Origin of the sequence: Microbacterium sp., from assembly GCF_041641055.1 — a bacterium.
Taxonomy (GTDB): Bacteria; Actinomycetota; Actinomycetes; order Actinomycetales; family Microbacteriaceae; genus Microbacterium.
On sequence record NZ_JBEPZB010000004.1, the window covers coordinates 112,535 to 170,205 of the forward strand.

50 protein-coding genes and 1 tRNA gene (2 of these 51 running past the window's edge) are annotated in these 57,671 nt (G+C 67.9%); 10 read left to right on the forward strand and 41 right to left on the reverse strand.

The features are described 5' to 3' along the window. The 3 genes in view from glf to wecB are tightly spaced (at most 51 nt apart) and all read right to left on the reverse strand, a layout consistent with a single transcriptional unit that may run on beyond the window. Positions 1 to 19, reverse strand: the start of a protein-coding gene (gene glf, locus ACESK8_RS04055) for a UDP-galactopyranose mutase (protein ID WP_372967381.1). The gene continues 1,118 nt to the left of window position 1, outside the view; only the first 19 of its 1,137 coding nucleotides appear in the window; the start codon lies at positions 17 to 19; the stop codon falls past the left edge of the window. Next, entirely contained in the window at positions 19 to 1,314 is a 1,296-nt protein-coding gene (locus tag ACESK8_RS04060; RefSeq protein WP_372967382.1) for a nucleotide sugar dehydrogenase, read from the reverse strand. The genes glf and ACESK8_RS04060 overlap by 1 nt, the downstream gene beginning before the upstream one ends. Before the next feature lie 51 nt (positions 1,315 to 1,365). Continuing rightward, positions 1,366 to 2,433, reverse strand: coding sequence for a non-hydrolyzing UDP-N-acetylglucosamine 2-epimerase (gene wecB / locus ACESK8_RS04065; RefSeq protein WP_372967383.1), 1,068 nt, complete (start codon positions 2,431 to 2,433; stop codon positions 1,366 to 1,368). Positions 2,434 to 2,488: 55 nt separating this feature from the next. Between wecB and ACESK8_RS04070 the strand changes: the two genes are divergently transcribed. From ACESK8_RS04070 to ACESK8_RS04080, 3 genes are read left to right on the forward strand one after another with little or no spacing between them, the layout of a single operon-like run. Then, positions 2,489 to 3,661 (forward strand): acyltransferase family protein, encoded by a 1,173-nt coding sequence (locus ACESK8_RS04070; RefSeq protein WP_372967384.1) that lies wholly within the window; start codon positions 2,489 to 2,491, stop codon positions 3,659 to 3,661. Then, entirely contained in the window at positions 3,658 to 4,989 is a 1,332-nt protein-coding gene (locus tag ACESK8_RS04075; protein ID WP_372967385.1) for a glycosyl transferase, read from the forward strand. The genes ACESK8_RS04070 and ACESK8_RS04075 overlap by 4 nt, the downstream gene beginning before the upstream one ends. After that, a complete protein-coding gene (locus ACESK8_RS04080) occupies positions 4,986 to 5,435 on the forward strand; it encodes a hypothetical protein (RefSeq protein ID WP_372967386.1) in 450 nt (149 codons plus the stop codon). Before ACESK8_RS04075 ends, ACESK8_RS04080 begins: the two co-directional genes overlap by 4 nt. A 23-nt stretch (positions 5,436 to 5,458) precedes the next feature. Here the strand turns inward: ACESK8_RS04080 and ACESK8_RS04085 are convergent, their stop codons facing one another. From ACESK8_RS04085 to ACESK8_RS04190, 22 genes are all read right to left on the reverse strand, one after another. Beyond that, positions 5,459 to 6,616 carry a hypothetical protein gene (locus ACESK8_RS04085; protein ID WP_372967387.1) on the reverse strand — a complete coding sequence of 386 codons (1,158 nt, stop codon included), beginning with the start codon at positions 6,614 to 6,616 and terminating at the stop codon, positions 5,459 to 5,461. Further along, the gene (locus ACESK8_RS04090; RefSeq protein ID WP_372967388.1) at positions 6,609 to 7,847 is read right to left on the reverse strand and encodes a glycosyltransferase; all 1,239 of its coding nucleotides are present in this window, start codon (positions 7,845 to 7,847) and stop codon (positions 6,609 to 6,611) included. The genes ACESK8_RS04085 and ACESK8_RS04090 overlap by 8 nt, the downstream gene beginning before the upstream one ends. A 10-nt stretch (positions 7,848 to 7,857) precedes the next feature. Then, the gene (locus ACESK8_RS04095) at positions 7,858 to 9,636 is read right to left on the reverse strand and encodes an ABC transporter ATP-binding protein (RefSeq protein WP_372967389.1); all 1,779 of its coding nucleotides are present in this window, start codon (positions 9,634 to 9,636) and stop codon (positions 7,858 to 7,860) included. A 3-nt stretch (positions 9,637 to 9,639) separates the two neighbouring features. Beyond that, positions 9,640 to 10,626: a Gfo/Idh/MocA family oxidoreductase gene (locus ACESK8_RS04100; RefSeq protein WP_372967450.1), complete on the reverse strand. Its 987-nt coding sequence runs from the start codon at positions 10,624 to 10,626 to the stop codon at positions 9,640 to 9,642. Continuing rightward, on the reverse strand, positions 10,623 to 11,720 hold the full coding sequence (locus ACESK8_RS04105; RefSeq protein ID WP_372967390.1) for a DegT/DnrJ/EryC1/StrS family aminotransferase: 1,098 nt from the start codon (positions 11,718 to 11,720) through the stop codon (positions 10,623 to 10,625). The genes ACESK8_RS04100 and ACESK8_RS04105 overlap by 4 nt, the downstream gene beginning before the upstream one ends. After that, positions 11,717 to 12,328, reverse strand: a complete 612-nt coding sequence (locus ACESK8_RS04110) for an acyltransferase (RefSeq protein ID WP_372967391.1) — start codon at positions 12,326 to 12,328, stop codon at positions 11,717 to 11,719. The genes ACESK8_RS04105 and ACESK8_RS04110 overlap by 4 nt, the downstream gene beginning before the upstream one ends. After that, positions 12,325 to 13,560: a glycosyltransferase family 4 protein gene (locus ACESK8_RS04115; protein ID WP_372967392.1), complete on the reverse strand. Its 1,236-nt coding sequence runs from the start codon at positions 13,558 to 13,560 to the stop codon at positions 12,325 to 12,327. The genes ACESK8_RS04110 and ACESK8_RS04115 overlap by 4 nt, the downstream gene beginning before the upstream one ends. After that, positions 13,557 to 13,988 carry a DUF2304 domain-containing protein gene (locus ACESK8_RS04120; protein ID WP_372967393.1) on the reverse strand — a complete coding sequence of 144 codons (432 nt, stop codon included), beginning with the start codon at positions 13,986 to 13,988 and terminating at the stop codon, positions 13,557 to 13,559. Before ACESK8_RS04120 ends, ACESK8_RS04115 begins: the two co-directional genes overlap by 4 nt. Continuing rightward, on the reverse strand, positions 13,985 to 14,710 hold the full coding sequence (locus ACESK8_RS04125; protein ID WP_372967394.1) for a glycosyltransferase family 2 protein: 726 nt from the start codon (positions 14,708 to 14,710) through the stop codon (positions 13,985 to 13,987). The genes ACESK8_RS04120 and ACESK8_RS04125 overlap by 4 nt, the downstream gene beginning before the upstream one ends. A 32-nt stretch (positions 14,711 to 14,742) precedes the next feature. Further along, the gene (locus ACESK8_RS04130; RefSeq protein ID WP_372967395.1) at positions 14,743 to 16,668 is read right to left on the reverse strand and encodes a DUF6541 family protein; all 1,926 of its coding nucleotides are present in this window, start codon (positions 16,666 to 16,668) and stop codon (positions 14,743 to 14,745) included. Next, positions 16,665 to 17,402, reverse strand: coding sequence for an ABC transporter ATP-binding protein (locus ACESK8_RS04135; RefSeq protein WP_372967396.1), 738 nt, complete (start codon positions 17,400 to 17,402; stop codon positions 16,665 to 16,667). The genes ACESK8_RS04130 and ACESK8_RS04135 overlap by 4 nt, the downstream gene beginning before the upstream one ends. After that, positions 17,399 to 18,337 (reverse strand): ABC transporter permease, encoded by a 939-nt coding sequence (locus tag ACESK8_RS04140; protein ID WP_372967397.1) that lies wholly within the window; start codon positions 18,335 to 18,337, stop codon positions 17,399 to 17,401. The genes ACESK8_RS04135 and ACESK8_RS04140 overlap by 4 nt, the downstream gene beginning before the upstream one ends. A gap of 96 nt (positions 18,338 to 18,433) precedes the next feature. Beyond that, entirely contained in the window at positions 18,434 to 19,660 is a 1,227-nt protein-coding gene (locus ACESK8_RS04145; protein ID WP_372967398.1) for a hypothetical protein, read from the reverse strand. A gap of 227 nt (positions 19,661 to 19,887) precedes the next feature. Then, positions 19,888 to 20,586 carry a cytidylyltransferase domain-containing protein gene (locus tag ACESK8_RS04150; RefSeq protein ID WP_372967399.1) on the reverse strand — a complete coding sequence of 233 codons (699 nt, stop codon included), beginning with the start codon at positions 20,584 to 20,586 and terminating at the stop codon, positions 19,888 to 19,890. Further along, a complete protein-coding gene (locus ACESK8_RS04155; RefSeq protein ID WP_372967400.1) occupies positions 20,583 to 21,629 on the reverse strand; it encodes a nucleotidyltransferase family protein in 1,047 nt (348 codons plus the stop codon). Before ACESK8_RS04155 ends, ACESK8_RS04150 begins: the two co-directional genes overlap by 4 nt. Further along, positions 21,626 to 22,258 carry an acetyltransferase gene (locus tag ACESK8_RS04160; RefSeq protein ID WP_372967401.1) on the reverse strand — a complete coding sequence of 211 codons (633 nt, stop codon included), beginning with the start codon at positions 22,256 to 22,258 and terminating at the stop codon, positions 21,626 to 21,628. Before ACESK8_RS04160 ends, ACESK8_RS04155 begins: the two co-directional genes overlap by 4 nt. Continuing rightward, the gene (neuB, locus tag ACESK8_RS04165) at positions 22,251 to 23,348 is read right to left on the reverse strand and encodes an N-acetylneuraminate synthase (RefSeq protein WP_372967402.1); all 1,098 of its coding nucleotides are present in this window, start codon (positions 23,346 to 23,348) and stop codon (positions 22,251 to 22,253) included. The genes ACESK8_RS04160 and neuB overlap by 8 nt, the downstream gene beginning before the upstream one ends. Beyond that, the gene (gene neuC, locus ACESK8_RS04170) at positions 23,345 to 24,493 is read right to left on the reverse strand and encodes a UDP-N-acetylglucosamine 2-epimerase (protein WP_372967403.1); all 1,149 of its coding nucleotides are present in this window, start codon (positions 24,491 to 24,493) and stop codon (positions 23,345 to 23,347) included. Before neuC ends, neuB begins: the two co-directional genes overlap by 4 nt. An 11-nt stretch (positions 24,494 to 24,504) precedes the next feature. Then, positions 24,505 to 25,662 (reverse strand): LegC family aminotransferase, encoded by a 1,158-nt coding sequence (locus ACESK8_RS04175; RefSeq protein ID WP_372967404.1) that lies wholly within the window; start codon positions 25,660 to 25,662, stop codon positions 24,505 to 24,507. After that, entirely contained in the window at positions 25,659 to 26,654 is a 996-nt protein-coding gene (locus tag ACESK8_RS04180) for a GDP-mannose 4,6-dehydratase (RefSeq protein ID WP_372967405.1), read from the reverse strand. The genes ACESK8_RS04175 and ACESK8_RS04180 overlap by 4 nt, the downstream gene beginning before the upstream one ends. 30 nt (positions 26,655 to 26,684) lie before the next feature. Then, the gene (locus ACESK8_RS04185) at positions 26,685 to 29,981 is read right to left on the reverse strand and encodes an LGFP repeat-containing protein (RefSeq protein ID WP_372967406.1); all 3,297 of its coding nucleotides are present in this window, start codon (positions 29,979 to 29,981) and stop codon (positions 26,685 to 26,687) included. Positions 29,982 to 30,121: 140 nt separating this feature from the next. Continuing rightward, positions 30,122 to 31,195: a glycosyltransferase gene (locus ACESK8_RS04190; RefSeq protein ID WP_372967407.1), complete on the reverse strand. Its 1,074-nt coding sequence runs from the start codon at positions 31,193 to 31,195 to the stop codon at positions 30,122 to 30,124. Between the two features lie 106 nt (positions 31,196 to 31,301). Between ACESK8_RS04190 and ACESK8_RS04195 the strand changes: the two genes are divergently transcribed. Continuing rightward, complete coding sequence (locus ACESK8_RS04195; RefSeq protein WP_372967408.1) at positions 31,302 to 33,062, forward strand: DUF4012 domain-containing protein; 1,761 nt, start codon at positions 31,302 to 31,304, stop codon at positions 33,060 to 33,062. 256 nt (positions 33,063 to 33,318) lie between these two features. Further along, positions 33,319 to 33,774 carry a hypothetical protein gene (locus ACESK8_RS04200; RefSeq protein ID WP_372967409.1) on the forward strand — a complete coding sequence of 152 codons (456 nt, stop codon included), beginning with the start codon at positions 33,319 to 33,321 and terminating at the stop codon, positions 33,772 to 33,774. 233 nt (positions 33,775 to 34,007) lie between these two features. On the opposite strand, the gene ACESK8_RS04205 is transcribed toward ACESK8_RS04200, so the two are convergent. From ACESK8_RS04205 to ACESK8_RS04230, 6 genes are all read right to left on the reverse strand, one after another. Continuing rightward, the gene (locus ACESK8_RS04205; protein ID WP_372967410.1) at positions 34,008 to 35,456 is read right to left on the reverse strand and encodes an LCP family protein; all 1,449 of its coding nucleotides are present in this window, start codon (positions 35,454 to 35,456) and stop codon (positions 34,008 to 34,010) included. Beyond that, on the reverse strand, positions 35,453 to 35,920 hold the full coding sequence (gene purE / locus ACESK8_RS04210) for a 5-(carboxyamino)imidazole ribonucleotide mutase (RefSeq protein ID WP_372967451.1): 468 nt from the start codon (positions 35,918 to 35,920) through the stop codon (positions 35,453 to 35,455). The genes ACESK8_RS04205 and purE overlap by 4 nt, the downstream gene beginning before the upstream one ends. A gap of 108 nt (positions 35,921 to 36,028) precedes the next feature. Beyond that, a complete protein-coding gene (locus tag ACESK8_RS04215) occupies positions 36,029 to 37,153 on the reverse strand; it encodes a 5-(carboxyamino)imidazole ribonucleotide synthase (protein ID WP_372967411.1) in 1,125 nt (374 codons plus the stop codon). Positions 37,154 to 37,235: 82 nt separating this feature from the next. After that, positions 37,236 to 37,790, reverse strand: coding sequence for a PH domain-containing protein (locus ACESK8_RS04220; RefSeq protein ID WP_372967412.1), 555 nt, complete (start codon positions 37,788 to 37,790; stop codon positions 37,236 to 37,238). Positions 37,791 to 37,913: 123 nt separating this feature from the next. Continuing rightward, a complete protein-coding gene (locus tag ACESK8_RS04225) occupies positions 37,914 to 38,684 on the reverse strand; it encodes a biotin--[acetyl-CoA-carboxylase] ligase (protein WP_372967413.1) in 771 nt (256 codons plus the stop codon). Between the two features lie 2 nt (positions 38,685 to 38,686). Beyond that, positions 38,687 to 39,970 carry a CDP-glycerol glycerophosphotransferase family protein gene (locus ACESK8_RS04230; RefSeq protein WP_372967414.1) on the reverse strand — a complete coding sequence of 428 codons (1,284 nt, stop codon included), beginning with the start codon at positions 39,968 to 39,970 and terminating at the stop codon, positions 38,687 to 38,689. 103 nt (positions 39,971 to 40,073) lie between these two features. Between ACESK8_RS04230 and ACESK8_RS04235 the strand changes: the two genes are divergently transcribed. After that, the gene (locus ACESK8_RS04235) at positions 40,074 to 41,147 is read left to right on the forward strand and encodes a glycosyltransferase family 2 protein (protein ID WP_372967415.1); all 1,074 of its coding nucleotides are present in this window, start codon (positions 40,074 to 40,076) and stop codon (positions 41,145 to 41,147) included. A 24-nt stretch (positions 41,148 to 41,171) separates the two neighbouring features. On the opposite strand, the gene ACESK8_RS04240 is transcribed toward ACESK8_RS04235, so the two are convergent. From ACESK8_RS04240 to ACESK8_RS04250, 3 genes are read right to left on the reverse strand one after another with little or no spacing between them, the layout of a single operon-like run. Next, positions 41,172 to 42,608 carry a CDP-glycerol glycerophosphotransferase family protein gene (locus ACESK8_RS04240; protein WP_372967416.1) on the reverse strand — a complete coding sequence of 479 codons (1,437 nt, stop codon included), beginning with the start codon at positions 42,606 to 42,608 and terminating at the stop codon, positions 41,172 to 41,174. After that, positions 42,605 to 43,858, reverse strand: coding sequence for a CDP-glycerol glycerophosphotransferase family protein (locus ACESK8_RS04245; RefSeq protein ID WP_372967417.1), 1,254 nt, complete (start codon positions 43,856 to 43,858; stop codon positions 42,605 to 42,607). Before ACESK8_RS04245 ends, ACESK8_RS04240 begins: the two co-directional genes overlap by 4 nt. Before the next feature lie 56 nt (positions 43,859 to 43,914). Continuing rightward, positions 43,915 to 45,558, reverse strand: a complete 1,644-nt coding sequence (locus ACESK8_RS04250) for a trypsin-like peptidase domain-containing protein (RefSeq protein ID WP_372967418.1) — start codon at positions 45,556 to 45,558, stop codon at positions 43,915 to 43,917. Positions 45,559 to 45,658: 100 nt separating this feature from the next. On the opposite strand from ACESK8_RS04250, the gene ACESK8_RS04255 reads away from it, so the two are divergent. Continuing rightward, positions 45,659 to 46,858, forward strand: coding sequence for an aminotransferase class I/II-fold pyridoxal phosphate-dependent enzyme (locus tag ACESK8_RS04255; RefSeq protein WP_372967419.1), 1,200 nt, complete (start codon positions 45,659 to 45,661; stop codon positions 46,856 to 46,858). Between the two features lie 7 nt (positions 46,859 to 46,865). Here the strand turns inward: ACESK8_RS04255 and ACESK8_RS04260 are convergent, their stop codons facing one another. Then, on the reverse strand, positions 46,866 to 47,678 hold the full coding sequence (locus ACESK8_RS04260; protein WP_372967420.1) for a carbon-nitrogen hydrolase family protein: 813 nt from the start codon (positions 47,676 to 47,678) through the stop codon (positions 46,866 to 46,868). Positions 47,679 to 47,757: 79 nt separating this feature from the next. On the opposite strand from ACESK8_RS04260, the gene ACESK8_RS04265 reads away from it, so the two are divergent. Continuing rightward, positions 47,758 to 47,831: transfer RNA gene (locus ACESK8_RS04265), tRNA-Met, on the forward strand. A 174-nt stretch (positions 47,832 to 48,005) separates the two neighbouring features. Then, positions 48,006 to 48,599 (forward strand): hypothetical protein, encoded by a 594-nt coding sequence (locus ACESK8_RS04270; protein WP_372967421.1) that lies wholly within the window; start codon positions 48,006 to 48,008, stop codon positions 48,597 to 48,599. A 63-nt stretch (positions 48,600 to 48,662) separates the two neighbouring features. Here the strand turns inward: ACESK8_RS04270 and ACESK8_RS04275 are convergent, their stop codons facing one another. From ACESK8_RS04275 to ACESK8_RS04290, 4 genes are all read right to left on the reverse strand, one after another. After that, positions 48,663 to 48,923, reverse strand: a complete 261-nt coding sequence (locus ACESK8_RS04275) for a hypothetical protein (RefSeq protein WP_372967422.1) — start codon at positions 48,921 to 48,923, stop codon at positions 48,663 to 48,665. Positions 48,924 to 48,931: 8 nt separating this feature from the next. Then, positions 48,932 to 49,324 (reverse strand): hypothetical protein, encoded by a 393-nt coding sequence (locus tag ACESK8_RS04280; RefSeq protein WP_372967423.1) that lies wholly within the window; start codon positions 49,322 to 49,324, stop codon positions 48,932 to 48,934. A gap of 79 nt (positions 49,325 to 49,403) precedes the next feature. Beyond that, entirely contained in the window at positions 49,404 to 52,298 is a 2,895-nt protein-coding gene (locus ACESK8_RS04285) for a UPF0182 family protein (protein ID WP_372967424.1), read from the reverse strand. Between the two features lie 46 nt (positions 52,299 to 52,344). Further along, a complete protein-coding gene (locus ACESK8_RS04290) occupies positions 52,345 to 53,439 on the reverse strand; it encodes a PDZ domain-containing protein (protein WP_372967425.1) in 1,095 nt (364 codons plus the stop codon). Positions 53,440 to 53,556: 117 nt separating this feature from the next. Between ACESK8_RS04290 and ACESK8_RS04295 the strand changes: the two genes are divergently transcribed. After that, positions 53,557 to 54,984 (forward strand): zinc-dependent metalloprotease, encoded by a 1,428-nt coding sequence (locus tag ACESK8_RS04295; RefSeq protein ID WP_372967426.1) that lies wholly within the window; start codon positions 53,557 to 53,559, stop codon positions 54,982 to 54,984. 817 nt (positions 54,985 to 55,801) lie between these two features. On the opposite strand, the gene ACESK8_RS04300 is transcribed toward ACESK8_RS04295, so the two are convergent. Continuing rightward, complete coding sequence (locus tag ACESK8_RS04300; RefSeq protein ID WP_372967427.1) at positions 55,802 to 57,523, reverse strand: ATP-dependent helicase; 1,722 nt, start codon at positions 57,521 to 57,523, stop codon at positions 55,802 to 55,804. Then, positions 57,520 to 57,671, reverse strand: the 3' portion of a protein-coding gene (nudC, locus tag ACESK8_RS04305; RefSeq protein WP_372967428.1) for an NAD(+) diphosphatase. 745 nt of this gene lie beyond the right edge of the window; 152 of the gene's 897 nt are visible here — the last part of the coding sequence; its start codon lies beyond the right edge, outside the window; it ends in the stop codon at positions 57,520 to 57,522. The genes ACESK8_RS04300 and nudC overlap by 4 nt, the downstream gene beginning before the upstream one ends.

Below are 57,671 nucleotides of genomic sequence, written 5' to 3' on the forward strand. Positions count from 1 at the left end.
CGACGACGAGGAGATCCATCAGGCCGCCGTTCCGACGACGATGCGCGGCGTACCCGCCCACAGTGCTGCGTCCGTGGCGGCGCGACCGTCGACGAGGAGCTTGATGCCGGGCAGCTGCGCGGGCGTGAGCTCCTTGTAGTCGGCATGATCCGTCTGCAGGATGGCGATGTCCACGGCTCCGCCGATCTCGTAGGGCTCGAAGCCGAGACCCTGGAGCTCCTCGTCGGTGTACAGCGGGTCGTGCACGACGACGTCCGCTCCGCGATCCTTGAGCGCCTTGACCGTCGGGAAAACACCCGAGAACGCGGTCTCCTTGACCCCGCCGCGGTAGGCCGCACCGAGGACGACGGCCTTCTGACCGCTCAGGTCGCCGAGGATGCCCTCGGCCTGGGCGACGAGCCGCTCGGGCATCGAGGCGTTGAGCTGACGGGCGACGCGGACGATGTCGGCGTCGGGATCGGTCGACAGGTACAGACGCGGGTACACGGGGATGCAGTGTCCGCCGACGGCGATGCCGGGGCGGTGGATGTGGCTGTACGGCTGCGAGTTGCAGGCGTCGATCACCTTGTAGACGTCGATGCCGTGGGAGGCGGCGAACAGGCCGAACTGGTTCGCGAGGCCGATGTTCACGTCGCGGTAGGTCGTCTCCGCCAGCTTCGCCATCTCGGAGGCCTCGGTGCTGCCGAGGTCCCACACGCCGTTGGGCTTGGCGAGATCCGGACGCTCGTCGAACTGCAGGACCGCCTCATAGAACTCGCGGGCACGACGGTTTCCTTCGTCGGAGAGAGCGCCGATCAGCTTCGGGTACTTGCGGAGGTCAGCGAACACACGACCGGTCAGGACGCGCTCGGGCGAGTAGGCGAGGAAGAAGTCCTTGCCTTCCGTGAGGCCGGACCCCTCTTCGAGCATCGGCTTCCAGCGGTTGCGGGTCGTTCCCACCGGGAGCGTGGTCTCGTACGAGACGAGGGTGCCGGGGGTCAGGTGCTCGGCGAGCGACTTCGTCGCGGAGTCCATGTACTTGAAATCCGGCTCCCACGTCTCGTCGTTCACGAAGACGGGGGCGACGAGCACGACGGCATCCGCGCCGGGGATCGCCTCGGCGTAGTCGGTGGTCGCGCGCAGGCGACCGGCCGGGATCAACTCCTCGAGCCGCTCCTGCAGGTGCGCCTCCCCGGGGAAGGGCTCCTGAGCGGCATTGATGGAATCGACCGCCTTCTGGTTGACGTCGACACCGATCACATCGTGACCGGAGGAGGCGAACTGGACGGCGAGAGGGAGCCCGATCTTTCCGAGGGCCACGACGGCGATACGCATGGGGTCCAGTCTACGGGGCATCGGCTGAGTCGATGCCGAGGAGGACCCGGCTCAGGCGGCGCCGCCCGCCAGGACCTCGACGACCCGCTGAGCCGCGTGCCCGTCGCCGTACGGTGCGGCTTCCGTGTCCGTCGGACGCGGTCGCGTGGCAGCTGCGGCGATCTCCGCGGCCGTGTTGGCGAGCACGTTCCACCCGAGTTCGACGGTCTCGACCCACTCGGTCTCGGTGCGCACCGTGGTGCAGGGCACGCGCAGGAGGAAGGCCTCCTTCTGCAGGCCGCCCGAGTCCGTGACGACGCCGGCCGACGACAGCGCGGCCGCGATGAGATCCGCGTAGGCGAGAGGCGCATGCGCGACGAGCGAGCCCTGCGTGAGCTCGATCCCGTGCGCGGCGGCCTTGGCCACGACGCGGGGGTGCGCGAGCAGCACGACGGGCTTGTCGAGGGCCGCGAGCCCGGCGGCGACCTCGGCGAGTCGACTGGGATCGTCGGTGTTCTCGGCGCGGTGGATCGTCGCCAGGTAGTACCCGCCCGCCGAGAGCCCGAGCTCGTCGAGAAGGATGGAGGGGGCGCCGGCGAGCTCGTCGCGGACCTCGAGGAGGACGTCCGTCATGACGTCGCCCACGAGGACGCTCCGAGACGCGAGCCCCTCGTCCGCCAGGTGATCCACCGCGACCTGCGTGGGCGCGAGCAGGAGGTCGGCGGCGTGGTCCGTCATCACGCGATTGTGCTCCTCCGGCATCCGCCTGTTGAAGCTGCGCAACCCCGCCTCGAGATGCGCGACCGGGATGTGCATCTTGACCGCGCTCAGTGCCGCGGCGACCGTCGAATTGGTGTCGCCGTACACGAGCACCCAGTCCGGACGGTGCTCGTCGAACACCGCATCCAGCGCCGCGAGCATCGCACCGGTCTGCACTCCATGAGAGCCGCTGCCGACCCCGAGATGGACGTCGGGTGCGCCGATGCCGAGGTCGTCGAAGAAGACGTCGGAGAGCATGGGGTCGTAGTGCTGTCCCGTGTGCACGATGACGTGCTCGACACCGGCGGCGAGTGCGGCCTTATGAATGGGAGCGAGCTTGACGAACTGCGGCCGCGCACCCACAACGCTGACGATCTTCACGTTGGGAGAGTCTACGGGGCGTGTGAGCGCACCGACGCACCTACAATGGGAGCCTATGGTCAGCGCAATCGTCTCCGAGACGCGGACGCCCCGACTGGACTCCCTGACCAGCCTTCGGTGGTGGGCCGCGCTGGCGGTGTTCTTCTTCCATGTCCGCAACGTGGTACCGCTGCCGGGTCCCATCGGCGAGATCGCGCGTTACGGCAACTTCGGGGTGGCGTTCTTCTTCATCCTCTCGGGGTTCGTCCTGACATGGTCGTGGCGGCCCACTGTGGGAGTCGGCACCTTCTACTGGCGACGATTCGCTCGGATCTACCCCCTGCACATCGTCACGCTGCTGATCGCGATCCCCGTCTTCTACAGCGTCTCACCCGACCCGGATCAGACCTGGGTAAAACCCTTGGACATTGCAGTCCTGGTGCTGTGCGCGCTGCTTCTGCAGGGGTGGTCGCGGGATCCAGCGGTGCTCTTCGCAGGGAACCCAGCCGCCTGGACCCTCACCGCTGAGATGTTCTTCTATGCGATGCATCCGTTCATCACCCGCGTTCTTCGCCTGCTGAACAGTCGCGCAGCACTGTGGACAGCGGTCGGCATTCTTGCCCTCAGTGTCCTTGCGAGAACTCTCATGGTGCTCGATCCCTCAGGATGGCTGGCTGGACTCCCCTGGCCGGTCCTGCGGCTCAACGAGTTCGTGATCGGAATGTGCCTCGCGTGGTCGATCCGGTCGGGTTGGCGACCGCGGGTTCCCGTCTGGGTACCGGTCGTTCTGCTCGCCGGATTCCTCCTCGGCCTTCAGGCTCTCGAGCGTCTGCCTCAGTTGAGCGCCGTCCTCGTCCTCGCGTCGTCGTACGTCAGCGAGATCATGACGGCCCTTTTCGCTCTCCTGATCTGCGCCTTTGCTTCCGCCGACCTCGCGGGGCGGACGCGCGTAAGCCGTTTCCGACCGCTCGTGCTGCTCGGCGAATGGTCGTACGCGTTCTACCTGATCCACGCCACACTCATCTACATCGTCCTCGGCGCGATCGGCCCCCAGCATGGCGTCGTCGGCATCGCCTGGATCGTCGTACTCCTCGCCGCATCCGTCCTCTTCGCATGGGGTCTGCATGCTCTCATCGAGCGGCCGGCAGAGCGCTGGCTCCGTGCGTGGCAGAACGGGGTCGTAGCTCGGAGAATCGCAGCCCGTGCAGCAGCGCCCCGAACCGCTATCGAACAGCCGGAGCAGAAGTGACCACCGAAAAACCGCACCTCCTCTACGTGGCCTGGGGTTACCCGCCCTCACGCGGGAGCGGCGTATATCGTGCGTGGGCAACTGCGAACGCCTTCGCCCAGGCGGGTTGGAGTGTCACCGTCCTCACGGTGCCGCGCGAGATCTTCGAGATGTCGACCGGCGTCGATCTCACACTCGAGGCACAGGTGGATCCGTCGATCGAGATCGTGCGGGTCCCGTTCACCTCAGGAGCGTTCGCGAACGACCTCCGCGACTGGTCGTGGCTTCGCGCCCACGCACCGGAGATCTGGAACACGATTCACGCTCGTCGCGGCAGAAAGTTGTTCCCCGAGCGCAACTACGGCAGTTGGCGCCCTGTCCTCGAAGAAGCGGCGAGGCGGATTCATCGGGACCACCCTGTCGATCTGACGATCGGGACCGCCAACCCGAACGTCGACTTCATCCCAGGACATGTGCTCAGCACGGAGTTCGGTGTACCCGCAGTCATGGACCATCGCGACGCGTGGGCGGTGGACATCTACTCCGGACGACGGGTGGTGGATGCCGGCAGCCGGGCCGGCCGCTGGGAGCGACGTCTCATCGACGACGCCAAGGAGGTCTGGTTCGTGAACCGTCCGATCCGGGACTGGTATGCCGAGCAGTACCCCGAGTTCGCGGACCGATTCCTCGTTGTAGAGAACGGCTACGATCAGCCGCTGTCGTTCCCGCCCCGAGAACGGGCTGCCGGCGACGGACTCGTGTTCGGTTACATCGGTACTATCTCCGGCGCCGTGCCGATGGAGGAACTCGTCGCAGGATGGGCGCTCGCTCGCGAACAAAGCTCCCTCATCCGAAACGCGCGCATGGACCTGTACGGATACCTGGATCACTTCGGTGTCCCCGGCAAGAACATGGTCCGCGCCATGGACCAATTCTCTGCGAACGACATCCGCTACCTCGGGCCGGTCGGTCGAGGAGAGATCGCCGCGACGTACGCCACCTTCGATGCCTTGGTTCTCACATTCGGCGCTGGACGCTTCATCACGGGGGGCAAAGTGTACGAGTACGCATCCACGGGTCTTCCCATCGTGTCGGTGCACGACCCGGCGAACGAGACGTCACGAACGCTCGCGCCCTACCCCGGCTGGCATGGCGCAGCCTCGATGACGACCGAGGCGATCGCCGATGCGTTCATCGCGACTGCTGAGGACGCCCTCGCCCAGCGCGCTGACGACCGCACCGACGCGCGTCGCATGGCTGAGCGCTACTCGCGTACCGCGCAACTCGAACCGCGTATCAGATCGTGGACAGAGCGACTGACGCAGCAATCAGCCGGGAGCGCGACATGAAGATCCTTCTCCTCTCGCCGACCGGATCGTTCGCCGCCTCGATCGACTCCCTCAAGGTCGACGCGTCGGGCGATGAAGCCACCGGTGTCTCGGCGATCGCTAACGATGGCGGCCCGGCGTTCGCCGCCGTCCTCCTCGGCCCACGAGCTCTCGCACCACAGAACCGGATCGCCTCGCTCATGGAGCGCTCGGTTCTCGGGCGCACCGTGAAGCGCCTCACCCCGTACGACGGAGGGTTCCGTTTCGCAACAGCCTCGCGTAGGAATCCTGCGTTCCGCTCGGCAGTTCGTGACGCAGACCTGATCGTCGCCCTCGAACGGGATGCCGTCCTTGCCGCATGGACCGCCCTGCGCCGCTGGGGACGCCCCGGTGCCCGAGGGGTTTTCGGCCTTGCACCCGCTCGGGCGTTGCTGACCTCCCACCGAGCGCAACAAGGCCATCGATGACGCCGCGAAGTAGTGCCCGTTCCTCAGCTGGCGGGCGCCAGTAGTCCTTCGAGGATTCGTCGCTCGACATCGACGTCCCGCGATGACGACAGCCGCTCAGCCGACGCGTCCGCCGCTCGTTTGAACGCCTCGATGTCGGCGGTGCTCAGACGCCTGATGGCATCAGCGACGTCTTCGCCCGTGTATCCCGACGTGACGACGCCGAGCTTCTCGCGCTCGATCAGGCGATCAGTCTCCACTGACGGTCCGAAGACCATGCCCAGGCGCGCTTGGACGAAGTCGAAGAACTTGTTCGGCAACATATACCGATGATTCGGCGTGAGCGGTGGCAGGATGAACACGCCCAGATCATGGGGGTTCAGGGTCTGCGGCAGTTCATGAGGCGCGACAGGCGCATGCAACGTGGTGCGCGGGCTCGCCGCGATCCGGCTCTGGAGATCGCGCCAGTACGCGTCGCCCTGTCTGGACGGGATTAGGTAGAGGTCCAGGGAGTAGCCGTCGCCGAGCAGATCGACGGCGTCGATGATCGCCTCGATGTTCCGTCCCGGGACCGCGCCACCGCTGTGCACGAGTCGTACCGTGGTCTCGCTCCGTGGAGCTGGGCCCAGGTCCGGACGGTAGGCGATGGCGTTGCGGACGATGTCGGGCCGCATGCCGAAACCGTCCGCGTACATCGCCGCGATGGAGTCGTTGATGGTCGTCGAGGCATCCACTCTCGGGAGGTACTGGGCACAGACCCACCGCATGAATGGAGAGACGAGCAGTCGCCACGAAAGCACATGCGTCCGCTCTTCCGGTGCCCACTCGTGAAGATCGCACCAGATCTTCGGTGCGCCGCCCACGCAGAATGCGAGCGGGAGGGCGCGGGCCTCGTTCGCCACCACGACGTCGAACTCACGGTCCCCGAGGAGGCGCAGTGCTTCTCGCACCGCCGGCGCTTGCACTTCTGCTGCGCGGTAGCGTCGGAGAGCCAGGTTGAGCACGCCGAACGGCGTCTGAGGGAGCGACGGAAGTCCGCGATCGATCTCCAGGTGATCCTGAGCCTGGGAGGGCTGAGCCCCGTACGCAAGAGTGGTCACGTCTCCGAACTCGGCCAGGACGTCGAGCTGCCTGAGCACTCGGGAGTCCGCCGTGATGTCGGAGAAGGAGATGCAGAGGATTCGGGGGCGGCGATCAGTCATCGCGTCCTTCCTGGAGTGAGGACGACGTGTCGACTGCGATGCCGAGGAAGTCCGACAGCTGTGTGGCCGAGAGTCGGCCATCATGGATCTCGTCGACGAAGGAAATTCCCGTCTTGGCCAGGGCGATCCACGGCTCCGGGTCGTCGAGGATCTCACGGACCTTCTCGCCGACACCGTCGTAACGCGCCTCCACGATCGGCAGATCCCGTCCTGTGAGGTCGACGACACGCGCACGCACCTCGTCATGGACATGACCGATCACGACGCGCCCGGCCGCCATGGCTTCGCATGCCGCCACACCGTAGTCCCCGAGCCGGAACTGGTCGAGGACGATATCGGCAGATCGGTACACGTCGGGCATCTCCGACGCAGGCACTCCCTCGAGACGACGGTACCGGATGAGTCCCTCGGATTCGAGGGACTCGAGCTGGATGTCGATGGAGCTGTCACCCTTCATCGGCGAGTTGCTCGGAACATACGCCACGACCGGAACACCCGCCGAGAGCGGCGGTTCCGGCGCTCTCCAGTACGAGGGATCGACGACGACCGGCAGCCACCGCGCGCGCGGCACCGAGAGCAGACCCGGCGTCGACACGAAGACTGGAAGATCTGTGTCTGTGATCATCCGACCGCGATCGATGGCATTCGCCTCGAGAACAGCGGTGGCCTCAGTCGGGTAGTGCCCACGCGGCCCGAAGGGCGAGTCCGCCTCCCAGGCCGCGTGCTCGCTCGGAACGCGGATGTCGCTGCCGTGCCACAGAAGTCCGATGCCCACCCCGCGGGCCGCGAGGTCCAGTGCTGCTGACGTCGGAGACTTCCAGGGCACCGGACCGTGCACGTAACGACCGGACTCGATCAGCACGTGGGTGAATTCGCCGACGATCGCCTCTCGCTGCCGCTTCTGCCATCCGTGAGCGAACAGATAACCCGAGTCCGGGACCTCCACGTCAGCGGGGAACGAGAATCGAGCGGTGCGCGCATTCGTGGTCATGAGGTTCACCGCACCCACGGTCGACAGCGACGACTCCACTGCGCGCGCCCACCTATACGCCTGTCCGGCGGAGTTCGTCGGAGCGATGAGCAGGCGCACTGGTGTCGACGGAGCGTGAGCGACGCGCATCTGCGTCTGGTCCCAGCGCAGCCCTCGCGGCATGAGACGCGCGAGAACAGCATCGGGGACGATGCCCGTCGCCGCGCGCACCGCACCGACGACGCGAGAGCGGGTGCTCACCTCACGCCCTTCATGCGAGCCCGGCCAGCTTGGCTTGAGCAGCGAACGCCGGATTCGCTGCGACCACCTCGTCGAAGGTTCCGTTGGCAGCCACCGTGCCGTCCTGCATGAACAGGATCTGATCCGACTCCCTGATGGTGCTGAGTCGATGCGCCACCGCGATCACCGTCACATCCCCTCGAAGGTCGCGAATCGCATCGGCGACATCTGCCTCGGTCTTCGTGTCCAGCGCACTCGTCGCCTCGTCGAGCACCAGGATCAGGGGGTTGCTGTAGAGCGCGCGCGCGATGCCGAGTCGCTGCCGTTGTCCACCGGACAGGGTGAGACCGCGCTCGCCGACCTGAGTCTGCAGTCCATCCGCGCGTTGCTCGATCACATTCCAGAGCTGCGCGCGCCGGGCCGCGTCCTCCACCCGTGCCAGGTCGTAATCGTCGCCCCAGGTGAGAGCGATGTTCTGAGCGATCGAGCCGTCGAACAGTGTCACCTCCTGGGGAACGTATCCCACATGGGTGCGCCATGCCTCGAGAACGTCCTCGAGTGGCTTGTCATCGATACGGATCGATCCTGTAGTCGGAGTGAGAAGACCGAGCAGAAGGTCAACCAGTGTCGATTTGCCGGCTCCGGATGCGCCGGCGATGCCCACGGACGTTCCCATGGGGATCCGCAGATGCACGTCACGAACCGCCGGGACGTCACTTGCAGGGAACGTGAACTCCACGTCGGTGAGTTCCAGCACCTCGGGAGTTCCGGGAAGCGGCTCTTTCCCGAGTACCTCCTGGTCTGCGAGGAATTTCTTTGAGGCCTCCACGTCGGCAATCACGGCGTCCACGTAAGGGCCCGAGGTGATCGTGCGTGTGATCACCGACTGAAAACCGGTCAGTGAGGGAACGAGACGGAACCCGGCGATGCCGAAGAGCGCGACTGCGGAGATCGCCGCATCCATCCCCCCGACGAGGAAGGCCGCACCGCCGACGATGACGAACCCGCCGATGATGGCCGCATCGAAAATGAAGCGCGGCACTGCTGAAAGGAAACCGGAATTGGCACGTGCCTGTGCCGTCAGGCGCCTATTCTTGCGCACCACCTCCGTCACCTCGTCGGCCTTGCCGCGGAGCGTGATCTCTTTGAGCGACGCCACCATCCCGGAGATCAGGGTCGCAACCCGCAGCGAGGAGTTGCGCGCCACCCGTGCAGCCTGCCGTGTCTTTCCGCTGAGGACGAGATACTGCAAGACTGCGATTCCGCCCAGATACAGGATGGTCACCAGGGCAGTGATCGGTTGTGCGACGACGATCACGGTCACGACACCCACCGACGTAACGAGCAGCCCGGGCAGAGTGGTCACCGGCAGCAGGAACCCGGCGATGACGTTCGCTATCCCGGTGTCTGACATCTGGACGATCTGCGCACTGTTGCGTGAGATGCGGTCGGTCCAGGACGATCGGATGTAGGCGGTGAAAAGCTCCTGACCCACTGCAAGCTCATAAGACGCGAAGCGTCGAGTCGCGATCCACTGCAGCCAGACGTTCGCGGCCGACTTCGCGATCACGATCACCGCCAGCACCAGAATCAACCACAGCACCTGGTCAGCGTCGATCGTTCCGATGATGGGAAGGACGATGTCCCGCTTGGTCACACTCGCGGCCAGCGTCAGCGCGAGCAGCATGAGCGCCACCACGTCCACGAGAGCCAGTACCGAGCTCACGATCGCGAAAACGCCGAGGAACTTCCGCGCCGACGGCGGAAGGAACGGGAGCAGGCGCTTCAGGGTGCCGAAGATCTGGATCATCGATCAGAGGACGATCGAAGAACCGGAACGCGCCGACTCCAGGGCCGACTCCACGACGACGAGCGTCCGCTGGCCCTGTTCCATGGTCACGACGTCGGTCTGCTGCCCGAGCACGGCATCGCGGAAGGCCTCATGCTCGACGCGCAGCGGCTCGCGCTTGGCGAACGCGTAGCGCGTGACGTCTCCTTCTGAGACCCCGCGGAACGACGACACGGACTCCCACTCGAGGGGGATCGTGCCATTGGCATAGAAGGTGAGGTCGCCCGTCGAGGTGTCGGCGACGAATGCGCCCTTCTCGCCGGTGACGACGGTGACACGCTCCTTCATCGGGCTCAGCCAGTTCACGATGTTGTTCACGATCACTCCGGATGCGGTGCGACCGGTGATCGTGATCATGTCCTCATGCTCGCGCCCGCTCTTGAAGGCGGTCTGCGCGAAGACGCGCTCGTAGTCGCTCTGCACCACCCACGCGGTGAGGTCGACGTCGTGGGATGCGAGATCCTTCGCGACGCCCACGTCGGCGATGCGCGAGGGGAACGGCCCCTGGCGACGGGTCGTCACCTGGTAGACCGCGCCGAGCTCACCACCCTCGATGCGGCGACGAAGCTCCTGCAGAGCGGGGTTGAAGCGCTCGATGTGGCCGACGGCTCCGACCAGCCCTGCCGCCGCGAAGGCGTCGACCATGCGCTGACCGGCCTCGACGCTGTGCGCGATGGGCTTCTCGACGAGCGTGTGGACGCCCGCGGAGGCCAGCTTCAGCGCCGCATCCTCATGGAAGCGAGTAGGCACCGCGACGACGGCGATGTCGATCCCGGCCGCGATGAGTGCGTCGATGTCGGGAAGGATCTCCAGATCGCCGGCGACGCCGTGCGGGTCGCCCCCGGGGTCGGCGATCGCGACCAGGTCGATCCCGTCGATCTCGCGGAGCACGCGGGCGTGGTGGCGTCCCATCATCCCGACGCCGAGGAGCCCGGCGCGCAGGGTCATCAGGAACCCGCCTTCGCGACCGCGTTGACGGCCGCGACGATGCGCTCGAGGTCGTCCTGGCTCAGCGACGGGTGCACGGGCAGCGACGCGACCTCGCGAGCGGCGCGCTCGGTCTCCGGCAGGTCGAGGCCGGGGGCGAAGTGGGTGAGGGAGGGCAGCCGGTGGTTCGGGATCGGGTAGTAGACACCCGCCCCGACGTTGTACTCGCTCTTCAGCGCGGCGACGAAGCCGTCGCGGTCCTCGGGAACCCGGATGGTGTACTGGTGGTAGACGTGAACGGCGCCCTCGGCGACCGGTGGGACCACGACTCCCTGCAGGTTCGCGTCCAGGAACGCCGCGTTCTGCTGACGCTGCCTGGTCCACGCGTCGACCTTGGTGAGCTGAACCCGGCCGATCGCGGCGTGGATGTCGGTCATCCGCGCGTTGAAGCCGATGACCTCGTTCTCGTACTGACGCTCCATGCCCTGGTTGCGCAGGAGCTTCACCTGGCGGGCGAGCTCGTCGGTCGCCGTCGTGACCATGCCGCCTTCGCCGCTGGTCATGTTCTTCGTCGGGTACAGGCTGAACATCGCGAACTCGCCGAAGGAGCCGACGGGCCGGCCGTCGAGAGCGGCACCATGGGCCTGGGCGGCATCCTCGTACAGCGCGACGCCGCGCTCGGCGGCGAGCGCCTCGAGTTCGCGCATGCGGGCCGGGTGACCATAGAGGTGCACCGGGAGGATGCCCTTGGTCTTCGGCGTGATCGCCGCGGCGACGGCCTCGGGGTCGAGGGAGAAGGTGTCGGGCTCGATGTCGACGAACACCGGGATACCGCCGGTCAGTGCGACGGAGTTGCCCGTGGCTGCGAAGGTGAAGGACGGGACGATGACCTCGTCACCCGCGCCGACCCCGGCCGCGAGGAGTCCCAGGTGGAGTCCTGCCGTGCCCGAGTTCACCGCGACGGACGGACGACCGGGCACGAAGTGCTCCGAGAACTCCTTCTCGAACGCCGCGACCTCGGGGCCCTGCGCCACCATGCCGCTGCGGAGCACGCGATCGACGGCCTCACGCTCCTCGTCGCCGATGATGGGCTTTGCGGGGGGAATGAACTCGCTCACACGGTCTCCTTGGTCAGTTTTCCGTCGGTTTCGAAGAATCGGTCACCCGTGCTCGGGCAGATCCAGGTGTTCTCAGCATCGCCCCGCACCAGCGGCACGCCGGACTCCCCCACCCAGCCGATGCGACGCGCGGGAACACCGGCGACCAAGGCGTACGCGGGAACGTCCTTCACGACGACGGCACCGGCCGCCACAGTGGCCCAGGCACCGATGGCCACGGGTGCGACGCAGGTCGCACGGGCGCCGATGGCGGCGCCGCGTTCGATGGTGACGCCGACCGGCTCCCAGTCGTGCGCGCTCTTGATGGTGCCGTCGGCGTTGATGGCGCGCGGGTAGGTGTCATTCGTGAGCACGACCGCCGGTCCGATGAAGACACCGTCGCCCAGCTTCGCGGGCTCGTACACCAGTGCGTAGTTCTGGACCTTGCAGTTGTCGCCCATGACGACCCCGGTGCCGATGTAGGCGCCGCGCCCGACGATGCAGTTCTCTCCGAGCTGGGCGTTCTCGCGCACCTGTGCGAGGTGCCAGATGGACGAGCCGTCACCGATCGTGGCGTCTGCCGCCACGTCGGCGGAGTCGACGATTCGGACGTGGGAGCTGTGAGTCACGAAGCAGACCTTCCATGAGACCCGGGCGTTGCGCCGGCAGGACGTTCAATCTTATCGGCGGTCCGCGCGCTGACCTGAGAAACGACCTGTGCGACCCGATCGGCGACCGCATCCAGGGACACGTTCTCCCGAGCCCATCGGGAGCGATCCGACCGCAGCCGCTCAGTCGTGCCGTCAAGACCTTCGGCGAGCAAAGCACGCATCTCGTCGGCCACAGCCTCTGCAGTGAAGGCGGCGGCACGCCCGAGATTGGCCTCTGTGACCAGGCGCGCTCCCGTCTCCGGACCCGCGAAAAGGACGGGCGTGCCGACCGACGCTGCCGCGAAGGTCTTGGTGGGCCGAGCGAAGTCATACCCGATCCCGGGGACGATGCTCACGAGCGCGGCGACAGCGCCGCGGATCCACCGCGCGGATTCATCAGGCGGCACCACTCCGCCGAAGTCCACCCGGCCGGGCATGATCTTCTCGGCGAGCGCACGGAGCTCAGGAACGACCGCCCCCTGCCCGAAGAACTTCAATCGGACCTCGGGGTCCTCGTCGGAGATCTGCTGCAAGGCACGGATGAAGACGTCCGGACGCTGCCATTCCGACATCGTGCCGGTATAGACGAAGTACCGCTCTCCCGCCCCCGCGGGGGCGACGTCAGGCGAGAAGATGTCCGTCGCGATCCCGTTGCCGACCGTGGTGATTCGCGACTGCCTTGCGCCGAGGAGCAGCAGCCTCTCACTCACCTCCTCAGACACCGAGATGATCGCCTGTGACCGTCGCAGCACCGTCTTTTCCATCCAGCGCATGACAGAGATCACTGCGCGCGGAGCGCCCATCGAGATGACGCCGTCTGTCCAGACGTCCGCCGCGTAGTAGACGACTGGGCGCCTCTTCAGCCACGCGACGGCCAGCGTGACCAGCCCCGTCGTCGGCGGCGATTCTGCCACGACGACATCGAATCGGGAGAACAGCAGCCTGAAGAGAAGCGGCGCATCATAGCTCGCATACTGGACGTACCCTCGGACGTTGCCGCCCGCATCACGCAGCACCGGCCAGCGTGAAACCTCGACTCCTGGTGCATCGGCGATCGGTGGCGCGTGATCCGGCGGCACGGTCGTCAGAACTCGAACCGTTTCCCCCCTCCGCACCAACGCGCGAGCGAGAGCTCCGAGCCTGAAGGCGCCGGCGCCGACTTCAGGGGAGAAGAGTCGCGATGCGACGACCACCCGGCGACCGGCGTTCATCGAGGCGGCTCCTCAGGATCGACGTCTGCCCGCAACTCAGGGTCGTTCCCGACCTGCGTCGCAGGTTTACACTCGACGCTGTCCGCCTCGAGCTGCTCGAGGCGATGCTCGTGGAAAGCGGCACGCTCGGCGAGCACTCGCAATTTCTCTTCGATCCGTGTCAGCTCGGCGCCGTACTGCAAACTGACGAGAAACAGCAGTCCGATCGCGATAAAGAAGACGAGGTTGGCGGGCACACTGACGCCGACCGCCTTGGCTGCCCAGCTGAGAGTCTGAGGGAACACCGCGATCACGAGCGCGAGAACCCCACCGACGAACCACCACACCGCGTGTCGCTCGCGGAGTGTGCCTCGACGCATCAGTTCGACGATCGCGAAGAGCGCGAGCAGAGCGGCGACGATGCCGAAGACGTACGTGACCGTGTTCACGAGACCTCCACGTGTGCCCGCGGTCGCAGCATCGCCAGCGCAAAGGCTGCGCACGCGCGCATGAGATAGACGGCAGCCTTCACGGGGTGATGCGACGGGGTGCCCGCCTGGCGCACGCGCATAGCGACGGGCACCTGGCGGATCGTGAGACCGGCGCGCGCCGCGATCACGAGCGCCTCGATCGTGTCGCCGAGGTACTCCGCCGGGAAGTTGTCGGCGAACAGGTCGATCGCCCGCGGACCAGCGGCCTTGAAACCGCTGGTCACATCTGTGAGGGGTGTGCGTGCGACACGGCTCATGACCGCGGCGAGCATTCTCATCGCCCACCGACGCGGCCCCCGCACACCGTAATCTCCGCGTCCGGCGAAGCGCGCGCCGATCATCAGGTCTGCATGGTCGAGGCCTGCTAAGAGTTCGGCGAGGGCCGCGGCGTCGTGCTGTCCGTCGGCATCCACTTGTATCACGACGCGGTACCCGTGCTGCCTGGCGAACCGGAAGCCCGCGCGCATCGCACCGCCGACTCCGAGGTTGTAGGGCAGCGTGAGGACTTCGGCGCCGGCTTCGCTCGCGCGCCGTCCGGTCTTGTCGATCGACCCATCGTCGACCACGAGGCACCGGGCTCCGGGGAGCGCCGTGCTCACATCGCGGACGACGTCCGCGACGGACTCCTCTTCGTTCAGCGCCGGGATGACGACGAGAACGGATCGATCTACCTGGCGCATCGCTTGGAATCCTACCGACTTTCCGGCGGAGATCACCGATCGCACGCCGTGATACGCCAGAGCGAGACATCGCCCTCGCGGGTGACGAGCTCGAAACCGGCCTGGCCCGCGAAGTCGGTCATGCCGGGCGCGGGGAACTTGCCCGACCCTCCCTCGCTCTGCCCGAAGTCCAGCACGTACTCGGGGTCTCCGTAGACCTCGAGCGCGTCGCAGACGGCATCGTCGGTCGCCGCGTCGTGAAGCCGTTCGGCGATGACCTCCCACACCTCGTTGCGGGGCGGTGACCAGGTGCGGGGGAAGACGTCGATTCCACTGAGGAAGTAACCGAAGCCTGCGCCGGTGGATGGGTTGCCGAGAACGCGAGCATCGGCGTCGACGAGGTCGGGCAGCTCTTCCAGCAGTGCCCTCTCGTCCGGGTTCAGATAAGAGTCGTCGGCGGCGGCGTACCGGGAATCGCGGTCGTAAGTGCCCTCCAGGAAGGCCGGCATCGCGACGCTGCGCAGCAGGATGATCAGGACCATCACGACAGAGGCGAAGACGACTCCCACCGTCGCGATGATCGGGGCGTCGGCAGTTCTTCCCGATCGTCTGGCGGCGAAACGGAGGAGGATGTCGAGACCGAGGGCCGCGAGGGGGATGACTACGAGCGGGGCGGCTGCGGCGATCCGGTATGGGTCGGCGTACCAGGCGCCGAGGATGCTCTCTCGCACGAACTCGTTGCCGATCGCTGCCACGAGAATGTACATGAACGACACGCCCCCCCAAGCGACAGCGAACCAGCGTGTCGCCCGCATCCGGGCGGCCGCGATCAGCCCGACGATCGCCAGCGCGCTGATGACGAAGGCGTACGGCATTCTGACCTGGCCGTTCAGCAGGACGTCGAGGAGCACTTCGAACTTGCCACGGAACGGCGGCCAGTGCGATCCGGAGGTGCCCCGTGCCAGGAACCACCACACGACGCCCAGGCCCAGCCACAGTGCCGCGGATATGCCGATCGCCCAACCGCGACGAACGGCTTGTTCACGGCTGACGAGGAAGAAGGTGAGCCACACGATTGAGATGGACGCCCACAGAAGGAATGCCGCTGGCTGCGACAACAGGATGGCTCCCGCAGTCACTGCGGTGATCAACGCGAGAAGCACGCCGTCCCGCATGGTTCTCGACACTCGGAAATGGCGCGCGACCGTGATCATCGCTGCGATGCCCGCAGGGACGATGGAGGTGGACAGCGCATTCGGGAACAGGACTCCCCATTGGAACATCAGCAGCGGGAATGCCTGGAGCGAGCCTGCGAGGATCGCGGCGTACGCGGCGACGACGTTCGAGCCGAACGCTGTGCGGGTGAGCCAGGCGATCCCGAGTGGCCAGATGAGCGCGCCGATCACGACGGTCAAGACGTTGGCGGCGACCGGGATGTCGACTCCGGCGGACAGCGCGATCATCGAGGCGATGCCGTGCCACGCGGCGGGATAGAACGTTCGTCCCCCGATCACGGAGTTCACGTGCAGCGACGACGCATCGCCCGTCTCGAGGATGTGGCGGAGCGCGTTCATATGGAAGACCGCGTCATTGGTCTGCGAGATCGCGGAAGGATCGCCCATGTATGCGACCAGGCGCCAGGCCGAGAAGACGACCCCGATGCCGAGACCGACCAGCAGAATTCGGCGGCCGGTGAAGGTCTCTGCGGCTTCCGGCATCCGGATGTACCTTCCGCAGAGCCAGGAGACCCCGATCAGCGCGACGGATGCGATCGCCCAGGTGATCGGCGTCCACGCGACGCCGAGCTGCCCGAAGACAAGTGCGATCGAGGCGGTGGACGCGATGCTGAACAAGGGCGCGTAAGCGACCAGCGCCAACCCACGTATTCCGACCCCGTAGAGGGCGAGGAGTCCGGGTAGGAACACCACGGCCACCCCGACGAGAAACGCCGGTACGACGGCGAACCAGTCGAGTATCACGCGTCCACCAAGGAGATGGCGCCCTCGACCTCGCCGTCGTAGACGACCTCGCCCTTGTTGATCACGATTCCGCGGGTGCAGAGCTCGCGCACCATCTCCATGTCGTGGCTGACGACCACGAGCGTCTTGCCTTCGGAGATGAGCTCCTCGAACTTGAGGCGGCACTTCTCACGGAAGGGCGCGTCACCGACCGAGAGGATCTCGTCGACCAGGAGCACGTCGAGCTCGACGTGGATCGCGACCGAGAAGGCGAGTCGCATGAACATGCCGGAGGAGTAGTGCTTGACCTCCTGGTCGATGAACTGCTCGATCTCACTGAACGCCACGATCTCGTCGTACCGCGCCTCGATCTCATGGCGCTTCATGCCGAGGATGGCGGCGTTGAGGAAGACGTTCTCTCGACCGGACAGCTCAGGGTGGAACCCTGCCCCGACCTCGATGAGGCCCGCGACACGACCGCGGGTCAGCACCTCGCCGTCGTCCGGCTCCATGACGCCGGAGATGAGCTTGAGGAGCGTCGACTTCCCCGACCCGTTGAAGCCGAGGATCGCGACCGACTCGCCCTCGCCGATGACGAGGTCGAGACCCTTCAATGCCTCGAACTCGCTGGTGAGCTTGCGCCGCTTGATCCAGGCGACGACCGTGTCCTTCAGCGAGAACGCGTGGTTGAGGGTGAAGCGCTTGCGCACTCCGTCGATGATGATGCTCGGCTTGTGCGCCGTCTGCTCGCTCATAGGTCTTGTGCGAACCTTCCTTCGAGGCGCCGGAAGACGAACTGTCCGAACAGCAGGGTGGCCACGGCGATCAGGAACGTCCACAGAGTGTTCCACGCCAGTCCCGGCGGGATGTCGATCATCGCCTCACCAGCGTATCCGGCTGCCGAGACCATCCCCTCCGTCGCCGGTCGCCAGAACGCGTAATGGAAGAGCTCGACGCCCTGCGTGATCGGATTCAGCAGGTATACCTCGACGATCCACTGCGGCCAGCCGAGCGTCTTGACGACGGCGTCCTGCACCTGCACCCATCCGTACAGGACCGGGGACGCCCAGGTGGCGAGCAGCAGCATCAGCTCGACGATGTTCTCCGCATCCCGGAAGCGCACATTCACCGCTCCGAAGAACAGACCGAGGCCCAGGCTGAACACCATCACGATGATCATTCCCGCGAGGATGGCGAGGATCGAGACGATGGAGATGTGCGTGATCCAGCCGAGCAGGAGGCACACGATGAGGAGGAGCCCGACCTGCGGCAGGAAATGCACGAAGGCGACGATGATCGCTGAGACGGCGAACAGCTGACGAGGAAGGAACACCTTGCGCACGAGCGGCGCATTGCCGACGATCGAGGTCGTCGCGTTCTTGAAGCCCTCGGAGAACAGGTTGATCACGACGATCCCCGAGAAAAGGTAGACCGCATAGTTCGGGATGCCGCGATCCAGGTTCATGAACAGTCCGAGGACCACCCAGAAGACGAGGAACTGCGCCGCCGGTCGCACATAGGACCACGTCCAGCCCAGCACCGAGTTCCGGTACCTCGTCGTCACCCCGGTGCGCACCAGCAGGTTCAGCAGATACCGCCAGCGCACCACGTCGATGAGACCGCGGCTCTTGCCGGGGGTTTCGAACTCGGAACGCGGGACGGCGGCAAAAAGATCTCGGGTATCAGTCACAGGCCCACTCATTCGGCGCGTGGCGAGGGAGACCGCCACGGGGATGACGCAATTCTAGGACAGTCACCCGGAAAGCTCCTGACCGCTGCGGTCGCGTCATGCCCCGTCACGTTCACGGAGGCGCTCCTCGGACCAACGGGTGTACGAGTCGATAGCCCCCGGTGCCCAGATCGTCGGGTCGGTGTCCTCGCGATCACCACTCGCGTCCGGTCCGGCCAGGAGACGAGAAACCGTCTCCTCGACGCCTCCCACCCGCGCCCCGAATGCGTCGCCGATCACGTTCTCGGCGAATGCACTCTCCCGCGCGATCACCTGGCAACCGAAGGCGCGAGCTTCGAAGAGAACCGTGCTGGCTTCACCCACGACCACGGAAGCGCTCTTCAGGGATTCATAGACGTCCTCATGGTCATCGATCGCCACGCCCGAGTCCCTGGAGAGCCGTGGATAGCGCTCTCTCGCTTCTGCCCGCTCGCCCGGGTGCGGCCGGAACACGACGCTCCATTCCGACCCCAGGGCCGCACGCAGATCGACGACGAAGGCGTCGGTGCTTGCGATGTCCGTCCGCGACGAGACCACGAGCACCTGCTTCGCCGTGCGAGACCGACTGGCAGCGGCCTGTCGCTCGAGATGCGGCTTTCCGATGGCGGTGGTGACGCCAGGATGCCGAATGGAGTCCGACCAAAAGGAACCGAAGGTGAGGAGCTCGTCCGGCACCGCCCGCGCCAGTTCCGGTCGGGAGAAGACCCGGCCGAAGTTGTATGCGGGATGAGAGGGCCCGATCCATCCGTGCTGAGGCTCGACGACGTGGATGCCCGCGTCTTTCATCAGACCGAGCTGCTCGCCGTTGTAGGTGTACGAGCCATTGTCGTAGAAGGCCACCTTCGGTGCGACGCGTTCGAGCATGCGCGAGAGCTCTTGCATCTGGAACGGACGAAGACGCTCGTTGCGAAGGACTCCCTGCACGATCGGCTGGAACGCGCCTGGCGACTTGCCCAGGTGGCGAGCGAATTCGCCCAGCAGGGTATTCATCGACGACACATACTCGGGTGCGAACGACTTTCCTCTCGCGCGCCAGCGCGACCGGGCGGTCGCCGCCTCCATGCTCAGAGTCGGAGAGAAGAGCGGAGGGCCAACCGGGGAAGGCAGGGGCCGGTGTTGCACGACCACCGCATCCGTCGTCGCCTCGGCGAAGTCGTCGACCAGCCAGTTCCGGGCGCGACCGTCCTCTGCCGAGAGCGTGACCCCTGACACGTAGAACAGGACGTCGTGCGGCTCAGCGCGGCGCACCGCATCCCAACGGCTGGGAAGGTAGCCGCGTGCCACGCGTCGAACCTCACCCCATCGACTCCACGAGCTGGTTCTCGCTACTTCGACGCTCCCCGTCTGTTCCGCTGAAAGGAGCCAGGCGATCTGCACACGCACGTGAGCCCAGAACGGCACGGTGTTCCCGGGGAGGATCTCAAGGAGCGAGTCCGGCGCATCGTTCTCCAAGTCGAGAAGCGCACGCATCGAGGGCGAGGTACGCGCGTCGATGTCTCCCGCTCTCGCGCTCACAGATCTTCCCGCTGCGCCATGAGCCACTCGACGATCCTGAAGTCGAATTCGCTGTCGACGTCGATGGAGCGCTCCGCCGGCATCTCGTACAGGATGGTCGAGGGGAAGAACACCACCTGGTCCTCGAGGAGCGCCTCTCGACGCCACACATAGATCGAGCCGTTCATGTCGAAGCACCGGGGGGCGTCCTGGCGGCGTAGAACGGCGTCACCGGGTTGCTTCGCCACCGCGACGGTGCCGTCGGGTTGCTCTTCGACGAGATTGAAGTACGGGTTTCGACGCGCTTCTGCGCCGGTGATCACCGAGTCGACGTCCGACTGCTCGAACATCCCGACCGCAGCGCGGATGTCAGCGACCGTCCGCAGCGGACTAGTCGCGTCCAGGTCGACGCACACCTCGAACCGCTGCCCGGTCCGCTCTTCCGTCGTGCGCACCGCGTGTGCGATGGCGGGGACCTTTCCGGCGGTGTCCGTGGCCATCTCGGCAGGACGTCGCACCACTCCCGTCGCGCCGAAGGAGGGCGCCAGCGCGAGGATCTCATCGGAATCGCTCGACACGACGACTTCGTCGAACAAGCCGGTCTCGACGGCCTGAGCAACCGAGTGTCCGAAGAGCGGGCGGCCGGCGACCATCCGCAGGTTCTTCCCGGGCACCCCCTTCGACCCCGCCCGCACCGTGATCGTGCAGATCCTCATCGTCTACTCCGTTCCCACGCCTGACGCGCGCGTTCGAGATCGTCAGGGCGCCCGACGTCGATCCACTCCTCGTGGATCTCGAACGCCCCGACCTTCTTGCCGTCTTCCATGAGTCGAGCCAGCAGCGTGGGCATGTCGCAGTACTCGTCGGCGACGAGAGTCTTCAGCGCGACCGGTTCGAGCACGTAGATGCCCGCGCTCACGAGCTCGGAGTGATACGGCTTCTCGGCGAGCGCGACGACGGCGTCGCCGTCACGGCGGATCACTCCGAACGGGATCTCGAAGCCGTACTCTCGCGCGCCGATCGTGGCTGCCGCACCCGCCGCGCGATGGAACGCGAGCATCCTCCGCAGGTCGACCTGGGTGAGCAAGTCGGAGTTCATCACCACGAACGGCTGATCGATCTCCGAGGTCAGCTGCGCGAGGGCGCCAGCCGTCCCCAGCGGAGCGGGCTCGTGAAGATAGGTGATCTCGAGACCGTGCGCATCGCCGTCCTTGAGATGCTCCTCGATGAGGTGGCCCAGATGATTGACCGACACATGGATACGGCGGAACCCCTGCTCGCGCAGCCTGCTGAGGATGATGTCGATCATAGGCACGTCGCCGAGTGGTACCAGGGGCTTCGGGATGTCCTTGGTGATCGGGTACAGCCGCTGACCCCGGCCGCCGGCCATCAGAACCACCGGTGTGTCGAGGACCGTCGAGATCCGATCGCGCTCGCCGACGACATCGACCATGCGCCCGGCGGAGTCGACGACCGCGACGACACGGATACCGCGACTCCGCTTGAGGGCGTCGACATCCTCCTGGCTCGCGCTGGGCTCCACCGCGGCGGGGGTCCGATTCATCACGGACGCCACGGGGTCCTCGATCGAGGAGCCTGCGATCAGCCCGCGCCGGATGTCCCCGTCACTGACCGCACCGACGAGGACCCCGTCCTCGTCCTCGACGAAGACGACCTGCAGGCCGCCGCGATCGAGCTGCAGCAGGGCATCGCGGATGGTCGTCCCGGGCGCGGTGGACAGGAACTGCCGGTCTGTCATGACTGCTCGTCCTTCTTTCGCATCGGTCGGGCGGGGACGCCGACGACAGTGGCTCCGTCGGGAACGTCGGTCAGCACGACCGCGCCCGCGCCGACGGTCGATCCTGACCCTACCGTCACTCCCTGGATGATCCGAGCGCCCAGGCCGATGTGCGCTCGCTCCCCGATGCGAACGTCTCCGGCCACGACGGATCCGGGCGCGAGGTGCGCATGGTTCCCGACCACGACACCGTGCTCGACGATGGATCCCGAGTTGATGAGCACACCGTCGCCGATGACCGCGCCCGCGTTCACGATCGCGCCGGCGAGCACCTGGACGCCGGCACCGAGCCGAGCGGACGGGTCGACGAACGAGCGCGGATGCAGCACCGAGGCGATGGGAAGGCCCAGCGCCTCGACCAGGCGATGCATGCGCTCCCGCGCTGCGATCGCACCCAGACCGTTGACGATCGCGATGCGATGGGGGTCGTACCCCGCCAGCAGCTCGTCGCCGCCGAGACGCGGCAGCTCGAGATCGCCGTTCGACGCCTCGGGCCCGAGGAAGCCGAGTACCTCCTCGCCGGCGAGTGCCAGCGCCGCGACAACCGAGCGCGCGTGGCCGCCTCCACCGAGGAGGACGAGTTCACGCATCGATCAGGTCACCCCGGGCGTAGCTTCGCTCGGCCGTCGATCCGACGACCTCCCAGTACTCGAAGGAGGTCCTGCCGCTGGCCGGACGGTAGCAGGCGACGTCGAGCTCCGTGATCACGGAACCGGCTGCGATGTCACGAACCGCCACGAGACTCCGACGCACGACTGCGCGATTGCCTTCCTCCACCGGCTGACAGCGCTTCTCAGCCGATCCGAGCATCACCGGCACGCGGCGGATATCGGCGACGTAGGCGTGCAGTCCGTCCGGGTCCAGGGACGCGGCATGGTCCGGACCGTCAGCATCCACGTCGAAGGTGAAGTGCTTCTCGACGACTGTGGCACCGAGACCGACGGCGAGCACCGACGCGAGCGACCCGAGCGAGTGATCGGAGTATCCGACGCGGTGGCCGAATTCCGACGCGATCGTCTGCATCGCGCGGAGATTCAGATGCGAGTCGGCGGCAGGGTACTCCGTCGTGCAGTGCAGGATCGTGACGTGCTGAGCGAACTCCACCCCGGAATCACGCTGCGCCCATGCGCGCTCGAGCACGTCGTCCGAGAGCCTGGCCCCGGGTTCCAGATGGCCGTTCGCCTGCGCGAGACCCGCCGCGATGAACCTCAGAGCACGAGCGATCTCCGCGATCTCCGCCATCCCGGTGGACAGGATCACGGGGAGACCGGTACGCCCGGCAGCCACCAGGAGCGGCGCGAAGGTGAGGTCGCCCGACGCGATCTTCACGACCGGGATGCCCAGCTCGGACACGAGGAAGTCGAGGCCCGCGACGTCGAAGGCGGTCGAGAGGAACTGGATCCCACGGGTCTCGCACCGGTCTCGAAGACTGCGGAACTCCTCATGCGTGAGCTCCAGCTGGCGGAGGAGATCATGTTGCGAGCGACGGTCCTCGTCCGACGTCCGCTGGTAGTCGGCGAGCGCAGCGCTCTCGAGCGCCAGGTTGTCAGCCGAGAACGTCTGGAACTTGACGGCATCCGCGCCGGCGGCTGCAGCGAGATCGACGAGCTCCTCTGCCGTGGCGAGGGACCCGTTGTGATTCACGCCTGCTTCGGCGATGACGAAGACCGATTCTGTCATTCTCCCGATTCCTCCTCGATGTCGTAGAACTTCTTCCGCGGCGGACGCGGTATCGCTGTGTCGCGGAGCGTCATGGTCGTGCGCGCCGCGAAACCGGGCGTGCCGAAGATCGCGGCGTCCGGTCCGGGATTCGCACCCGAGATCGCCTCGCGCAGCGCATCCGCGATCCCGCTGCGGGTCGGCATCGGCGACCGCACGCTCGAGCCGAGCGGGCGCCCTTTCTGCCGATCGCCGACCAGGACTGAAGGGATGCCGAGTACCGGCGCCTCGAGCACCGTGCTGGACGAGTTGCCGGCGACGACAGCGGCCGACGACATCGCGCTGAGGTAGCCCAGCTGTCCGAAGGACTCCACGAAGTCCACACGATCGGGATGTGACGCGACGAAGTCGGCGATGCGCTGGCGGACATCCGCCGTCCCGATATCCGAGTTCGAGCCCGTGATGACGATGTGCAGCCCGTCGACGTCGAGCAGTGCCGCGAGAAGCCGGTCGAGCAGCACTGCCGGTGCTGCCACGTCCATCACCGCCGGATGGAAGGTCACCAGGGCGTACGGGTCACTGAGGCGGATGCCGAACTGCTGGGCGACCGCGTCGCGTGGGAGGAGTTCGAGCGCGTCCAGCGCGTCCACGACCGGCGCTCCATGGAAGTGGACGCGTCCGGGCTCCTCCCCCAGCTGGATCACCCTGCGACGATGCTCCTCGGTCGAGGCGAAATGGAGGTAGGACATCTTGGTGATCGAGTGCCGAAGCGCGTCGTCCATCGCACCCTCGGTGATCTCTCCCCCATGGATGTGAGCGACCGGGACGGAGAGTATCGTCGCCGCAGTCGCTGCGATGAAGGCCTCGAGCCGGTCACCGAGCACGACGAGGATGTCGGGATCGAGGTCGTCGAGCGCCTGCGCGTACAGAGGAAGAGCCCATCCCACGTCGCCCGCGACCCCGAGGCGGGTGTCGTCCTCCGTCCAGATCGGCACGGATGCGGCGACGGTGAATCCATCGCTCTCGATCTCAGACGCCGTGCGGCCGAACGAATCGTTGAGGTGCGTGCCTGTGGCGATGATCTGAAGATCGAGCGCCGGGTCCGCGTCGATCGCGCGCAGCAGCCCGCGCAGGAGTCCGTAGTCGGCCCGGGTGCCCGTGAGCACGGCGACCCTCCTCATGCGCGAGCCAGAGCCGGGGAGCTGGGGATGCAGACCACACTCGCGTGCAACCGCTCGGCGACGGGGGTTGCGGCGTGCGGAAGCTGACGGTACGGCGCCTGGAGGTGGAGGAGGTTCCAGAACGGCCGACACTGGAGTCCCGCGTCGTTGGTCGCCTCCAGCACGGCGTCGCGCTCTGCGCGTTCGCCGTCCACCTGCACGGCACAGAGCCAGTAGTTGCTCTCCGTGCCGTTCGGCTCAGAGAGGAACCGGATTCCCGAGAGGTCCGCGAAGGCGTCTCGGTAGCGGGCGGCGAGGCGCCGCTTGGCAGTCAGGAACTCCGGCAGCCGCTCCAGTTGAGCGACACCGAGCGCGGCGTTCAGGTTCGGCATCCGGTAGTTGTACGCGATCTCGTCGTGCTCGAACTCCCAGCGATGCGGCAGTTTGGCCGTCGTCGTCAGGTGCCGCGCACGGCGGGCGAGCTCGTCGTCGTCCGTGAGGATCATCCCGCCCCCACCCGTGGTGAGGATCTTGTTGCCGTTGAAGCTGAGGATGCCGAGACGACCGAAGGTCCCGGTGTGCTGCACCCCCGCACGGCTGCCCAGCGACTCGGCTGCGTCCTCGACGATCGGCACTCCGTACGAGTCCGCCAGAGCGACCAGTTCGGCGATGCGCATCGGATGTCCCAGCGTGTGCATCGGCACGATCGCTCCGATGCGTCGGCCGGTGGAGGCGTTGACGAGACCCTCCGGTGTCGATCGCGCTGCGGTGAGGACTTCTGACACCGCCTCGACCGACAGACCGAGCGTCTCCTCGTCGCTGTCGACGAAGTACGGCGTCGCTCCGGAGTGCGAGACGGCATTCGCGGTGGCCACGAAGGAGAGGGTGGGCACGATCACGTCGTCACCCGCTTCCACCCCCGCGAGTTGGAGCGCCACCTGCAGCGCCGACGTGCCGTTCGAGACGGCGACGGCGTGGCGCGCTCCCGTGAACGCGGCGATCGACTGCTCGAACTCGCCGACGAAGGCTCCGACACTCGACACGAATGTCGAATCGAGGCACTCTCGCACCCGCTGCTTCTCGAGCTCCGCGATGTCGGGGATGTGCAGACCCACGAACGGGTCCTCACCCACGACCTCGCGGATCGTGCGGACGACGCTCTCAGCGCTGCTCATACGACGTAGGCGTCAGTGCGGTAGCGCGCGAGGTTGGCGGGCTCGGTGAACCACTCGGCTGTGGCTCGCAGCCCGTCCCGGAAGCCATCGATCCCGGTGTACCGCGGCGACCATCCGAGGACGTCTCTCGCCTTCGAATTGTCGGAGAAGAGTCGCTCGACCTCCGAGTTCGCAGGCCGCAGTCGTGTGGGATCCTCGGTCGCGACGGCGTCGATGCCCATCGCTTCGGCGATGAGGTCGAAGGTCTGTCCGATCGACACCTCGAAACCCGCACCGAGATTGATGACCTCTCCGACGCCCGCCGTGCTGGTGAGCGCCGTCGTGAACCCGGACACGGTGTCGGGGACATAGGTGAAGTCGCGCGTGGGCGTGACGGCTCCGAGCTGGATCTCTCGCTTGCCTGCGGCGAGCTGACTGATGATGGTCGGGATCACCGCTCGTGCGGACTGGCGAGGTCCGAACGTGTTGAAAGGGCGGATCGTGACGGTCGGCAACCCGAACGACGCGTAGTAGGAGTTGACCATCTGATCTGCCGCGATCTTGGACGCCGAGTACGGCGACTGCCCCTGCAGCGGATGCCCCTCGTCCATCGGCACGTAGCGCGCAGTACCGTACACCTCGCTCGTCGAGGTGTGGATGAAGCGGCTCACCCCCGCAGCGCGGGCGGCGTTCAGGAGGTTCAGGGTGCCCTGGATGTTCGTCTGGACGTAGAGGTCGGGCGCAGCGTACGAATACGGGATCGCGATCAACGCAGCGAGGTGGAGGACCGCATCGCGGTCGCTCACCGCCGACATCATCAGAGCGGGGTCGCGCACATCACCGGGCAGGAACTCGATCTCGGACGCGATCTCCGCGTCGATCCCGTCGAGCCACCCGCGCGAGTCGAACGAGTTGTAGAGCACGAGCGCCCGGACATCGTGACCGTCCCTGACCAGCTGCTCCGCGAGGTGCGATCCGATGAATCCGTCAGCTCCTGTGAGCAGTACCTTCATGCGGCCAGTCTATCCGAGCGCTCCCGCCGTCTACTTCGTATAGGAGAGGGTCCCGTTCTCGAACGACTGCGTGCACGTGCCGGAGGTGCATGTCTCCGCACTCGTCGGCCACCCGAGATCTCCCCTGATCCAGCCTCGTGCGCTGTAGAGCTTCATCATCGCCGTCGAGGATGCGAACGTTCCCCGGTCGGATGAGTGGATCCACCCGCCGGTGAACGACTGACCGAATCCGTCGCCGTTGGGGTCGGTGATCTTCTGCACGTCGGAAGCGGCATGGCCGAGGCTGCTCTTGGCACCGCCCATCGACGAGTACAGCTTGAGGATCGCCGCGTTGGTCGTCGTCAGGAAGACGTCCTCCTGGGTCGGCGTGATCCGGATCGTGCCCCCGGCGAATGCCTGCATGCACGTGCCCGATGCGCAGGTTTCGGCCCCCACGGGCCATCCGAGCGAGCCGCGAAGCCAGCCGGCCTCGCTGTAGAGCTCCATGATCGCCGTCGAGGAGGTGAAAGTCCCTGCGTTCGACGAATGGATCCAACCGCCGTCGAACTTCTGGGCGAAGCCGTTGCCGTTCTTGTCGGTGACGCTCTGCACCGCTGCCACGGGATATCCGAGGAAGCCAGCGGCGCCGCCGGCCGTCTGGAACGCCTTGTGGATGGAGGCGTTCTGTGAGGTGAGGATGGTGATGGCAGCCGCGCCCGTCTGGTACCGGATCACGCCGCCAGTGAACGATTGCGCGCACGCACCCGCCGTGCAGGTCTCAGCGCTTGTCGGCCAACCGAGGGGCCCCCTCAGCCATCCCGCCGCACTGTAGGCCTTCATGACGGTGGCCGACGACGAGAAGGAACCGCTGGCGGATGAGTGGATCCACCCTCCGGCGAACTGCTGCGCGACCCCGTTGCCGTTCTTGTCTGCCACCGCCTTCTCCGCTGCGATAGGCCAGCCGAGCGCTCCTCGGAGCCAGCCCGCCGCGCTGTAGGCCGTCATGATCCGCGTGGACGATGAGAACGATCCCTTGGCCGAGGAGTGAATCCACCCGCCGCTGAACTGCTGCGCAACGCCATTGCCGTGGGGATCCACGACGGTCGATTCAGCGCCGACCGGCCAGCCCAGTGATCCTCGCACCCATCCCGTCGCGCTGTAGACGCTCATGATGCGTGTCGAGGACGAGAAGGTGCCCTTGGCCGACGAGTGGATCCAGCCGTGCGCGAAGCGCTGAGCATCACCGTTGCCCTGAGGATCTGTCACGTGCTGGACGGCGGCAATAGGCGAGCCGAGAGCCCCCGAGTTGCCACCCGTGCTCTCGTGCAGCGTGCGAATCGCGGACGCGATCTTCGCCCCGTCGGAGCCTGCGCTGGGCGCGGAGAGAGTTCCCTTGGCGAAGACCTGACTGCATCCGAGGTCGGTGCACTTCTCCGCGGCGGCCGGCCACCCGAGAGATCCGCGCAGCCAGCCGGCTGCGGAGTACAGGGTCATGAGCTGCGTCGAAGTGGCGTAGGTACCTTTGGCACTCGAATGGATCCATCCGCCTGCGAACTGCTGCACATAGCCGTTGCCGTTCTTGTCCGTCACGGCCTTCGACGGATTGAGCGGATAGCCGAGCGGGCCGGTCGCTCCTCCCGACGCTTGGTATACGGCGCGGATCGCCGAGTTCGTGACTTCGGCGGCCGGAGCGGCAGCCGCGCCCTTTGTGTACTGCAACGCACCCTTTTGGAACGGCTGCAGACAGATCGTGCCGGAGCAAGTCTCGGGACCCGTCGGCCAGCCCAACGTTCCCCGCACCCACCCGGCCTTGCTGTACGCCGTCATGATGGTCGACGATGATGCGAATGCGCCCGCCGTCGACGAGTGCACCCATCCCCCGTCGAAACGCTGCGCTGCGCCGTTGCCGTTGGGGTCCACGACTTTCTGGGTCGCCGCGACCGGATACCCGAGCCCTCCGGATACACCGCCTTGAGCGTCGTGCACGGCTTTGATCTTCGGATCGTCGACGACGGGTACGACATACGCTGCCGCGCCCGTGTTGTATCGGATCGCTCCACCGGCGAAGGTTTGCACGCACTTTTGCGACGCGCAGGATTCCGCTGCCGTCGGCCAGCCCAGAGTCCCGCGAATCCAGCCCGCTCCGCTGTAGGCGGCCATCACTGTGGACGACGACGCGAAGGTGCCTCGAGTAGAAGCGTGGATCCACCCCTTGCTGAACTGCTGCGAGACTCCGTCACCGTTCGGGTCTGTGATCGCCTTCGGGGTGACGGCGGGGTACCCCAGCTTTCCGCCGAGACCTCCTTGCGCCACGTAGGTGCTGTACACGTCCCCGTACACGGTGAGTGCCCCGAGCGCGCGGGTCCAGGTGATGACGCCCTTCGCGTAGGACCATGTGCACCGTGTCGTCGAGGTCGAGCAGGATGGCTTCGTCCCCGCAGCCCCGAGAACCCCTGTCGCTCCGCCGAGTTTGGTGTAGAGCTGGTTGATTTCGAAGATCGGGTCCGCCGCTTGCGTCGAGCCGAACCAGTCCGTGAAGTAGTTGTAGAAGTTGCGGTTGCCGTACGCCGAGCAGCTGTTGCCGAGACCGTAGCCTGCGCGCAGCGCTGCCGCGTTGGGCTGGTAGGGCGTGTAGTAGTAGAGAGCCGCCGTCGCCTTGTTCGCGACGTACACGCGGCCGGATCCGCACGCGGCATTCGGGTTGTAGAGGATGTTCCAGGTGTTGCCCGGCGCGTACCACTGGAACCACTTGCCCTCCATGTAGATCTGCATCTGCCGGGCGGCTCCGTAGATCTGGTGGAAGAACCCGATGAAGTTGGGGTCGCAGGGCGCCGTGTCAGGGCAGCCCTGACCCAGCGCGATGTTGTAGCGCCACGCGCTCGGCCAGGTGTGGGTGATCAGCCCCTGCTCCTTCTGGAGCATCACGATGAGCACCTGCGGGTTGATGTTGCATGCCTGTGCGACCCGGTAGATGATCCGCGCCGCGGTCTCGTTCGCGGCTCCCGTGTACCCGTCGCAGTACGCGTCGGCGGGACGCGTGACGGAGGTGATCTTGAAGTCCTTGAGGCAGACGTACCCGCTCTGGCACTTCGAGACCTTGCTGTTGAAGAAGGTCTGGATCTGCGCCTGCGTCATCGAGTTCTTCTTGGTGAAGACCGCATCGCTGATGATGTTGCCCGCGCTGAACCCGGCGAGAGTCGTCTTCACCTCGCGCGCCTGCACGGGTCCTGACGACACCGCGCTGGCGGCGGAGGACGCGGGACTGGCAGCAGAGGCGGAGGAAGCAGGAACGGCGACACCGACCACGAGCGCCGCAACTGCGACGACGGTGGCGAGGATTCGGGGCATCCTCATGGTGTTTCGAGAGCGTGGGGCACGTCGAGACATGTGACCAGTGTGACGGAAGTTGCAGGATGATGCCACTGTTGCGGCAAATCGGGCGTTGCGCATCGGCGTGTCGCTCGAAGACACAGCCTGCGTTCAGGACCTCACAGGTCGGCGTGAAGTCCCCACACGCGCTCCGCGGCGCCGAGCCAGGAGAAGGAGCGGGACCGGTCGGCACCGAGGACGCTGAGTCGGCGCGCGGAGTCGCCCACCGCGTCGACGACGGCATCCGGGAGGTGCTCGGGGTCGACCACTACTCCCCCGTCCGCGACGACGTCGTGGTGCACACCGCTCTCCGCGGCGACGACCGGCACGCCGAGCGTCATCGCCTCGACCGCGCGCCAGGGCCAGCTCGCGATCGTGCTCGTCGCCACGAGGGCCGACGCGGTCGCGAAGACGGCGGCACGATCGTCCGCGGACAGCACGCCGCGGATGTGCGCCCTGGACTCCGGAAGCCCGACGGATGCCGCGAGCTCGGCGAGCTTCGGCTCCGCCCCCTCGGGCGCGTCCAGCACGACGGCGTCGGTCCCTGCGGCGAGCGCCGAGCGGAAGCCCTGGGCGAGCGAGTCGGCGGACCCCGTCAGCACGACGTATCCCGATGAGAGCGACAGAGCCCGGCGGCGTGCTTCCGCATCGAAGGGGACCACGAAGCCGGAGGGCGCCGCGCCAGGGATCACGCGGATCCGATTGCCGAGCTTGGCGATCTCGACCAGACGGGCGCCGATCGCGTGCGACGGCACGACGACGGCATCCGCATGCTTGACGGCCCGCTTCAGCATCCCGCGCTGCCAGGCGACCGTCGTCTTGGAGAGGCAGCCGGGAGCATCCCAGGCCTGCAGATCCCACAGCGTGACGGTCGTCTGGTCGTGGTCATGCACTCTGTCGTGCCGCACGAGCGGTGCCATGAGGGTCGCCGAGTGGATGAGGCCACCGCCGACGCCGGGGACGATGCCCATCTGCCAGGAAGCGGCGAGCTCCCGACGGGCGAGCGAGAGACGGCGGACGTCGGAGATCCCCGGTATGGAGACCTCGGCGCCCGAGGGCACGATCGCGTCGACGGCGCAGCCGGAAGGTGCCGTGGTGACCAGCGCTGCGGCGAGATCAGTGGCTGCAGCCGCGTGATCGGCGTCCACGACATGCGTGAGCTGATCCAGAACCACACGCAGCCGAGCACCCATGCGACCACAGTAGTCGGCAGTGCCCCGCTGACCCGGGAGCGCATCGGGTGCGCCCCATATCGCACCGGCGCACCTCCGATATGCCGCTTCATGCTTGAATGCAGGAGTGAGTGACGGACGCCTGCCGGTACGTCGCCGCTGGTTGCGATGGACCATCGGCGTGATCCTGACATTCCTGGTGCTCGCGATCGGATGGGTCACGGTGCGCGGGGTCGGAGCGGTCCACGACCTCCAGCAGGTCGCGTCATCATCCTCCAAGCTCAAGGAGGCCATCGGTCAGGGCGACCTCGAGCGTGCCGCATCGCTCTCGTCCCGCATCGCGCATCACGCCCAGTCCGCGCACGAGTTGACCTCGGACCCGATCTGGACCGGTTTCGGCTTCGTCCCGTGGCTCGGACCGAACTTCTCCGCGGTGAGCGAGGTCGCGACGATCGCCGATGACGTGGCCTCGGACGCACTGGTGCCGGTGCTGGACGCCGCCGGCGCACTCGATCTCGCGAGCCTCGGTCTCTCCGGCGGCACCATCGACGTCACACCGTTCGCGGAGATCGAGCCGCCTCTGGCCGAGGCGAGCGACACGCTGAGCGCGGCAGAGGAACGCGCTCTGCGGATCGACGCCGGCGCGACGCTCCCCCCTCTCGCCGATGCCGTACGAGAGATGCGCTCGACCGTCACGCAGGCTGCGACCATCGTCGGCTCGCTGCACGGCGCCGCGGCACTGCTGCCGAGCATGCTGGGAGCGGAGGGTCCGCGCAACTACGTCATAGCGATGCAGAACAACGCCGAGCTGCGCTCCTCCGGCGGCATCATCGGGGCGATCGCCCTGCTGCACGCCGAGAACGGGCGCATCACCCTCGTACAGCAGGCGTCCGTTCCCGACTTCCCCGCCCTGGACACGCCGCTCCCCCTCAGCGAGGCGACCGTGGCGCTGTTCGAGGACCAGCCGGGGCGGTACCTGCAGAACCTGACGAGCGTCGCCGACTTCACCGAGGCGGGCCCCGCGATCGCCCAACGCTGGCAGGACCGCTTCGGGCAGCGCGTCGACGGGGTCATCGCGGTCGACGCGGTCATGACGAAGAACCTCCTGGCCGCGACCGGCCCGCTCGCCTTCGGTCCGTTCACCGCGACGAAGGACACGGTGGTGAGCCAGCTGCTGTCGGAGATCTACGCCGTCGTCCCCGATCCGCGAGCGCAGGACAAGGTCTTCGAGCAGGCCGCAGGCGTGCTCCTGTCCGCCGCTCTGACGAAGGCCGACCCGAAGGACCTGGTGGCCGCTCTCGCCGAGTCGGCGGACCAGCGGCGCATCCGCATCTGGAGTGCACACGAGGACGAGGAGGAGCTGCTGGCCGCCTCGTCCCTCGGCGGGGCGTTGCCGATCGACGACACCGAGACCCACGTGGGAGTCCTCGTCAACGACACCACCGGCGGCAAGATGGACTACTACACGGGTGCGGCTCTCTCGGTCGCGACCGGTACGTGCGACGGCGAGCCGACCACGCAGATCAGGGTGACCTGGACCAACGACGCACCGGCGGATGCGGCGACGTCGCTGCCGCCGTACGTCACAGCCGACGGGTTCTACGGTGTGCCCGCGGGGTCCACCCGCACCCTCATCGCGGTGTACGGTCCGGAGGGTGCCACACCCTCGCACATCGATCGCGACGGCGTGGAGGAGAGCGTGCAGACCGCGCTTCTCGGCACGAGGTCCGCGGTGCAGCACGAGGTCCTGCTGGCGCCGGGCGAGTCGTCGACGATCACCGTCGAGTACCAGGGCACAGGGGCCGGCGAGCGGCTCACCGTCGTCGACCACACGCCCATGATCGACACACCGAAGACGACCCGAGAAGAACTGCGCTGCGCATCGTGACTTTCCCGACCCGATGATGTAGTGTCGGTCCCACTGGGGAATATCTGGGTTCAGAACTCTGTCGTGGGGACAGAACGGACCCACGCAGTCGGTTGCAGGGGTGTAGCCGAATGCGATTCCGCGTGAATTTCTGGGGAGAATCATGCTGAAGAAACTGGCTGCCATCAGCCTTACCGCTGGCGCACTCGTGCTCATCGCACCTGCTGTCGCCTCCGCCGCACCGAGTGGGTCTGACTCCTACTCGGAGCCACCGCGCGTGAGCGTCGATCAACCGATCATCGACACCTGCGAGGCCTCCACCGTCTCCTTCGGCGCGGGATACTTCCTGCCGTCCGAGAAGGTCGGCGTGTCGGTCTCCGGACTCGATGCCGGCGATTCCTCCGTGTCGGGCAACACCGCGGCTTCCGACGGAAGCCTCGTCGTCAGCTACCGCCCGCCCTCCGACGGTCAGGGCTCCTACGCCCTGTCGTTCGACGGCTCGCGCTCGTACACGGCGACCATCACGGTGTCGCAGGGACATGACGCGGCGTCGAGCTGCGATCACGACCCGGCGGTCACCGCGGGTACCGAGCTCCCGCTCACCGGCGGAGGTCTGGAACTCGCCCTGACCGGCGGCAGCGTGTCGCCGTGGGTGCTGGGTGGAGGGGCCGCCGCAGTGGTGGCCGGTGGCGCACTCCTCGCCGCCGGCGTCGTGCGCCGCAAGCGCGCCTAGGTCAGATTCCCGCTCACGCGGGGGTCGACCGGACGACGGTGATCCCTCCCCCTCCGATCACCGTCGTCTGGTGAGTCCGGTCACGCACCGGAGGCCCACGACCGCCCCCTTCACTCTCAGGTGGCGGCCGTGGGCTTTACTTGTGCCCGCAGCTATCGAGAGCTCTCCTCGCGCCGGCCGGCCGGCGCCGGCGGGTCGGCGGGTCGGCGTCAGGGCGCCAGTGGGCCCCGGCCTCAGGGCGCCGGGGTCTCCGTCGGCGGGTGCAGCGTCCGCTGCATGAGATCGTGGATGAAGCCGTAGTCCGGAGTGAACTCGTCCACGCCGTTGTCGGGCGTGAGCTCGACGGTCGTCACGGTCTGCTTGCGCGCCTTCGTCATCAGCTCGAAGAACTCCGGCAGCTTGTCCTGCGGCAGGTCCGTGCTGATGAGGGCGGTCCCCGCTGAGGCGACCTCGTTGAAGCGCGTGAGCACGGTCTGCGGCGTGAACTGCGCGAGGATCGCCTCCTGCAGCTCGCGCTGACGCTTCATCCGGTCCCAGTCGCTCGTCGTGTACCGCGACCGCGCATACCACTGCGCGGTGTCGCCGTTCATGTGCTGCTGTCCGACCTCGATCCAGCCGATCGCCCAGGCGTCGACGTCGTACGGGTCGGTGCCGTCGGGCGGACCGCCCTTGGGCAGCCGCTCGGTGACGTTGATGTCCACTCCGCCGAGGGCATCGACGAGGTCCGCGAAGCCGTGCATGTCGACGAACACGTAATACGGGATCTCGATGCCGAGCACACCTTCGGCGGCGTCCTTGGTCGCCTCGATGCCGGCGTCCGACCCGTGCGCGGCGGCATCGGGATAGAGACTCTGTCCGTTGTCCTCCCGGCAGATCTCCGCCGCGTTGCGGACGTGGTTCATCCAGCCGTTCCAGCCGCACGAGTCGGAGCTGTGCCCTTCGAACCCGTTCGGGTAGAGCTCCTGCATCGGACTGCCCTCGCTGAACGGCGCATTGGGCAGCTCGCGCGGGATGCCGGTGATCGTGACGGCCCCGGTCGTGGCATTCACCGAGACGACCGAGATGCTGTCGAACCGCATCGAGTCGCGTCCCTCGCCGCTGTCCGCACCCAGGAGGAGGATGTTGTAATAGCCCTCGCTGGGCGGCAGGCTCGGGCCGCTCTGACCGAAGATCGTGCTGATCGTGCCCCTGGCCGTGCCGACATATGACGCCGCATACCCCGTGCCTGTGCCCACGAGGCCGAGCAGCAGCAGCGCGACCAGCGGAATCGCGAACTTCGAGGGTCCGGGGATCCGGACGAGTCTGACCATCCTGAGCACGTCGAACGTGAGCACCGCCCAGAGGACGATGTAGCCGATGAGCAGTACCTGCACGAGCGTGAGCACGACGGCCGAGAACCATCCGGCGCCCACCGTGAGCCACAGCAGCACCGGTCGCGCGAAGAGCGCGAGCCCGGCGGCGACGATCACGAGCACCCAGGCGAGCAGGGTAGCCCCGAGTCCGAAGCGTCCCAGCCGGCGGTTGCCGGCGAGCACCTGAGCGGATCCGGGGATGAGGAGGTTCAGCGCGACGAGCCACCATCCGCGCTTGGTCATGGTGCCGGCGTCCGTGGGATCGGGGTGACGCAGCGGTCGGGTCTCGATCAGCGGTCGCGCCGAGCCTCGCGGCGGCGCAAGGGTCACAGCGAGCCCTTCAGCCGATCGTTCTTCTCCTCGACCTGCGCCTCGAGGTCGAGGGCATAGGCCTCGATGCGGTCGGCGAGGTCGCTGTCCGACGTGCCGAGGATGCGCGCCGCGAGGATGCCCGCATTGCGCGCTCCCCCGATCGACACGGTCGCGACCGGGATGCCTGCGGGCATCTGCACGATCGACAGGAGCGAGTCCATGCCGTCGAGGTAGGCGAGCGGCACCGGAACGCCGATGACCGGCAGCGCCGTCATGGAGGCGAGCATCCCCGGGAGGTGCGCGGCGCCGCCGGCGCCGGCGATGATCACCTTCATGCCGCGGTCACGCGCCTCACGGGCGTACTGCATGAGCTTGTCCGGGGTGCGGTGGGCCGAGACGACCTCCACCTCATGCGGGATCGCGAACTCCGTCAGCGCCTGAGAGGCGTCCTTCATCACGCGCCAGTCGGAGTCGGATCCCATGACGACGCCGACGAGCGGTGCGGTGGAGGAGTGCAATGGCTCAGTCACCCACTCAGGCTACGGTCTGCTGCTGGGAGAACCCCCCAGCGGCACGCCCTGGACGCGCCCTCAATCGAAGTGGGCCGCGGCCGCACGTGCCACGTACACCGCGTCGTCGAGGTCGTCGCCGGCGACGTTGACGTGACCGACCTTGCGGCCGGGCCGCGGCGCCTTGCCGTAGGTGTGGATCTTGGCGGAGGGATGCTCGGTCATCGCACCCGCGAATCGATCGCCGAGCGAGCCCTCCGTCGGCCCGCCGAGGATGTTGACCATCACCGACCAGGCAGCCCTCGGAGCCGTGTCGCCGAGCGGAAGGTCTGCCACCGCACGGAGATGCTGCTCGAACTGGCCGGTCACCGCACCGTCCTGACTCCAGTGCCCGCTGTTGTGCGGACGCATCGCGAGCTCGTTGACGAGGATCCGCTCGTCGTCCGTCTCGAACAGCTCCACCGCGAGCATCCCGGTCACACCGAGGCCTTCGGCGATCGACCGGCCGATGCCCTCCGCCACCTCTGCGAGCCGTTCGGGAGCGTGCGGCGCCGGGGCGATCACCTCGGTGCACACGCCATCGCGCTGGACGGTCTCCACGACCGGGTAGGCGACGATCTGACCACTGGGGCGGCGAGCGACCTGCTGCGCGAGCTCGCGGACGAAGCCGACCAGCTCCTCGACGAGCAGCGCCTCGCCGTCGTCCAGCCGCTCGAGCCAGTCCGCCGCGTCGGATGCGGCGCGCACCACCCGGACGCCCTTGCCGTCGTATCCACCGCGGGGGGTCTTCACGACGGCCCTGCCGTCGTGGGCGTCGAGGAAGGCCTGCAGCTCCGCCGCATCGCGCACGGGCGCCCAGTCGGGCTGCGGGATGCCGAGCTCCGCCAGGCGGGCGCGCATGAGGAGCTTGTCCTGAGCGAACTGCAAGGCGTCGGGGCCCGGATGCACGGCTACGCCGTCGGCGACGAGTGCTCGAAGGATCTCCTGCGGCACATGCTCGTGATCGAAGGTGACGACGTCGACGTCCTTCACGAACGCGCGCACCGCGTCGAGGTCGTGGTAATCGCCCACAGCGCTCGCGGCGAGCTGCGCGGCCATGCCCTCATCCTCTGCGAGCACCCGCAGTTCGAGTCCGAGCTCGACCGCCGGAGCGATCATCATCCTGGCCAGCTGGCCGCCACCGATCACGCCCACGCGCAGCGCCATGTGCGCCTCCATTCGTCCTGATCATTGTCTCGCATCGACACGCGCCCCGTGCACACGGTGGCGGCCGAGCCGTGTCGGACGGTCAGAGTCCGCTCGAGGAGTCCTGTCCGGACTGCGCGTCGCGGTGCGCGAGGATCTGGCTGACCTCGATCTGGTCGGCCAGCGTCTCGTGCACGAGAGTGACATTGGGGACGTTGGCCAGGCGCAGCGGCGCATCGACGCCGTTCGACAGCGTGATCGTGCCGACGCCCCACATCCGCTGCAGCACGCCGCGACGGACGCCGATGCTGTAGCCGCGGGCGTGCGACATCTCCTGCCGGTTGCGCGCACCCACACCGTGGTTCACGATGACCCGACGCGTCGTGACGGTCACCGACCGTGAGTACCAGGCGATCCAGGGCACGACGACCAGGAGCAGTACGAGCACTCCGGCCGCGGTCAGCAGCATCCAGTTCTCGAACGGCGCAGGCAGATTGTCGAAGTAGTACGTCGTGGCTCCGAAGGCGCCGATCAGGATCGCGGCGGACCAGAACAGCCGGCGGGCATGACCGCGGAACCGCGCGATGAGCAGCTCTTCCGTCGGCACACCGGGCGGTGGCATCGTCGGCCGGCCGCCGAGAGTCACTGGCTGGGTCACCCCTCCATTGTGCCCGCAACCGCAGACATCGCCCTGCTCCTCCGCCCGGGCGTGTCAGACCGCCCGCCTCAGACCGCCAGCGTCAGACCGCCAGCGTCCGACCGCCAGGGCCCGACCGCGATGTCAGACCGCGGCGGGCCGGACGTGCACCACGTCGCCGGCGGAGATCGGATGCTCGACCCCGCTCGAGACGACCACGAGGCGACCGGACGCGTCGAGCCGTGTGGCCGTCCCGTCGAGTGTCGTGTCACCCGGGAGCGAGACGCGCACCTCCTGGCCGATCGTGGCGCATCGCCGACTCGTCTCGTCGTGCAGACCGCTGGAGACCGCGTCCCCGGTCCGAGCGAGGGCGCTCACCACCTCGTCGAGGCGGCGCAGGTAGGTGGCGAGAAGCCGGTCGGCATCGACCTCCACACCGAGCACGGCGAAGGACGTCGCGGTCGGCACGGGAAGCTGGGCTGCCGTCATCGCCGTGTTCACCCCGGTACCGACGATCACCGCCTCCCCCGTCGCCTCGGCGAGGACACCGCAGATCTTCCGCCCCTCGACCATCACGTCGTTCGGCCACTTGAGGGACACCGCGGAGTGCGGCAGCTGCTCCGCGACCGCATCCGTCATCGCCACCCCTGCGGCCAGGGGGACCCAGCCTCGCGCCTCGATCTCGGCGGGGAGCCGTCGCAGCAGCACCGACACCGCGAGCGAGGCTCCGGCCGGCGCCACCCATGAGCGGTCGAGTCGTCCGCGGCCGGCCGTCTGATTCTCGGTGAGCAGCACGGAGAGGTGCGGCCAGTCACGTGCGTCCGCAGCCGCCTCCCGAAGCAGCGCGTTCGTGGATCCCGCCTCCGTGAGGACATCGATCCTCGACGCGATGGCGCGGGCGAGCGGGAGATCCATCCTCAGACCTCTTCCTCGTCGGCCTCTTCGTCGTCGTCATCCTCGTCGGTGCGCACTGAGCCGATCTCGTTCGCCTGCCAGATCTCCCACTTCTGCATGAGCTGCTCGATCGCGGCATGGAACTTCTCGGTCGCGACCCCCGGGGTCGTGTCTCCGAAGTAGTGCTGGACCCACATGCGCAGCCGCGCGATCGCCGCCTCGTCTGCGCGCACGCGCTGCACCTCGGCGACGATGTCGGCTGCACCTTCCGCCGTGAGCCACTCGCAGTCCGAGAGGTAGCCGTTGGTGTCGACCGAAGCGCGCTCGTCGGTGGGCCGCGTGATCATGAGGGGCTTGCCGACGGCGAGACGGTCGTAGACCATCGCGGAGATGTCCACCACCGCCACGTCGGCGGCGGCCAGCTGCCAGCCGAGCTCCGCGCCGTCGTCGTACACGTGCTGTGCCGTGGCATCTGCGGCGTTGGCCGCGGCGATCGCCGCGATGATGCGCCGGTGTGCGGCTCCGTACTCGTCGTCGACGACCCCGCTGCGAGGGTGCGGTCGATAGATGACTCGGTGCGCTCGCGAGGCGAGCAGCGCCGAGACGAGGGCTTCACCGTGGGTCGCGATGGATCCGTAGTGCGCACTCGGACGGTCGCCCTCCCACGTCGGGGCGTAGAGCACGACTGTTCGCTCGTCCGGCGTGTACGGCAGGGATCCCGAGTAGTGGTCGGCCTGCGGGCGCCCGATCTCGATCGTGCGGCTGTCGATGTCCCAATCCCAGAGCGTGCGGGAGAGCCGGTCTCGCGCCGCCTGTCCTGCGACCAGCGCATAGTCGTACGCCTTGTACTGATTGGTGGTCATGTACATCTTGTCGGACTCGCCGTGGTTGATGAACACATGCCAGCGGCGCCCGTACCGGAACATCTGGAAGTTCCGCGTGTTCTGATTCACGTACAGCACGACGCGGATGTCCTGCGTGGCGATGAAGCGTTCGAGATCGCGGACCGTCGGAACGAACGCGACGGGCGGACCGTCCTCGTCGAGGAGCTTGTCGGCACCGGTGGCGGATCGGGACAGGACCACGACGGGCCAGCGCTTCGCCAGCTCGGCGAGCGGACGGTACCACTGCCGCATCTGGTACATGTTGACCGCGCCGTCGGCGAAGTACACGGCCACCTGGTAGTGATCGGTGGGATGCGGCTCGCGGTCGGCCAGACGCCGCCGCACCCGTTGCACAGCCTTGCGCGAGGCCAGTGCCCGCTTCAGCAGACGGTAGGCCTTCTTCGCGTCGGACACTGCACCCATCCCTCCAGGATACCGTGGCGCGGCGCGCGCCGACGGTGCTGCGCCCGGGCCCCGGCCGGAGCGAATCAGCGAACGCCCGAGAACCGCATGCCATGATCGTCATGTGCCTGACAACGACATCGCCGTCCCCGAGCCCGGGGTGTCGTTCGTCATGCCCGTCCTGAACGAACGGGCCTATCTCGAGCACGCGATCCAGTCGGTCCTCGCCCAGGAGCTGACGGTCCCGGCCGAGCTCGTCCTCGCACTCGGCCCCTCCACCGACGGCACCACCGAGCTCGCCCGGCGGCTCGCCGCCGACGACGACCGGATCAGGCTCGTCGACAATCCCGCAGCGCACATCCCCGTCGGCCTGAACGCCGCCATCCGCGCCAGCCGGTTCGCGACGATCGTCCGTGTGGACGCACACTCCGAGCTCTCACCCGGGTACGCCGCCCGTGCGCTCGAGACCCTCGACCGCACCGGAGCGGCGAACGTCGGCGGCGTCATGCGCGCCGACGGCAGGACCCCGTTCCAGAAGGCCGTCGCGCGCCTGTACAACTCTCCCGTCGGTCTCGGCGGCGGGGCCTACCACGGCGGTACGCACGAGGGCGAGGCGGAGTCCGCCTACCTCGGCGTGATGCGGCGAGAGGTCCTCGACGAGGTCGGCCTGTTCGACGAGACGATCCGCCGCGGCGAGGACTGGGAGCTCAACCTCCGCATCCGACAGGCCGGCCACCTGGTGTGGTTCGATCCCTCGCTCTCGGTGACCTACTGGCCGCGGGAGAGCTGGGTGCGCCTGGCCAGGCAGTTCCGCGCGACCGGAGCGTGGCGCGGCGAGCTGGTTCGACGTTTCGGTCGCCGCAACGGCATCCGCTTCTTCGCTCCCCCGGCTCTCGTGATCCTGGTCGCGGTCGCGATCATCGTCGGCGTGCTCCAGGTGAGCGGCATCCTCTCCGGGGTGCTCTCGGCCATCCTCTCGGTGGTCGCGTACCTGCCGCTCCTCGCGTATGTGCTGCTCGTCGTCGCGGTCGCGTGTCTGCCCGGCGGCGGCGGGATCCGTCAGCGCCTCTGGACGCTGCTGGTGATGCCCACGATGCACCTCTCGTGGGGCCTCGGCTTCCTCGGCGGTGTGCTCAGAGGAGCCCGCGACACCGTCGACGCCTCGCGGCTGGGCACCCGCAACACCCCGCTCCCCTGATCCGTCGGGCGGATCGGGGAGGCGTCACCGCGTCACGTACCCCTGGTCGAGGATGCGGGCGACCACTCGCTCGGCAGCATGGCCGTCGTCCCGGGAGTTGAACTGCGCACGCCACGCCATGTACCGCGCCCCGAAGGTCTTCTCGTGCTCGGGATCGGCCAGCGCGTCGACGAGTTCCTTCTGCGACCCGACGAGCGGTCCGGGTGCTCGCGAGGCGAGGTCGAAATAGAACCCGCGCAGCTGACCCCGGTAGTGGTCGAGGTCGGGCACCAGGAAGTACATCGGCTTGCCGGTGACGCTGAAGTCGAACATCACGGAGGAGTAGTCGGTGATCAGCGCGTCGGCAGCAAGGAGGAGCTGAGAGGTCTCGGGATACCCGGTGACGTCGATCACCCGCGCACCGGCGCGATCGCGACCCGTGTCGATGGTGCGTGAGTGGCCACGGACGAGCACGACGGCATCGGTCTGCCGTGCGAGCTCCTCCGGATCGACGAAGTCGACCATCTCCGTGCGGTCGTCACGCCACGTCGGCGCGTACAGCAGCACCCGCTCGCCCTGCTCGATGCCGAGCGCCGCGCGGATCGATGCGGCGTCCCCCGTCACGAGAGCGTCATTGCGGGGATACCCCTCGACCCAGATGGGTCGCCCGAAGAAGGCATATGCCTTGCGAAGGATGCGCTCGGAGTAGGTGTTCTGCGCGAGGAGTACATCCCAGCGGCGCGATTCCTTGACGACGGCGGCCATCCGGCGAGGATCGAAACCGGGCCGGTGCAGCGCGAGGCGCTTGAGCGGTGTGCCGTGCCAGGTCTGCAGCACCCTCTGACCGGGCTTGCGGGCGAATCGCCGACGCAGCCAGTCGTTGACAATGAGCAGGCGCGAGGCTGCCCGCGCACGCCACCACTCCGGGCTCCCCTCCACCACCGCTACCGCTCCTTCCGGCACCGCCACCGAGAGGTCCACCACGCTCCAGTACCGCACGACGTCGGGCGCCTGAGCGGCCAGTGCCCTGTCGATCGCCTGCGGGTTGCAGCCGACGCTGCGGCCGTAGAAGCTCTCGAAGAAGACGGCGTTCTCGGTGGCGCCGGGATGGGCGACGTAGCGTCCCTCCAGGGTCGATTGCCCCTCCGCCGTCTCGTAGGCCGGATCCACCGGCGCCGCGATGCGCGCCACGGAGCCGCGTACCGCCACCCGCACGCCGGTGAGCACCTGCGCGGCCACGCTCAGGTCGTCGAGCTCGGCATCCGCCACCGCGATCTCGTAGTCGCCGGTCGGCAGCGGCAGCTCCGCTCCGCCCCACCGCGAGGCTCGGAGCGGGAAGGTCGCCTTCCAGGTCTTCCCTCCCCCGGTGATGCGCGCATCGACACGTGCACGCGGCCCGATCAGCTCCGCCGAGGCAGGACGCTGACCCTCCCCTGCGATGATCAGCGTCTCTGCCGCCTCATCGATCCGGGCCGTGGTCATACTGCTCCCTTCGGCGCGGGGATGCCCCGCGCGCGGATCGTCTCATACACGCGTCGGGTGTTGCCGCCGTCGCGGAACGCATGCATCTCCGCGCTGAGCGTAGCGGACCGCTGCGACCTCGCGGCGAACACGCCGTCGTCGTCGAGCACCGCCGACAGCTCCGCGAGGAGGGCCTGCCAGTCGCCGGCCGCATCGTCGCCGGCCACATCCCGGAACCGGCCGTAGAAGCCGCGCGTGCGGGCGTACTCCTCGGCATCCGGAGCCAGGTACAGCACCGGCATCGCGAGCAGTCCGACGTCGTACGCGAGAGAGGAGTAGTCCGTGATCAGCACGTCCACCGCAGGGAGCACGGGGGTGACGTCGGCGAGCACCCCTGCGCCCAGCATCCGCACCCTCGAGCTCGGCAGCGGCGGGGCGTACGCCCCCTCCCCGAGCGGATGCGAGCGGACGAGCAGCACGGCGTCGCGCTGCTCGAGCACGCGGATGATCTCGATCCACTGCGCCGCATCCGGCACTGCGGGGTCTGCCGCGCCGTCACGCCAGGTGGGCGCGTACAGGATCGTCCGCGTCGACGGGGCGATCGGGCCGGCGGCAGCCGAGAGAAGAGCGGATGCCGTGGCTCGACGCTGTGCGGCACTCCCCGCCGAGAGCACGTCGACGCGCGGCTCCCCCGTGACCACCACGCGATCGCCGCCGAGGGCGAAAGCCGACTCGAGGCGGCCGCGCGAGCGGTGGGACGCGGCGGGAAGAACTCGGATGCGCTGCGCGGCGCGGCGGTAGAGGATGCCGATGAGTCGGCGCAGCACGGGCGCGCCCGGCACCTGCGGCACCTGCGTCGTCGCGGGAGAGTCGAGGCCGATGCGCTTGAGCGGGATGCCGTGCCACAGCTGCACCACGAAGGCACCGGAGATCGCATAGCGGTTGACGTCGCCCAGCCCGTGCGTCACCACGATCACCCCGGCGCGGGCGGTCGCCCACCAGCCGCGGAGTCCGCCCTTTCGGACGGTGCGCAGCCCGAGAGCCGCCGCATCCCGGTCCTCACGGTCGGAGGAGGTGAGCCACAGCGTCGCGTGTCCTTCGCCCGTCGCGAGGCGATGCAGCGCGAGAGCGCCGTCCCCGATGCCGGCGCCGCAGCCGAACACCCAGCGCTCACCGCGAGGGACGAGGAGAGTGCCGATGCGCCCGGCGACGTAGAGCGGGATCCGAAGCAGCTTGGCCGCATTGCCGGAGCCGAAGGAGAAGGACGCCACCCCGCGAGCCTATCGCGGGGTGGCGTCCTTCTCTGCGAGCCGAGGGGATGCGGCGGTCAGCCGGCGAGCTCGCCGAGCGTCACGTCGGCCTCGAACTCCTTGCCGTTGCGGATGTAGGTCACCTTCGCGTCGCTGCCCGCTGCCGCCGCCCTGACCTGGGCGGTGAGGTCGCTCGCGCTCGTGACAGGCACTCCGTTGAAGGCGGTGACGATGTCGTCGGCCTTCAACCCGGCATCCGCCGCTGCGCCGCCGGCGGTGACGTCGGCGATGTACGCGCCTGCCACGGACGCGTCCTCGACGCTCGCCGCATCGCGCACCGAGGCGCCGAGCAGACCGTGGCTCGCTGCGCCGTCGGCGATGATCTCCTCGGAGACACGCTGCGCGATGTTCGCCGGGATCGCGAAGCCGATGCCGATGGAGCCAGACTCCTCGGAGCTGCCCGAGCTCGCGATCGCGACGTTGATCCCGATCAGCTCGCCCTTGCTGTTGACGAGCGCGCCACCGGAGTTGCCGTGGTTGATCGCCGCATCCGTCTGGATCACCGCGATCGAGATGGTGTCCGTGGTCTGCTGGCTGGGGTTCCCTGGGAGGTCGAACTGGAACGGACCCTCTCCCTCGCCGTCCTCCGGCGCCTGCTGGTCCTCCTGGGGAGCGTCCTCCGAGGAGGAGTCCGGCAGTGCGGACGAGGCGATCTGGATGCTGCGGTTCAGCGCGCTGACGATGCCGGTGGTCACCGAGTTCGACAGACCGAGCGGCGCGCCGAGCGCCACGGCGGTGTCGCCGACGTTCAGCTTCGACGAGTCCGCGAAGTCGATCGGCGTCAGGTCGGACGCATCGGTGAGCTTGATGACCGCGAGGTCGTAGATCGGGTCGGTGCCGACGACGGTGGCCGCGAAGATACGGCCGTCCGAGGTCGTGACACGGATCGTCGGATCGGCGGCTGCGCCTCCGAGCGTCACGACGTGCGTGTTGGTCAGCACGTAGCCGTCATCGCTGATGATGACGCCCGACCCGCTGCCGGCCTCGTCGGCGCCCGCCACCTCGATCGTGACGACCGAGGGCAGGGCCTCGGTGGCGACGGCCGTGGTCTCGTTCACCGAGCCAGGGTTGTTGACGGTCACCGTGTCGGGTCCCTGAGCGACGCCCGTGGACCGGTCGTCGGAGATGCCGTTCAGGATCGCGCCCCCACCGAATCCGGCGACTCCACCCACGAGGGCTGCGGCGACCACGATCGCGGCGAACTTGACCCCGGCGCGCGGCTTCTGGTCCTTCGCCTTCACGGAACCGTCCGACGCCTGCTCCGGCGCGGTCGCGGTGTGGATGCCGAACGCCGCCCCCGGGGCCGTCGCGACCGGTGCCCCCGGGTGAGAGGGGCCGGTCTGAGCGGGCGCACCGTACGGGTGGTGCTGAGGGGCGCTCCCGTTCGTCGGAGCGGGCGGCACGAATGCGGCCGGCGTCTCGAACGTGGGGGTCGGTGCGGCGGCGTCCGGCTGTGCGGTAGCCGACGGCTGTGCGGTAGCCGACGGATGCGACGGCTGCGACGGCGACGATGCGAAGGTCGACGGCACCTCGTGTCCGTGGCCCTGGATGTCAGCGGCGGCACCGGTCGTCGAACGGTCGACGACCTCTGCTGCCTCGGTGGGCGGCACGGCGTCGTTCGACGCGGGTGCCGAGTGGTCCTGGGTGCTGTCTTCGTTCATGGTGTGTGCTCCTTCAACAACGCCCCTTCAGAGTGACGCCTGTATCTGTGCGTTTCGTATGGCGAAGATGAGTTTCCGCTATGGCCTTAGCCTGTTGTTCATGAGTGTCATCCCCGGCGCATGGCGGCGCACGGCAGCGGGAGCCGGTCTGCTCGCATCCGACGGAACCGTCGCGCCCACCATCTTCGCAGAGATGTCGGCCGCCGCGGCCCGAACGGGCGCGATCAATCTCGGTCAGGGATTCCCCGATCAGGACGGTCCGGCCGAGGTGCTCGAGGCTGCGCGTGAGGCGATCGCCCACGGCGCCAATCAGTACCCGCCGGGTCGCGGCATCCCCGACCTGCTCGCTGCGATCAGCCAGCATCAGCGGCGCTTCTACGGCCTCGAGGTCGACCCGCAGCGCGAGGTGATCGTCACCGCAGGGGCGACCGAGGCGCTGACCGCGACGATCCTCGCGCTCATCGACGGTCCGGACGACGAGGTCGTCGTCTTCGAGCCGTACTACGACTCGTACGCTGCCGCGGTCGCCCTCGCCGGCGCCCGCCTGCGCACGGTGCCGCTGCGCGCTCCCGACTTCCAACCCGATCTCGACCGTCTCGCGGAGGCGGTCACGGACCGCACCCGCATCATCCTCGTCAACGACCCGCACAATCCCACCGGAGCGGTGTTCGATCACGCGGTGCTCGCCGAGGTGGTGCGGCTCGCCGAGCTCCACGACGCGATCATCGTCACGGACGAGGTCTACGAGCATCTGGCCTTCCGCGCCCCGCACACCCCCATCGCCACGCTTCCGGGCGCGGCGGAGCGCACGCTCACCATCTCCTCGGCGGGAAAGACGTTCTCGGCCACCGGGTGGAAGGTCGGCTGGGTGCACGGCCCTGCAGAGCTCATCACCGCCGTCCTGACGGTGAAGCAGTACCTGACCTACGTCAACGGATCGCCGTTCCAGCCCGCCATCGCGGTCGGGCTGCGTCTCGGCGACGACTTCTTCGCGGATGCCGCATCGGCACTCGCTCACAAGCACGAGATCCTCGGTGCCGGGCTGCGATCCGCGGGGTTCACGGTGCATCCGCCACAGGGCGGCTACTTCACGGTCGCGGATGCCACGGACCTCGGCGGAGCGGATGCGGTCGCGTTCTGCCGTGCGCTGCCCGAGCGTGCGGGGGTCGTCGCGATCCCGCTCGCCGCGTTCGTCTCGGACGAGCGGCGCGGCGACTACGCGGGTCTCGTGCGATTCGCGGCCTGCAAGCGCGTCGAGGTGCTCGAGGAGGCCGCGACGCGGCTCGCGTCGAGCTTCTGACTCCCGGTCAGCGGGGCGCGACCGCGTAGCGACGCACCCGCAGCGACGGGTTGACCGCCCGCACCCGCTCGATGGCGGCGCGCTCGACCGCCGCCACGGCGATGCCCTCGGCCGTCCCGACTCCCGCCAGCACGACGCCCTGCGGGTCGATGATCTGCGAGTGCCCCACCCCGATCGGCGTGGGATGGTCCGCAGCGATCACGTACGTCGTGTTCTCGATCGCGCGTGCGGCGAGCAGCGTGGCCCAGTGATGCTCCTTGAGCGGACCTCGCACCCATTCGGCCGGCACCACCAGAGCATCCGCTCCGGCGTCGACGAGCGTGCGCGCCACCTCGGGGAAGCGCAGGTCGTAGCAGGTCATCAGACCGAAGCGGATGCCGGCGAGATCGAAGGTGGCGGCACCCAGCTCCCCTGCCTCGATCCAGTCGGACTCGGTCTGTCCGAAGGCGTCGTACAGATGCTGCTTGCGGTATGTCGCGAGGATCCCGTCGCCGCGCACCGCAACGAGGGTGTTGCGCACGTGCTCGGAATCCGTGGCCCTCTCGACGAGGCCGGCCACGATCACGACGCCGTGATCGGCCGCGAGCGCCGCGAGGGTCGAGACGAAGTCGCCGTCGAGGGTCTCCGCATTCGCCGCGAGCGTGTCATCCATCGGGTCCACGAAGTAGCTCGAGTACTCGGGGAACACGATCAGCCGGGCTCCCCGTGCTGCCGACTCGGCGGTGAGCTGCGCGATGCGCTCCCGGTTATCCGCGCGTGATGCCGTCGGCGCGAACTGGCAGACGGCGACGGGAACGGCGGCGGATGCGGTCTCGGTCATGCCCATATCCTTCCTCATCCGGCATGGCGCGGCCTCGATTCGCGCCCTCCTGATTCGCGTGTTAGGCTATAAAACGTGCCGCGGGGTGGAGCAGTTCGGTAGCTCGCCGGGCTCATAACCCGGAGGTCGCAGGTTCAAATCCTGTCCCCGCAACGAGAATGCGACACAAGAAAGGCCCCTGATCGGAGAGATCCTGATCAGGGGCCTTTCGCATGCGACCGAGCGGCGTCCGTTCCCCGCGAAGTCGGCGAGATCTGCGACCGAGTCGCCCGCGCATCCTCTGGCTAGACTGTCCCACCGAACAGCATCCACGAGGGGACGTCCACCATGACGCAGACACCGAACACCGCCACGGCGAACCCTGACGCATCCGCATCCCGCCCATCGCGGCGGGCGATCATCGGCCTCTGGATCGGTGCCGCGGCACTGCTCCTCTCCGCAGGGCTGATCGTGCACTTCCTGCCCGTCCCTGCGCTGCTCGTCGCCGCCGCAGGCGCTGCGCTCCTTGCGGTCATCGCTGTGGTCCTGGGAATACGAGGTCAGCGCTCCTCGGTGCCGCGCACGGGCAGCGCGGCCCTCCTCGTCGCGGCGACCGCACTCATCGTCGATCTCATCCTCATCGTCGTGATCGCCGTGGGTGTGCTCACCGGCAGCAGCGGACTCAGCCAGGTCGAGGTGAGAGCCACGGGCGGCCCCGCCTTCACCGTGTCCTACGCGGACGACACCCAGTCGTACGACGAGGAGTGGTCCGACAGCGGCTGGAAGCAGTACACGACCACGGGCGATACGGCTGAGATCACCGTCACCGCATCGGACGATGACGCAGTCGCGACCGTGAGCTGCGAGATCCTGTGGAACGGCGAGTCGGTCGTGGAGCAGAGCGGCGTCGGCTCCGTCACCTGCCGCTACGACGCGAACTGATCGGGCCGCCCCTCCGCAGCCGATCTCCCGGACGGCGAGAGACCGTGTCCGAGGCGATGGTCCTCAGCTGCCGCCTCTGTCGATCACCGGGTGCTCCAGATCCGCATAGTCGACGAGGATCGTCGCACGCTCCGCGGGCCGACACTCGCGGAGGTACAGTCGCTGACCGCCGACGTACCGAGCATTCTCCGGCGCGTCCGGGTTCGGAGACGATTCGTCCCGCACCGCCATGCGAGGGACCGACACGTCGAACGGCACATCGAGGAAGATCGTCGCGTCCCAGACCTCGCGGAGCTCAGCCCTGTGCAGGAAGATGCCGTCCACAAGCAGGATCACTCCCCGGGGCACCGGATGCCGGGGACCGGTGAAGACCGCATCCGTCTCGACATCGTGAGCGGCGGGCAGATACGTCCCCGTCCCGGCTCGGAAGGGGCCACCACGTCGTGAAGGAAGCGGTCGTAGTCGTAGGAGTCGCGCCAGAAGCCCTCGGCAGACCCGCGGCCGCGCCGATACCGACGCTCGCGCTGATGGTGGAAGCCGTCGATACTCACTCGCACGACGCGATCGGACTCACGCAGGACGGCGGCCAGGTCATCGGCCAGTCGCGTCTTTCCCGCGCCGTCGACGCCGTCCACCCCGACGATCACGGAAGCTGCGAGGGTGGGTCGCGGGATGCGTCGAGCCAGATCTGACAGGAAGAGCGACCGCTCCTTCGTCTGCGTCATGCGTATCTCCGTGGATGGATGATGGATGCAGAATGGGCGCCCCCGAAGGGGCGCCCATTCTCGTGATGTCACAGCAGGGTCACTCCCCCGCGGCCGACTCCAGTTCGAGCAGCGTGTTGACCGCATCCGTGAGGCGCTTGTCCGCCTCGGCGAACGCCTCGAGGTCGCCGGCCTTCAAGGCGGTCTCCCGATCGGTGAGCGCCTGCTGAGCGGCAGCCAGCGCTTCCGCCTGGGCGTCGGTCGGCTCGGTGGGCTCGGTCGGGACCTCGCCGGTCTCGGGATCGGGCTCCGTCGGCTCGACCTCGTCATCGCCGCCGGTCGCACCCGCGTCACCGCCGAACAGGGTGTCGAGGGCCTCGGTCAGAGTGTCCTCGAACGCGACCTTGTCTCCGAACGCCACGAGCACCTTCTGCAGACGCGGGAGCTTCGTGCCCTCGGACGACTGCACGTAGACCGGCTGCACGTAGAGCAGACCGCCACCGACCGGCAGGGTCAGCAGGTTCCCGTACAGGACCTCCGACTCTCCCTGCTGCAGCAGGTTGAGCTGCGGCACCACGGCCGTGTCCGAGTTGTAGGTGTTCTGCACCTGACCTGGACCTGGAACCGTCGTGTCGGTGTCGATCTCGAGCATCCTGAGCTGCCCGTATCCCTCTGCCTTCACGCCGGCCTCTGAGCCGGCATCCGAGTCGACGGCGAGGTAGCCCATCAGCACGTCGCGGTTGCTGCCGCCCTGCGCCGACGGGATGAAGGTCGAGAACATCGAGAATCGCGGCGAATCCTGCCCCGGCATCTGCATCGTCAGGTAGTACGGCGGCTGCAGCACCGCGTCGCTGCGCGGGTCGTTCGGGGTCTGCCAGCGGTTGTCCTGCTGGGCGAACGATCCGGCGGTGTCGATGTGGTACGTGCCGAGCACGTCGCGCTGCACCTTGAACAGGTCGGTCGGGTAGCGAACGTGGCTCATCAGGTCGCCGGACATCTCGCTGACGGGCTTGAGCGTCGACGGGTAGATCTTCTGCCACGTCTGCAGCACCGGATCCTCCGCATCCCAGGCATACAGGGTCACGGAGCCGTCGTACGCGTCGACCGTCGCCTTGACCGAGTTGCGGATGTAGTTGATCTCGTCGATGGCCAGCGTCGGCGACGGGACGTTCGAGTCGGCGATCGCGTCGGACAGGCTCACGCTCGTCGAGTACGGGTAAGTCGAGCTCGTTGTGTACCCGTCGATGATCCAGACGATCTTGCCGTCCACGACGCTCGGGTACGGGTCGCTGTCGAGCTCCAGGTACGGCGCCACTTTCTGCACGCGCGTCTTCGGGTCGCGGTCGTACAGGATCTGCGAGTCGTCGTTCACGAGGTTCGAGAACAGGATCTGCTCGGACTGGAACTTCAGCGCGTAGAGCAGCTTGGTGAAGGTGTTGCCGATCTTCGGTCCGCCGTCGCCCTCGAAGGTCGTCTTCGTCTCGTTCGAGCCGTCCTTGCCGCGCGGGTAGTCGATCTCGACCGGGTCGGCACCATCGGGGCCGCCGACGATCGAGTACTCGGGCGAGGTCTCGCCGAAGTACACGCGGGGCTCGAACTTCTCGCCGTCGGTCAGGAATCCGGATGACGGGATGCCGCGCTCGAGGAACACCGGCTCTCCGTCGCTGGTGCGCTGGTTGCCGGCGGCGGCGACGAGGCCGTAGCCGTGCGTGTAGACCGCCACGCGGTTGTTCCAGTTGGTGACGTCGACGCCGTCCATGTCGAGGTCGCGCACCGACACCACGGTGTCCTGCATGACGCCGTCGATCTCATAGCGGTCGACGTCGAGGTTCTCCTGGAACTGGTAGTAGCCGCGGTACTGCTCGAGCTGGCGCACAGCCGGGCTGATCACGGCGGGGTCGACGATGCGGATGGATGCCGTGGTCTCGGCGTCCTCGCGCAGCTGCCCTGCCTCGGCATCCGTCTCGGCCTCGAACGGCGTGGTCTCGAGGTCTGCGACCCCGTACGCCTCCTTCGTGCCGTCGATGTTCTTCTGATAGAACTCGGCCTGATAGGCGTTCTGGTTCGGACGCACCTGGAAGGTGGTCACCGCCCACGGGAAGCCGACGCCGACGACGAGCGAGGCGACGATCAGCAGCGCGGTCGCGGCGAGCGGGAAGCGCCACCTGCCGATGACGGCGGTGACGAAGAACAGGATCGCGACGATCGCGGCGATGATCGTGAGGATCGCGAGACCGGGGATCGTGGCGTTGACCCCGGTGTACGCGGGTCCGACGATCCGGTCGTCCTGGGCGACCAGGGTCTTGTAGCGGTCCAGCCAGAGGCTCGCCGCCTGCACCAGGAGGTAGAGGCCCGCGATGACCGCGAGCTGGATCCGTGCCGGCTTCGAGATGCGCAGCTCGCCCTGACCGATGCGGACCGAGCCGTACAGGTACGACACGAGCGCCGTCACGATGAGCGTGAGCAGCAGCACCGCGGAGACGAACGCGAGGAGGATCGAGTAGAACGGCATGGCGAACATGTAGAAGCCCGTGTCCATGCCGAACTGCGGGTCGGTGGCGTCGGTGGCGACTCCGTTCGCCCACAGCCACACCGTCTTCCACTGGCTCGCCGCGGAGAACCCGGCGAACAGCCCGAAGAAGATCGGCATGCCCCACATCGCTAGGCGACGCAGCGGCTCGATGACCTCCTGGTACCTGTCGAGCTGCGAGCTCAGGCGCACGTAGACGGGCCGCAGCCGGTAGGCCAGCTGGATGGCCACGAACAGCGGCACGGCCATGCCGAGGAACCCGACGACGAACATCACCGCCGTGGCGAACCATTGAGTGGTGAGCACTCCCGCGAAGCCCACCTGGTCGAACCAGAGGAATTCGGTGTAGAGCGACGCGAAGACGAAGAAGACGGCGATCAGCGCGGCGATGATCGCCAACGAGATGCCGAAGATACGTCGCGAGGTTCGGGGAGTGGCCGGGTTCGGTGCGGAAGTCGAGGTCACTCTTCCATCCTAGGCTCGCCTTACTGTGCTGCGGCTGTCATCCCAGTCACGGGGAGGTCACGACGTCGCAGGACGGGAGCGAATCGACGTCGCCGCCCTCGGCGATGACATCCAGCGCCGAGAGGGATTCCTCGAGCGTGCCGGTGCTGATGACCGTGAGTCCGTCAGGCACGTGGCCGACCACCTCATCGCAGTTCGTCGTGGGGGCGAGGAAGTAGTCGGCTCCCGCATCGCGGGCACCGTACAGCTTCTGGCGGATGCCGCCGATCGGCCCGACCGTGCCGTCCGCCTCGATCGTGCCGGTGCCTGCGACGTTCTCCCCGCCGTTGAGCTCCCCCTCGGTGAGGGTGTCGATGATGCCGAGGGCGAACATCATGCCCGCGCTCGGGCCGCCGACGTTGTCGAGCTGCAGCGTGACGTCGATCTCGAAGTCGTAGTCGGTGCGCAGGGTCACCCCGATCAGCCAGGTGGTCACATCCCCCTCGACCTGCTTCTCGGGAGTGACCTCGACGACCTTCTCCTCGCCCGCCCGCTGCACGGTCAGTTCGACGGGGTCGCCGCCGGCATCCTGGATCGCCTGGCGCAGCTGCTTCGCCGACGTCACCGCCGTGCCGTCGATCGCGGTGATGACGTCCTCCGCCTCGATGCTGCCCTCGGCCGGGGCGTCCTCGACGACCTCCTGGACCACCACGGCCGCGCCCGTGTCGTAGCCCAGCTCGCCGAGAGCCGCAGCGGTCGCCTCGTGCTGGGAGTCGACCATCAGTGTCGCGTTGCGCTCATCGCGCTGCTCCGTGGTCACCCCCTCCGGGAACACGGACTCGAGCGGCACGACGGCTCGCGACGAGTCCATCCAGGCGAGCGCGAGCTCGAACCAGCTCGGCGTGCGCTCGCGATTTCCCACGACCTGCACGGTGGTGAGATCGAGCGAGCCGGCGGTCTCGAACGTCTCCGCTCCCTCGACCTGGATCAGGGGCACCTGCTCCCCCTCGGGGCCGGCCGCCGTCCCGAGCGTGTCGTAGACAGGACCCGGTCGCTGGATGACGTACGGCGTGGGGAGGAAGGTCAGCACGACCAGCGCGATCAGCGCCACGATCAGCGACCAGACTCCCAGTCCGAGCTTCACAGACCGGGTTCGGTCCACAGGTTTCCTCCGTCGTTCGCGGGCGGCGTACAGCGATCTGCCCGCGTCGGGGTCTCGGGGCCGCTCCTGTGACTAGCGTAGATGCCACGGCTTCAGACGTGCTGAGAGGCGAGCGACATGTCAGACAACGACCCCACCCCCGAGGACTTCCAGGAGTTCCTGCGACGAATGATGGCCGGCCAGGGCGCCGGTGACATCGACCCCGAGGCGCTGCAGAACGCCTTCTCGGGCATGGACGGGCTCGAGCTCGACCCGGCCATGATGCAGACCATCATGGCGCAGCTGCAGGGAGCGTTCGGCGGCGATCCGTGGGAGAACGCGCTGCGACAGGCTCTCCACATCGCGAACCGCGACGGCCTCGGCATCACCGACGGCTCTCGCACCTCGCTCGTCGATTCGTTCGCCCTCGCCGACCTCTGGCTGAGCGAGGCGACCACCATCTCCGAGCTCGCCGAAGCGCCCAGAGCCATGACGCGAGGGGAATGGGTCGAGGCGACGTTGCCGGTGTGGCAGGAGATCGCGGGACCCGTCTCGACGAGCATCGCCGATGCGCTCACGAGCGCCCTCGACACCCAGGTGCCCGAAGAGATGCGCGGCGTCGTGCAGGGCGCGGGAAAGCTCATGCGGGGCCTCGGCGGCTCCGTGTTCGCCGCGCAGTTCGGACAGGTGCTCGGCAACCTCTCGCTCGAGGTCGTGTCCGGCGGGGATGTCGGCATCCCCGTCCTGCCCGCGGGCACGGCGGCCGTGATCCCCCAGAACCTCACCGCCTTCGGCGAGGGACTCGAGATCCCCGAGGACCAGATCACCCTCTACCTCGCGACCCGCGAGCTGGCGTATGCGCGGCTGTACCGGCACGCCAAGTGGCTGCACCTGCACGTCATGGCGCAGATCACCGACTTCGCGCGCGGTGTGACGGTCGATGTCGACGCGCTCGAAGACGTCGCGAGCCGGCTCGATCCCTCCAACCCGGAGGAGCTGCGTGCGGCCATCGAAGGCGGCGCCCTCCTCCCGGCCCAGACGGACGCGCAGCGCGACGCCCTGGCGCGGCTGGAGAACCTCGTGGCGACGATCGACGGCTGGGTCGATGTGGTCACCGCACAGGCGACCTCCCGCCTCCCGGACGGGGCGCGGATCGCAGAGGCGGCTCGACGCCGTCGCGCCGTCGGCGGTCCGGCCGAGGATGCTCTCGGCGCGCTCGTCGGACTCAAGCTCCGACCACGCCGACTGCGTGAGGCCTCCGCGATGTGGCAGGCGATCACCGATGCGGTGGGCATCGCCGGACGCGATTCGCTGTGGGACTACCCCGACCTCATGCCCACGTCGGACGACATCGACGACCCGACAGCGCTCGTGGCCCGACTGCAGGCCTCCGCCCGGGGCGAGCAGCCCGTCGCAGACGAGTACGACGAAGCCCTCGCCCGGCTGCTCGACGGCGACGACTTCTCGGGTGCGCAGGGAGACCGCCCCGACGAGGCCCCCGAGGCCCCGCGCGACGGGGACGACGACGCAGGAGACAGCGGCACCGGGGGCGACCGCCCGGTGTGACCGTCCGGCGTGACCGGGCGCACTCTTCCTCCACAGGGGTGTGACCGGCCGCGACTTCTCCACGGATGACCGGAACGGCACCCTTCGATACCTGCGGATCCGCAGAATCGTGGGATGTCCCCGCTGACTCCTCCCACCACGACCCGCTTGGACCCTGCCGTCCCTCTGCTGTGGCGAGACGGCGAGACGCTGCAGATCGGCATCGAGGGGACCCTGCGGATCGCCGCATCCGAGCCGTGGGTCGAGAGACTCGTCGCTCGCATGGCCGCCGGGTTCCGCCGCGCCGCCTTCGACGTGATCGCACATGCGGCCGGCGCGCCGCGCGCGGAGGCTCGACTGCTGCTCGCTCGCCTCGAACCGCTGCTCGTCGACGCCCCGCAGATGCCGCGCGCGGCATGGGTGGAGAGCATCCATGTGCTCGACGGCCGCTGCGAGTACCGGATGCGCGACGCGCTGCTCGACGAAGGGGTCGAGGAAGGATCCCGCCGCGATCCCGCGCACATCGGCGTCGTGCTGGTCGAGGGCGCAGCCGCGGCGCTTCAGTTCGCCCGGTATCTGCGTGAGGACATCAGCCATCTGCCGGTCGTCTTCGAGCCGGGGCGGACGACCGTGGGGCCGCTGGTCGTCCCGGGCTCATCGCCCTGCCTGACCTGTCGCGACCTCGCCCAGGTCGATCGCGATCCCGCCTGGCCGCGCCTGCACGCCCAGCTGATCGGTCGCGCGGCCGGCCCGATCAGCGCGGCACGGATCGCCGATGCCGCAACCCTCGTCGCCCGGCTCCTCTCGGAGACCGGCTCCTCAGGATCGATCTTCGAGGTCAGCGCCGAGGGGCGCCGCGAGTGGCGGTCGGTGTCGTTTCACGAAGAATGCCGGTGCCGCGAGCAGTCGTTCCAATCTCTGCCAGGAAGCGAGACGGCGCCCGCTCCCCTCGTCCCGCCGAGCGAGACCAGGACAGCGACAGCGTACGCGCGGCGCGCGTGACCCCGACGTAGGCCAGACGGCGCTCCTCGTCGATCGCCTCGAAGCCGCTGGCGTAGGAGATGGGCAGCGCCCCCTCCGCCCAGCCGACCAGATACACATGCGGCCACTCGAGCCCCTTCGCGGCGTGCAGGGTCGACAGCGTGACCGTCCGCATCGTCGGCTCGTGCTGGTCCTTGGCGCGGGCCATGAGCGCGTCGCTGAAGCTGCGGAGATTCTCATCCGGCCCCGCCTCCTCGGCCAGTCGCAGGATGGCTCGCCGTGCCTCCCAGCCGTCGCGCTGCGCTCCCCCGGCCTCGGGCGGCTCCTCGGTCAGCCCGAGCTCGCGGAGCACCCGCTGGACCCCGGGGAGGAATCCCTGTTCGGTCGGCGCGACGGCCGCCGCACGCAGAGCGAGGATCGCCTGTCGAACCTCGGGCATCGCGAAGAACCGGGTGCCACCGAGGACCGAGGTGGCGATGCCCTCGGCGGCGAGCGCCTGCTGCAGCACGGCGGACTGCGCGTGGGCGCGGTACAGCACCGCGATCTCCGCGGGCGACGCCCCGCCCTCGATCCGCGCCGACACTGCCGCCGCGATGCCCTCCGCCTCCTCGCGTTCGCTGTCGAAGGCCGTGACGGTGGGCGCCTCGGCATTGAAGGTCTCGCGGGCGGGCACGAGCTCGAGAGCACCGGGGCGTCCGTGCATGAGCGCGTTGGCCACCTCGAGGATCGGCGCCTGCGAGCGGTAGTTGGTCTCCAGGCGCACCACCGTCGCATCCGGATGGCGGCGTCCGAACTCGAGGAGGAACCGCTGCTCTGCTCCCGCAAAGGAGTAGATCGTCTGGCTCGCGTCGCCGACCACGCAGATGTCCTTGCGATCTCCCAGCCACAGCTCCAGCAGGCGGTTCTGCAGCGGCGAGACGTCCTGGAACTCGTCCACGGTGAAGTGCCGGTACTGCTCGTGGACGGATGCCGCGACACGCGGCTCCGCCTCCAGCATCCCTGCGCACGCCAGCAGCACGTCTTCGAAGTCGAGCTGATGCCGCTCGTCCTTCAGCGCCTCGTACCGCTGCTGCAACTCGGCGAGCTGCGTCTGATCGATACCGCTCACCGTGCGGCCGAGGGCGGCGTGCTGCTCGACGGACAGCATCGACACCTTGCGCCACTCGATCTCCGAGGCGATGTCGCGCAGGGTGGCCGTGCTCGGACGCAGGCGCATCGCGTCGGCGGCCTGCCCGAGCATCCGCACCTTGTTGTCGATGATCGACGGCGCAGGCGATCCGGCGAGGGTGGGCCAGAAGAAGTTCAGCTGTGCGAGCGCCGCAGCGTGGAAGGTGCGGGCGGCGACGCCTTCGACCCCCAGTGCCCTGAGGCGTCCGCGAAGCTCGCCCGCGGCCTTCGCGGTGAAGGTCACGGCCATGACCCGGGACGGCGAATACGCGCCGGTGTCGACGCCGTGCGCGATGCGGTGCGTGATGACGCGGGTCTTGCCCGTGCCGGCACCGGCGAGCACCGCGACGGGTCCACGCAGCACGGATGCCGCCTCCCGCTGCCGATCGTCGAGTGCTTCGAGCGCGCTCACGCGCGCTCCTCGAACCACGACACGATCAGCGCCCTGGCGATCGAGGCGGGACCCGGCAGACCCACCGGTCCGTCGCCCGCGAGGGCGCTGCCGATCTCGTCGCGGGTGAACCAGCGCACGTCGATGATCTCCTCGCCGTCCGGTCGCA

What these genes read in the sequence shown, in the direction of transcription:
- ACESK8_RS04060 (WP_372967382.1), bottom strand. Translation starts at nt 1,314, where the DNA reads ATGCGTATCGCCGTCGTGGCCCTCGGAAAGATCGGGCTCCCTCTCGCC.
- ACESK8_RS04070 (WP_372967384.1), top strand. Translation starts at nt 2,489, where the DNA reads ATGGTCAGCGCAATCGTCTCCGAGACGCGGACGCCCCGACTGGACTCC.
- ACESK8_RS04080 (WP_372967386.1), top strand. Translation starts at nt 4,986, where the DNA reads ATGAAGATCCTTCTCCTCTCGCCGACCGGATCGTTCGCCGCCTCGATC.
- ACESK8_RS04085 (WP_372967387.1), bottom strand. Translation starts at nt 6,616, where the DNA reads ATGACTGATCGCCGCCCCCGAATCCTCTGCATCTCCTTCTCCGACATC.
- ACESK8_RS04095 (WP_372967389.1), bottom strand. Translation starts at nt 9,636, where the DNA reads ATGATCCAGATCTTCGGCACCCTGAAGCGCCTGCTCCCGTTCCTTCCG.
- ACESK8_RS04115 (WP_372967392.1), bottom strand. Translation starts at nt 13,560, where the DNA reads ATGAACGCCGGTCGCCGGGTGGTCGTCGCATCGCGACTCTTCTCCCCT.
- ACESK8_RS04125 (WP_372967394.1), bottom strand. Translation starts at nt 14,710, where the DNA reads ATGCGCCAGGTAGATCGATCCGTTCTCGTCGTCATCCCGGCGCTGAAC.
- ACESK8_RS04135 (WP_372967396.1), bottom strand. Translation starts at nt 17,402, where the DNA reads ATGAGCGAGCAGACGGCGCACAAGCCGAGCATCATCATCGACGGAGTG.
- ACESK8_RS04150 (WP_372967399.1), bottom strand. Translation starts at nt 20,586, where the DNA reads ATGAGGATCTGCACGATCACGGTGCGGGCGGGGTCGAAGGGGGTGCCC.
- ACESK8_RS04155 (WP_372967400.1), bottom strand. Translation starts at nt 21,629, where the DNA reads ATGACAGACCGGCAGTTCCTGTCCACCGCGCCCGGGACGACCATCCGC.
- ACESK8_RS04160 (WP_372967401.1), bottom strand. Translation starts at nt 22,258, where the DNA reads ATGCGTGAACTCGTCCTCCTCGGTGGAGGCGGCCACGCGCGCTCGGTT.
- neuB (WP_372967402.1), bottom strand. Translation starts at nt 23,348, where the DNA reads ATGACAGAATCGGTCTTCGTCATCGCCGAAGCAGGCGTGAATCACAAC.
- ACESK8_RS04175 (WP_372967404.1), bottom strand. Translation starts at nt 25,662, where the DNA reads ATGAGCAGCGCTGAGAGCGTCGTCCGCACGATCCGCGAGGTCGTGGGT.
- ACESK8_RS04180 (WP_372967405.1), bottom strand. Translation starts at nt 26,654, where the DNA reads ATGAAGGTACTGCTCACAGGAGCTGACGGATTCATCGGATCGCACCTC.
- ACESK8_RS04185 (WP_372967406.1), bottom strand. Translation starts at nt 29,981, where the DNA reads ATGCCCCGAATCCTCGCCACCGTCGTCGCAGTTGCGGCGCTCGTGGTC.
- ACESK8_RS04190 (WP_372967407.1), bottom strand. Translation starts at nt 31,195, where the DNA reads ATGGGTGCTCGGCTGCGTGTGGTTCTGGATCAGCTCACGCATGTCGTG.
- purE (WP_372967451.1), bottom strand. Translation starts at nt 35,920, where the DNA reads ATGGGATCCGACTCCGACTGGCGCGTGATGAAGGACGCCTCTCAGGCG.
- ACESK8_RS04215 (WP_372967411.1), bottom strand. Translation starts at nt 37,153, where the DNA reads ATGGCGCTGCGCGTGGGCGTGATCGGTGGCGGCCAGCTGGCCAGGATG.
- ACESK8_RS04225 (WP_372967413.1), bottom strand. Translation starts at nt 38,684, where the DNA reads ATGGATCTCCCGCTCGCCCGCGCCATCGCGTCGAGGATCGATGTCCTC.
- ACESK8_RS04230 (WP_372967414.1), bottom strand. Translation starts at nt 39,970, where the DNA reads ATGGGTGCAGTGTCCGACGCGAAGAAGGCCTACCGTCTGCTGAAGCGG.
- ACESK8_RS04240 (WP_372967416.1), bottom strand. Translation starts at nt 42,608, where the DNA reads ATGACCACGGCCCGGATCGATGAGGCGGCAGAGACGCTGATCATCGCA.
- ACESK8_RS04250 (WP_372967418.1), bottom strand. Translation starts at nt 45,558, where the DNA reads ATGAACGAAGACAGCACCCAGGACCACTCGGCACCCGCGTCGAACGAC.
- ACESK8_RS04255 (WP_372967419.1), top strand. Translation starts at nt 45,659, where the DNA reads ATGAGTGTCATCCCCGGCGCATGGCGGCGCACGGCAGCGGGAGCCGGT.
- ACESK8_RS04260 (WP_372967420.1), bottom strand. Translation starts at nt 47,678, where the DNA reads ATGACCGAGACCGCATCCGCCGCCGTTCCCGTCGCCGTCTGCCAGTTC.
- ACESK8_RS04270 (WP_372967421.1), top strand. Translation starts at nt 48,006, where the DNA reads ATGACGCAGACACCGAACACCGCCACGGCGAACCCTGACGCATCCGCA.
- ACESK8_RS04280 (WP_372967423.1), bottom strand. Translation starts at nt 49,324, where the DNA reads ATGACGCAGACGAAGGAGCGGTCGCTCTTCCTGTCAGATCTGGCTCGA.
- ACESK8_RS04295 (WP_372967426.1), top strand. Translation starts at nt 53,557, where the DNA reads ATGTCAGACAACGACCCCACCCCCGAGGACTTCCAGGAGTTCCTGCGA.